At 55.2% G+C, this 57671-nt stretch carries 48 protein-coding genes, 1 tRNA gene and 1 pseudogene (2 of these 50 only partly in view); 23 read left to right on the forward strand and 27 right to left on the reverse strand.

The features are described 5' to 3' along the window. Positions 1-776, forward strand: the 3' end of a protein-coding gene (locus OR573_15460; protein ID XGA79853.1) for an AAA family ATPase. It extends 805 nt beyond the left edge of the window; the window shows 776 of its 1581 coding nt (coding positions 806-1581); the start codon falls outside the window, past its left edge; its stop codon occupies positions 774-776. A 21-nt stretch (positions 777-797) separates the two neighbouring features. On the opposite strand, the gene OR573_15465 is transcribed toward OR573_15460, so the two are convergent. The 3 genes from OR573_15465 to OR573_15475 form a co-directional block, all read right to left on the reverse strand. Then, positions 798-962: a hypothetical protein gene (locus tag OR573_15465; protein XGA79854.1), complete on the reverse strand. Its 165-nt coding sequence runs from the start codon at positions 960-962 to the stop codon at positions 798-800. A gap of 83 nt (positions 963-1045) precedes the next feature. Continuing rightward, positions 1046-1810 (reverse strand): Rpn family recombination-promoting nuclease/putative transposase, encoded by a 765-nt coding sequence (locus OR573_15470; GenBank protein XGA79855.1) that lies wholly within the window; start codon positions 1808-1810, stop codon positions 1046-1048. A 187-nt stretch (positions 1811-1997) separates the two neighbouring features. Further along, positions 1998-3254: an ISL3 family transposase gene (locus OR573_15475; protein XGA79856.1), complete on the reverse strand. Its 1257-nt coding sequence runs from the start codon at positions 3252-3254 to the stop codon at positions 1998-2000. Between the two features lie 111 nt (positions 3255-3365). On the opposite strand from OR573_15475, the gene OR573_15480 reads away from it, so the two are divergent. Together OR573_15480 and OR573_15485 are read left to right on the forward strand one after the other, a co-directional pair. Further along, entirely contained in the window at positions 3366-4001 is a 636-nt protein-coding gene (locus OR573_15480) for a hypothetical protein (GenBank protein XGA79857.1), read from the forward strand. Then, positions 3998-7258 carry a site-specific integrase gene (locus OR573_15485; GenBank protein XGA79858.1) on the forward strand — a complete coding sequence of 1087 codons (3261 nt, stop codon included), beginning with the start codon at positions 3998-4000 and terminating at the stop codon, positions 7256-7258. Before OR573_15480 ends, OR573_15485 begins: the two co-directional genes overlap by 4 nt. Positions 7259-7460: 202 nt before the next feature. Here OR573_15485 and OR573_15490 read toward each other — a convergent pair whose 3' ends face one another. The 3 genes from OR573_15490 to OR573_15500 are packed head-to-tail and all read right to left on the reverse strand — an operon-like array spanning position 7461 to position 9053. Then, the gene (locus OR573_15490; protein ID XGA79859.1) at positions 7461-7661 is read right to left on the reverse strand and encodes a hypothetical protein; all 201 of its coding nucleotides are present in this window, start codon (positions 7659-7661) and stop codon (positions 7461-7463) included. Next, on the reverse strand, positions 7652-7972 hold the full coding sequence (locus tag OR573_15495) for a hypothetical protein (GenBank protein XGA79860.1): 321 nt from the start codon (positions 7970-7972) through the stop codon (positions 7652-7654). The genes OR573_15490 and OR573_15495 overlap by 10 nt, the downstream gene beginning before the upstream one ends. Next, the gene (locus tag OR573_15500; protein XGA79861.1) at positions 7959-9053 is read right to left on the reverse strand and encodes a tyrosine-type recombinase/integrase; all 1095 of its coding nucleotides are present in this window, start codon (positions 9051-9053) and stop codon (positions 7959-7961) included. Before OR573_15500 ends, OR573_15495 begins: the two co-directional genes overlap by 14 nt. 84 nt (positions 9054-9137) lie before the next feature. Here OR573_15500 and OR573_15505 point away from each other — a divergent pair, with 84 nt between their 5' ends. Further along, the gene (locus OR573_15505; protein ID XGA79862.1) at positions 9138-10835 is read left to right on the forward strand and encodes a methyltransferase domain-containing protein; all 1698 of its coding nucleotides are present in this window, start codon (positions 9138-9140) and stop codon (positions 10833-10835) included. Positions 10836-11590: 755 nt separating this feature from the next. Here the strand turns inward: OR573_15505 and OR573_15510 are convergent. From OR573_15510 to OR573_15525, 4 genes are all read right to left on the reverse strand, one after another. Next, a complete protein-coding gene (locus OR573_15510; GenBank protein XGA79863.1) occupies positions 11591-12436 on the reverse strand; it encodes a hypothetical protein in 846 nt (281 codons plus the stop codon). Positions 12437-13315: 879 nt separating this feature from the next. Next, positions 13316-13489: a hypothetical protein gene (locus OR573_15515; protein ID XGA79864.1), complete on the reverse strand. Its 174-nt coding sequence runs from the start codon at positions 13487-13489 to the stop codon at positions 13316-13318. 99 nt (positions 13490-13588) lie between these two features. After that, on the reverse strand, positions 13589-14941 hold the full coding sequence (locus OR573_15520; GenBank protein XGA79865.1) for an ammonium transporter: 1353 nt from the start codon (positions 14939-14941) through the stop codon (positions 13589-13591). 473 nt (positions 14942-15414) lie between these two features. Continuing rightward, entirely contained in the window at positions 15415-17730 is a 2316-nt protein-coding gene (locus OR573_15525) for a DUF1989 domain-containing protein (protein ID XGA79866.1), read from the reverse strand. A gap of 289 nt (positions 17731-18019) precedes the next feature. Here OR573_15525 and OR573_15530 point away from each other — a divergent pair, with 289 nt between their 5' ends. The 4 genes from OR573_15530 to OR573_15545 all read left to right on the forward strand — a co-directional run bounded on the left by OR573_15530 (position 18020) and on the right by OR573_15545 (position 22198). Further along, the gene (locus OR573_15530) at positions 18020-19186 is read left to right on the forward strand and encodes an ATP-binding protein (protein ID XGA79867.1); all 1167 of its coding nucleotides are present in this window, start codon (positions 18020-18022) and stop codon (positions 19184-19186) included. Between the two features lie 9 nt (positions 19187-19195). After that, positions 19196-19873 (forward strand): response regulator, encoded by a 678-nt coding sequence (locus tag OR573_15535; protein ID XGA79868.1) that lies wholly within the window; start codon positions 19196-19198, stop codon positions 19871-19873. After that, positions 19870-20676, forward strand: coding sequence for a PAS domain-containing protein (locus tag OR573_15540; GenBank protein ID XGA79869.1), 807 nt, complete (start codon positions 19870-19872; stop codon positions 20674-20676). The genes OR573_15535 and OR573_15540 overlap by 4 nt, the downstream gene beginning before the upstream one ends. Before the next feature lie 139 nt (positions 20677-20815). Further along, on the forward strand, positions 20816-22198 hold the full coding sequence (locus OR573_15545) for an NAD(P)/FAD-dependent oxidoreductase (GenBank protein XGA79870.1): 1383 nt from the start codon (positions 20816-20818) through the stop codon (positions 22196-22198). Positions 22199-22324: 126 nt separating this feature from the next. Here the strand turns inward: OR573_15545 and OR573_15550 are convergent, their stop codons facing one another. The 12 genes from OR573_15550 to glnT form a co-directional block, all read right to left on the reverse strand. After that, the gene (locus OR573_15550; protein XGA79871.1) at positions 22325-22585 is read right to left on the reverse strand and encodes a hypothetical protein; all 261 of its coding nucleotides are present in this window, start codon (positions 22583-22585) and stop codon (positions 22325-22327) included. Further along, positions 22582-25416 carry a formate dehydrogenase subunit alpha gene (gene fdhF, locus OR573_15555; protein ID XGA79872.1) on the reverse strand — a complete coding sequence of 945 codons (2835 nt, stop codon included), beginning with the start codon at positions 25414-25416 and terminating at the stop codon, positions 22582-22584. Before fdhF ends, OR573_15550 begins: the two co-directional genes overlap by 4 nt. 10 nt (positions 25417-25426) lie before the next feature. Next, on the reverse strand, positions 25427-27169 hold the full coding sequence (locus OR573_15560) for an NAD(P)H-dependent oxidoreductase subunit E (protein XGA79873.1): 1743 nt from the start codon (positions 27167-27169) through the stop codon (positions 25427-25429). A 156-nt stretch (positions 27170-27325) separates the two neighbouring features. Beyond that, positions 27326-27664: a P-II family nitrogen regulator gene (locus tag OR573_15565; GenBank protein XGA79874.1), complete on the reverse strand. Its 339-nt coding sequence runs from the start codon at positions 27662-27664 to the stop codon at positions 27326-27328. A gap of 84 nt (positions 27665-27748) precedes the next feature. Then, complete coding sequence (amt, locus tag OR573_15570) at positions 27749-29080, reverse strand: ammonium transporter (protein ID XGA79875.1); 1332 nt, start codon at positions 29078-29080, stop codon at positions 27749-27751. Between the two features lie 24 nt (positions 29081-29104). Further along, a complete protein-coding gene (locus OR573_15575; GenBank protein ID XGA79876.1) occupies positions 29105-30136 on the reverse strand; it encodes a DUF3445 domain-containing protein in 1032 nt (343 codons plus the stop codon). A gap of 18 nt (positions 30137-30154) precedes the next feature. Further along, entirely contained in the window at positions 30155-31093 is a 939-nt protein-coding gene (locus tag OR573_15580) for a PDR/VanB family oxidoreductase (protein XGA79877.1), read from the reverse strand. Next, complete coding sequence (locus tag OR573_15585; protein ID XGA79878.1) at positions 31090-31578, reverse strand: dimethylamine monooxygenase subunit DmmA family protein; 489 nt, start codon at positions 31576-31578, stop codon at positions 31090-31092. The genes OR573_15580 and OR573_15585 overlap by 4 nt, the downstream gene beginning before the upstream one ends. 736 nt (positions 31579-32314) lie before the next feature. After that, complete coding sequence (locus tag OR573_15590; protein ID XGA79879.1) at positions 32315-33640, reverse strand: FMN-binding glutamate synthase family protein; 1326 nt, start codon at positions 33638-33640, stop codon at positions 32315-32317. A 13-nt stretch (positions 33641-33653) separates the two neighbouring features. After that, complete coding sequence (locus OR573_15595) at positions 33654-34340, reverse strand: protein glxC (protein ID XGA79880.1); 687 nt, start codon at positions 34338-34340, stop codon at positions 33654-33656. Further along, the gene (locus OR573_15600) at positions 34341-35258 is read right to left on the reverse strand and encodes a class II glutamine amidotransferase (protein ID XGA79881.1); all 918 of its coding nucleotides are present in this window, start codon (positions 35256-35258) and stop codon (positions 34341-34343) included. Positions 35259-35339: 81 nt separating this feature from the next. Next, positions 35340-36674 (reverse strand): type III glutamate--ammonia ligase, encoded by a 1335-nt coding sequence (gene glnT, locus OR573_15605; protein ID XGA79882.1) that lies wholly within the window; start codon positions 36672-36674, stop codon positions 35340-35342. 500 nt (positions 36675-37174) lie between these two features. On the opposite strand from glnT, the gene OR573_15610 reads away from it, so the two are divergent. The 9 genes from OR573_15610 (at position 37175) to OR573_15650 (ending at position 47195) form a co-directional block, all read left to right on the forward strand. Beyond that, positions 37175-38308, forward strand: coding sequence for an aminomethyltransferase family protein (locus OR573_15610; GenBank protein XGA79883.1), 1134 nt, complete (start codon positions 37175-37177; stop codon positions 38306-38308). Positions 38309-38455: 147 nt separating this feature from the next. Continuing rightward, positions 38456-39322, forward strand: a complete 867-nt coding sequence (gene purU, locus OR573_15615; protein XGA79884.1) for a formyltetrahydrofolate deformylase — start codon at positions 38456-38458, stop codon at positions 39320-39322. Next, the gene (gene folD, locus OR573_15620; GenBank protein XGA79885.1) at positions 39319-40236 is read left to right on the forward strand and encodes a bifunctional methylenetetrahydrofolate dehydrogenase/methenyltetrahydrofolate cyclohydrolase FolD; all 918 of its coding nucleotides are present in this window, start codon (positions 39319-39321) and stop codon (positions 40234-40236) included. The genes purU and folD overlap by 4 nt, the downstream gene beginning before the upstream one ends. 22 nt (positions 40237-40258) lie before the next feature. Then, positions 40259-41500: an FAD-dependent oxidoreductase gene (locus tag OR573_15625; protein XGA79886.1), complete on the forward strand. Its 1242-nt coding sequence runs from the start codon at positions 40259-40261 to the stop codon at positions 41498-41500. A gap of 65 nt (positions 41501-41565) precedes the next feature. Further along, positions 41566-41856 carry a sarcosine oxidase subunit delta gene (locus OR573_15630; protein ID XGA79887.1) on the forward strand — a complete coding sequence of 97 codons (291 nt, stop codon included), beginning with the start codon at positions 41566-41568 and terminating at the stop codon, positions 41854-41856. Continuing rightward, a complete protein-coding gene (locus OR573_15635; protein ID XGA79888.1) occupies positions 41853-44798 on the forward strand; it encodes a 2Fe-2S iron-sulfur cluster-binding protein in 2946 nt (981 codons plus the stop codon). The genes OR573_15630 and OR573_15635 overlap by 4 nt, the downstream gene beginning before the upstream one ends. Positions 44799-44801: 3 nt before the next feature. Further along, positions 44802-45515, forward strand: coding sequence for a hypothetical protein (locus OR573_15640; GenBank protein XGA79889.1), 714 nt, complete (start codon positions 44802-44804; stop codon positions 45513-45515). 83 nt (positions 45516-45598) lie between these two features. Then, entirely contained in the window at positions 45599-46381 is a 783-nt protein-coding gene (locus tag OR573_15645; GenBank protein ID XGA79890.1) for an IclR family transcriptional regulator, read from the forward strand. Between the two features lie 196 nt (positions 46382-46577). After that, positions 46578-47195 (forward strand): XRE family transcriptional regulator, encoded by a 618-nt coding sequence (locus tag OR573_15650; GenBank protein XGA79891.1) that lies wholly within the window; start codon positions 46578-46580, stop codon positions 47193-47195. Between the two features lie 238 nt (positions 47196-47433). On the opposite strand, the gene OR573_15655 is transcribed toward OR573_15650, so the two are convergent. Then, a complete protein-coding gene (locus OR573_15655; GenBank protein ID XGA79892.1) occupies positions 47434-47949 on the reverse strand; it encodes a hypothetical protein in 516 nt (171 codons plus the stop codon). A 199-nt stretch (positions 47950-48148) separates the two neighbouring features. Here OR573_15655 and OR573_15660 point away from each other — a divergent pair, with 199 nt between their 5' ends. Then, the gene (locus tag OR573_15660) at positions 48149-49450 is read left to right on the forward strand and encodes an IS1380 family transposase (GenBank protein ID XGA79893.1); all 1302 of its coding nucleotides are present in this window, start codon (positions 48149-48151) and stop codon (positions 49448-49450) included. 461 nt (positions 49451-49911) lie between these two features. Here the strand turns inward: OR573_15660 and OR573_15665 are convergent. Then, positions 49912-49988, reverse strand: a tRNA-Arg gene (locus OR573_15665). A gap of 160 nt (positions 49989-50148) precedes the next feature. Beyond that, positions 50149-51216, reverse strand: coding sequence for a transposase (locus OR573_15670; GenBank protein XGA79894.1), 1068 nt, complete (start codon positions 51214-51216; stop codon positions 50149-50151). A gap of 21 nt (positions 51217-51237) precedes the next feature. Here OR573_15670 and tnpA point away from each other — a divergent pair, with 21 nt between their 5' ends. The 4 genes and pseudogenes from tnpA (at position 51238) to OR573_15690 (ending at position 54501) form a co-directional block, all read left to right on the forward strand. Further along, entirely contained in the window at positions 51238-51663 is a 426-nt protein-coding gene (gene tnpA / locus OR573_15675; protein ID XGA79895.1) for an IS200/IS605 family transposase, read from the forward strand. A 60-nt stretch (positions 51664-51723) separates the two neighbouring features. Beyond that, complete coding sequence (locus tag OR573_15680) at positions 51724-52722, forward strand: TRAP transporter substrate-binding protein (GenBank protein ID XGA79896.1); 999 nt, start codon at positions 51724-51726, stop codon at positions 52720-52722. Beyond that, a complete protein-coding gene (locus OR573_15685) occupies positions 52722-53243 on the forward strand; it encodes a TRAP transporter small permease (GenBank protein ID XGA79897.1) in 522 nt (173 codons plus the stop codon). Before OR573_15680 ends, OR573_15685 begins: the two co-directional genes overlap by 1 nt. 32 nt (positions 53244-53275) lie before the next feature. Then, a pseudogene (locus OR573_15690) lies at positions 53276-54501 on the forward strand (TRAP transporter large permease). Between the two features lie 10 nt (positions 54502-54511). Here the strand turns inward: OR573_15690 and OR573_15695 are convergent. Next, positions 54512-55474, reverse strand: a complete 963-nt coding sequence (locus OR573_15695; protein ID XGA79898.1) for a ribonuclease Z — start codon at positions 55472-55474, stop codon at positions 54512-54514. 247 nt (positions 55475-55721) lie between these two features. Between OR573_15695 and OR573_15700 the strand changes: the two genes are divergently transcribed. Beyond that, complete coding sequence (locus tag OR573_15700) at positions 55722-57278, forward strand: BCCT family transporter (protein XGA79899.1); 1557 nt, start codon at positions 55722-55724, stop codon at positions 57276-57278. A 53-nt stretch (positions 57279-57331) separates the two neighbouring features. Here the strand turns inward: OR573_15700 and folK are convergent, their stop codons facing one another. Beyond that, on the reverse strand, positions 57332-57671 hold the 3' portion of the coding sequence (gene folK, locus OR573_15705) for a 2-amino-4-hydroxy-6-hydroxymethyldihydropteridine diphosphokinase (GenBank protein XGA79900.1). Its footprint extends 92 nt past the window's final position; 340 of the gene's 432 nt are visible here — the last part of the coding sequence; its start codon lies off the right edge, out of view; it ends in the stop codon at positions 57332-57334.

Genomic DNA, 57671 nt, shown 5'->3' on the forward strand with positions numbered 1-57671 from the left:
CTTTTGATGTACTTCTATTGCTCGAAGAGCGCGAATTCGGCCCTTACTGGTTTGAAAGCGCCACGCCCACATTTCTGGTTAACCTGCTAAAGGAGCGCGGTGTCTTTACGCCGCAGCTCAGCAAACTTCAGGCCAAGGCACAGCTGCTGGGGCGATTTGATGTAGAGGATATTGCCACCGAAGCACTGCTGTTCCAGACCGGCTATATCACTATCAAGGATGTACAGGAACCGATGGTGGGCTATCGGCTCTATTCACTGGGCTTCCCCAACCGAGAAGTGGAAAGCAGCCTGAACGAGTTTCTACTCCCCGTTTTGGGTCTGAAGGATAGCGACGCACAGACCTATCAGCTAGCGCTGTTCAAGGTACTGCATGAACATGACATCAATGCACTAGAAGCGCACCTGAAAGCCCTCTTCGCTGGCCTTCCCCATGACTGGTATCGCAACAACCCGATTGCCCAATACGAAGGCCATTATGCCAGCGTTTTCTACAGTCATTTTGCTGCCCTGGGGGTAGGCGTCACTGTCGAAGATGCCAGCAGCCACGGTAAGGTCGATATGAGTGTCGACTTCGGTGGCCAACTCTATATGTTTGAATTCAAAGTGGTCGAGCAGGAACCTCAGGGCAAGGCGCTGGAGCAGATCAAAGCCAAAGGCTATGCCGATAAATACCGTGCCAGTGGCAAGCCGATTCACTTGGTGGGTGTGGAGTTTTCCAATTTAGAGCGCCAGATCGTGGCGTTTGAGGTGGAGACGCTGACACCTTTATTGTGATGCAGTAAAGCTTACAACGGCTCAGCGCTTGAACATATCATCCAGGCGATTGGCGAACAGCACGTCACGCATCCAGCCTTTTAGCTGGTCATGATCGGCTTGCAATAGCTGTGCTTCTACCCAGTCAGGCACCTCACCAAACTTGAAGGCGAGCTGAGTGCGTACCACCTCACGCGCTTCAGCCAAGCGCCCTTTCTGAATGCCAAATCGCTCGCCTTCCTGCCGTCCTTCTTGACGCCCTTCCAGGCGTTCTTTCTTGACCAGATTTTCTATAAATTCTCTGCCAACATGTCTTTGTCCTCCATCAGGCTGTCGAGCCGATCCAGATTGACCTCCGCGCCCAGCCGGTACAGGTGCCGCTTGAGCCAGCGGGTGATAATCCGGTCGATGCGTTCCTTATTGGTGTCAGCCTGAATAATGGCGACGACCCGATCTACTGCGTTCTGTAGGGCTTCCCAGCTTTCTCCGGCGTTTTCCACACCGAATACACCACTCAGGGGCGTCTGGCGCAAGCCCAATTCTTCATTAGTATAGCGCCCTTCATCAACCAGAAAATAGCGTAGACGCGGTTGATAGACCTGCAGGAAAGCCGGCGGTTCCGGCTGCACCATCTCGTAAATATCCAGCGGGGCTGTCCAGGGTTTTGAGCCATTGTACAGCACCACCGGAAACACCGGCGGAAGCCCTTGGCTGGGCGTAACGGCCTTTTGTTTGAGCAGGTCGCTGTAGAAGCAGGCGACGTAGTGCATCAGCCGAATCGGCATGCTGCGCTCAACCGAGGATTGAAACTCCAACAGAATATACAGGAACACCCGCTGCGTAATACCTTGCCAGGTGATTTCCACCGACCATACCACGTCTTCGATTTTTTCCTCGAACAGCGGCGTGATGTAGTGGCCGTTTCTTTTCTCAAGCGTGGTGAAGTCCATTAACCCGGCAATCTCGGGCGGGGCGAACCCTTCGATCAATTGCTGAACGAACTCGGGGTGGCTGAACAGCTCCTTGTACCCCGTATCATGATGCTGAGTGGCCATAACGCGTCCCTGTTAATGCTATAGAAGCAGAGTAGCATGACGAGCGATGGTCAGCAGCGCATTCCAGAGGCAGGGCAAACGCATGAAAGATTTCACCCAGCCAATATCGTCGCTAAATAGCTTTCATCCAGTGCTGCCTTTTTCTGCTTTCGGCGTATACCACCTTTAAAACTGGCTCTTCGTCATTTCATGTGGATTTGGCCTGATCAAGCAGGCGGCCCACCGGGCTACCAATCAGGTAAATCATAGCAATGAAATTAGCTTCATTTCGGTAGCCCCGTGCACGTGAACGAGCCGCCTGAAACAGGCCGTTCATTCCTTCTAGTCGCGCGTTTGTCAGCCCCGAGTGCCAGCGCCTGACTACCGCTTTAGCGTGTCGCTCAAGTGTCTCCAGCGCTTTCCCCATCGGCTTCAGTAGAGGCTTCTCAGAAACTGCTGCTTTCATGATTTTTAGGTAGTTCGTGATCCGCCAACGCGCTGCCCTGGGCGTTGACGCTTTCTGGATCCAGCTTAACTTTTCCTTGATCACCCAAGCATCGGCCGTGGCGCTCTGATCGGCAACCAGCTCCTGAAGTGCCGATATCTGTTTAGGTGTGTGGTTCTCATTTTCCAGGCTCTTCAACAGTGCCCAGCGCAGCGACTTGGGGTGTTTCTGCTCGCGGCGTTCTTTCTTGCGCACCTCGTCCAGTCGCTTGGTGAAGGTCTGCACGATATGGAACCAGTCGACCGTTACCTCCGCCTTGGGAAGAGACTCGGTGACGCCACTAAGGAAAGCAGGTGACATGTCACAGACAACCTCGACCACATTGTCCACATCGCCACCATGAGCCGCCAGGAAGGCACTGAACGCCTTGATGGTGTCCTTGCCGCAGCCTGGAACAGCGAAAATCACCGGTTCCTGCTTGCGCTGCATATCGAGGAACACGGTGACGTAACGATGCCCGCGTCGGGACGCGGTTTCGTCCACGCCAACCATGGTCACATTGGACAGATCCAGCTCTCCCAGCATGCGGTTCACGTAGTGGTGCACGATGCGCCATAGTCGTTTGTCGGAAATCTCCAACTGCCGGGAGACAGCCAGCACTGGCATCTCCTTGACGAGCGACATGGCCGCCTGCTCGAACAACAGGGTAAAGTCACTGCCGGGCCGCGCCCAGGGCACCTTTATGCGTTTGACGCCATGTTCAGGACACTTTGTACGAGGGACGCGAGCATGCAAGTAACAATGGTGCTGAAAGAAGTTCAGATGTCGCCAGGTTTTGTCAGCAAAGTCGTGGGCTTGGCAGGCCTTACCGCACTCTGGACAGGGATAGAGGCTGCCACGCTCCGCCTCGACATACAGCTCCAGGCGGTGAGGCGACGCAGCGGTATCCAGGTGCTGATCCTTGAGAATCCAGGGCGCTTCCAGGCCAAGGCCGAGTGTTAAAATCTGGGTGCCGTCCATGTCGTACCTCCTGCTAATATGGAGGCAATATTCTGGCTCAGCTCAGGGGGCGAATTCCACACCCAACGACGAAGAGCCTTAAAAGGCTATGTTAAACGGTTAGTAAACCACATGCAGAACCGCTTAAGGATCCTCCAAAGCGACAAGTCGCTATTTGAGATGAGCGTGGATTTTCACAACCGTTATACAGCCTATACGATTGCCATGCTGATGTTCAGCACCGGATACCGCTGTATCCGCGACCCGTTGCCCGAATGGAGACAAGTATCACTGAAACGAGGGATCATTGTCATTGCGGATAAAACCGATGATGTACAAAGCCATGCACGTTTTTTACCCTTGCCTGCGATTGTCATCCAGCAACTACATCATTACCAGCGTCATCGCGAGGCGATCCTGAGCCGGCTGTCGCTGTTTTTCCAACAGCAATGGGCAACGCCTTTCTTTTTCCTGAATGCATACGACGCCCCCAGGGAAGCTACCCCAAAGGTACTGGAGGAGCACCTGGCCTGGCCGGGCTCACCGCCACTGAATATCAATCGACATTTTTTACACACTTATTTAAAGGAGTCAGGCTGCTCGTCTGAGATTGTCGATGCCTTTATGGGGCACTGGGATGCTGGGCAGGAGCCCTGGGCAGAGTTTTCGACGTTCTGCCCAAACAGCTACCGGGAACAAATCGGCAGTGCCATTGAAACAATGATGTTTGATCAAGGCTGGAAAGCCATTGAAGGAGCGGTGTTATGAAGCTGGCAGACGTCTGGAAAGACGGGCAGCTGACGCCTCCGGTTCAGAAGGGTATTGACGGAGAATCCAGGCGAAAATATCAACGCCAATGCGATACCTATAACGCCTTATCAGCTGCGCTGAAGCAATTAGAAAGCTTTCAGCCGGGTGCAGCTCACAAGGAAGAAGGCCTGGTCTTTACTGATACAGTTATCAGCAACCTCTTTGACGGCCTGCATACAACATCAACCAGCCCATACAAACTACACCTGCAACATAATTTTTTAGTCCAGTGGTTGGAACACGGTGTGCGTGAATGCCATTGGCAGGCCAACATTCCCAGCCCCATGATTGTTCAGTCGCGTAAGCCCCCGCCGGTCACCACTCATACTTTCCAGCAACTGACTGAGTGGGATAATGCCATTGAGCTTCACGACCAGTATCGTTTACCGCCGCTACCGTCTTGTTCGCAGGACCAGTGGCTAGTCGGCCGTTTTATCTTTCAGCTGATGCGTGAAGGCGCGTTATTGAACAAGGACTGGTTAAAACAGCTACCCGCTGCGATCTGCAGCGGCATCGCATATGAGCAAGGTTCTGCGTACTTAACGCTGGCAAAAAACCTTCGCCCTGAGGCATCAAAGGACAAACGATCCGCTGTGTCAGCGCCTAACGACACCCCGGTAGAGCAGGAAGCGCTTTATCAGTACCGACGACTCTTTTTAAGTCCAGTGAGTCAGCTTCTGCTGCTTAACTACTACCAACAGCATGGGCTTCACTGGCCGAAAACGGCCAGTGCGGAAGTCTGTCTGATGCATTACGTGCGCCACCTCTTCCCTAAACGTAAAGGCAGACACATGACAGAGCTGCTGGCATTGGCGTACACGTCGGCATCAATGGAGTTAATACCTTTACTGATTCAGTTTGCCAATCAGCAAGACATGACGGCGTCGTTATGCCCATCAACATGGAGGCGACTTAACCATGGAAGCGTCTTATCAGGCGCGCCAGAAGCCCAGGAAGAAGATGAAGTAATGGATCTGGCGTTTAACTCGTTACCGTCACCCGGCTTTCACTGTCCTGACCAATTGAAACGTTTTAGGCAGCTCCAAGCCTGTGTGTCTGCCAAAAAATCCACGAAAACGACAAGAAAGACAGCACTCGCCAGGATTGATCAGCTGCTTGCGGCACCGGAAGAAAATGGCATTATGCTGACATTATTGGCAAATTGGTGTAAGTCTTTGATTTTAAGAGGTGGTCGAGTCAAAACTTCGCTTGCCATTAGTAGCGTTTCCACTTATCTCAGTGCCATTGGATGCTCTCTGATTGCCCATGAACACATGGTTGATCGGCTGGGGACTGACACCGCGAGTGATTGGGAGAAGCTCTATGCCCATGTTCTCGAAGAGGCACGAACGACGAGTAGCCGCATTACACGTCAATATCGCTTAAACGACTTCCATCATTTTATCAGCCAACATTACGCCATCCCTGACATTGAATTCGAGACACCAGGCCGACCCTTGCGTCGTGTGGATGTCAACATTGTGACCCCTGCCGAGTTTCGCCGCGCACTGACGCTGATCGATTCATCTGATCAGCCCGACGTGTTTCGTAAGATGCAGGCATTGGGGCTGATTCTGGGCTATCGACTCGGGCTCAGGCGCAATGAGTGCGCTTCTCTGCTGATCCGCGATGTTGCAACCCTTGAGCATTCAGACGTCACTTTTGGTGAAATCATTGTCCGTGCCAATAAATTTCATGACGGGAAAAGCGCTTCAGCCACTCGGCGATTGCCCTTGTGGCTGTTAATGCCACAAGAGCAAGAACGACTAATTGAGTGGGTAAAACACCAACGTGCTGCAGCCACAACCAAAGCTGTTAGCCATCAGCCCTTGTTCCATCGCCCTGACCTCGCCCATTTACCGCTTGGCAATGCGGAGTTATTTCGGCCCATACAGGTAGCACTCAAAGCCGCCACGGGCGATGAGCATGTGCGCTATCACCATTTACGCCACACCTTTGTGACGTTGACACTGCTCCGTTTACTGGAAGACTCGCCAATGGCGCTCATACCGGATGCCTGGCAACGGGATGATAGCGGCGATACTGCCCTTCCCAATACAACCACCGACGTATCAAAACGCGCAGGACTGGCTCCCCTGGATACACCTTCACGCAAACGACTTTGGCAACTGGCGTTATGGGCAGGCCATGCCGGCCCGAAGGAAACACTTCGCTCATACACTCATCTGCTCGACTGGATACTCGGATGCACGCTGAAAGATCACGCCAACCCAGCGCTCAGTAATGATCAACAACAGCGGTTACTGAATATGCCTTCCGAGACAGCGCTGACCAGCTGGCACAACCGCCGCGGATTAACCGGTAAATTGCTAGCAGGAGAACTCTTGTCCTATTTAACCAAACAATGGAACGGCTTTACGGCAAGCGACCCTTTGGCCACCTACGCAAGGCCTTATCAGAAACCCAACATCAACCCATTAGATGGCATGACTTCAACCGTATCCCCCTGGCCAGATGCGATACGCATTTATCAATGCCTGAGGCTCGTTGAACAACAGGAAAGTAATAGGTTATCGCTGGAGGAAGCGATATCAAAAACGGCAAAGCGCGTTGCAATGCAGCCCGAGGAACTCAGGCATTGGATGGTTCATGGCGAAGCGCTGATGCTGCGCCAAACACGTCGCCACACACCACGTTTTAGCCGCCGTCGCGTTATTGATTGCAAAAGTCACCAAGACACCACGGGGATTTATCTACCTGAACTCAAACGCTGCATGGCACCTCCCATCAAGCCAGCCGTATTGAAAGAAGCCGGTCAGTTCTATCATCATCTGCTCAATTGGTACCAGAATCAGCCCGACACTGCCGAAACCAGTTTATTGACATTGAAGCGCCATATGCAGCGCAGCACCGGCCAAATCGAGCTGCCCGATGCAGATGCCATTAACTACGTCCGCGAAATCCTGCGGCCTTTGCGCTGCTTTCAGCATGTTTACCTCGTTGTCGAGGTGGAGGCAGCCGCAATGGAAAAAAGCATCAAAGCACATTGGTTCAAAGCCACCGGTATTCCCCACCAGCGTATTGATCTAAAGCCAACGCCCACTCGCTCAGGCCGCACGCGTCACTGGTACGGCAACGCCAACCTGAGAATTACCCGAGGCCATTATTCAGATGGGCAACAGCCCCTTTGGGAGGCTGTCCGGTTTGCCGCCTTTATGGTGATGCTGGTACTGGGGCTGACAGAGGATACATAACCGCGACGTTGCTCAGGTTTGACGCTCATCCCCCCAGGCTCGGTACCGTCCGACATAAAAAACCCCACCGCCCTGATAAAAGACGCTGGGGATCAAATCCGCTACTACTGCTTCCAAGCTAGTCGCTCAGCAACTCATATGCAGTAATAAAGCAGAGTTTGCGACTGACAAAAGAGCACCATTGAATGGTAACCAGTAAACGCTACCCCATATGAGGCGGCCCCGCTTCATTAAGATGGCGCTCCGCCAAGTAAAATTCATAGTTGCCTTTTGGGCCGATGACATACAGTGACCAGAAACGTCGATCCATCAACCACTCTGGGCCTTCCACACCGGCGACATAAAACTCCCCTGTATAGGTAAGCCCAGATGTTTCTGTCGTCCGAGGCTGGTTTATTGCCATGCTTGACCCTCCCATGCCATTAACGTCCGTTCCAACTCCACCAGCAACGGCGGAATAGCACTTCGGTTAGGCTCCAGGCCCATTAACTTAAGCGTTTCGCCCACCCAAGTCGTCAGCGCTTCGACATTGCTAGTTTCACGCCCATCTCCCAGGCACATCACTAACCCTGTCCCTTTGCTCAGGTTCATCGCCAAAGCAAGGGATTCAGCCAGTTTCCGTTCCAGGCGACGGCGTGCCTGAATCGCCATTGTCGAGCGAAGTGACTGTTCGATTTCATCGCGAGTCATCATTAGATCATTACTTTTCGACATGGCAAGCCTCCTTAGCACGCGGCTTATTGTTGAGCATTTTTTCAAATGCTGAGCCATCCTGACGTGTCAGGTTTGGCACAAAGCGTGAATAAACACGAAAGAGCATTTCCGTGGTGGTATGGCCCATCTGTCGGGCAATCCATTCAGGGCTTTCACCAGCGGCCAGCCAGAGCGTGGCAGCGGTGTGGCGAGTCTGATAGGGCCGGCGCTTTTTCATGCCCAGCGATTGGAGCAAGGGGTACCAGATGCGCTTGGTCACGTTTTGATGTGATAGTGCAGTACCATTGCGTGTCGTGAACACCAGCCCTGTTCGGCCCGTCACCGCATACTGCGCCTTGAGGGCATCAAAGACCGGTTGTGACATATCAATTGACCGGTACGACCCATCGGTTTTAGTAGTTACAATCTGCCCACGCACCAGAGCCTGATGCACCAGTATCTGACGACGATTAAAGTCCACGTTTTCCCAGATCAGGCCGTCAATTTCCCCGGTACGCATCCCAGTAAAAAAACGCACGATGTAGTACTGGCGAAAGTCATCGCGTACGTTGTCGAGGATCTGTTGCACCTCATCCAGCGAAAATGGCTCAACATCGGTGCGTGGCACACTCAACGATTTAATCCCGCGATACGGTGAGCTAAACTCATAGCGGTCGGCGGCCTCATTCAACATCATGCGCAATGGCGTCATGATGTGGTTAATACGACTGGCAGAGATCTTCTTGCCGCCCCGAGTGTTCACTTTGGCGAGGGAAGCTCGGAACTCAAGAATCTCTGCACGGGTGATGCTGGCGACCTCTTTATGGCCTAGCGCTGGAAGAATATGTTGATCCAGGCAGCCCCGTACCGTCACGATTTGCGACTCACGCCATTCGATCTCTTTCTCGGCAAACCAGGTTTCCGCAAATTCTCTGAGCAAGGGTGACGCATGGTAACCACCTGCTTTGGTCAAGGCCCGCTTGCTCAGGCTTTCAGCACGGGGGCTATCCGGAAAGTAGCGACCATAATCAAATGTCCCTAGCGTGATCTCCGCTTCGATCTTCTCCAGGATCCGCTCTAGTACCTGGCCGATAGCGGCCATTTCCTGAACTGACGCATTCTGTTGCTCAACAGAAAAATGCTATGGTCATTGCATTGGCTTACAACGGCAAACCAGGGATCGGACATGGCGACGCCTCAATCTACACATTTCTATGATGAGCATGCTCAGCGTCTGTTTGAACAATATCAATCGCTGGAGTTTGAGCAGGTTCATAGCGAGTGGCTGCATCATCTGCCGGATCAACCCGGGTTAGCCTTGGATATTGGAGCAGGCAGCGGGCGTGATGCCAAGGCACTGGCTCAACGGGGGTGGCAGGTGGTCGCTGTTGAACCGGCTGATAAGCTCCGCGCCCTGGGGCAAACCACGACAGCCGGTCTGGACGTCAGCTGGTTGGAAGATAGCTTGCCTACCCTGAACTCTGTACGTCAGCTATCGCAACGCTTTCAGCTGATTCTGGTGTCCGCCGTCTGGATGCATTTGCCTGGTGAGGATCAGCAACGCGCTTTGCGTGTGTTGAGTTCCTTGCTAGCACCGGGCGGGCATCTGGTGATGACCTTTCGCGAAGGCCCGAATAACGATTCCCGCCAATTTCATCCGGTCGAGATGGGCGTGCTGGATAGCTGGGCACAAAACCTTGCACTGTTACCGGTTCAAGCGAGCCACAATGGTGATCAGCTGGGTCGAGAAGGCGTGACTTGGCACTTACGTGTATTCCGGCTCCCTGATGATGGCACCGGTGCTCTGCCGTCACTACGCCATATTATCGTGAACGATGATAAGGCCTCATCTTACAAGTTGGGGCTTTTGCGCACGCTGACACGCCTGGCAGATAGCGCGCCAGGAATCGTAATATCGCGTACGGATGAATGGGTCACGGTGCCACTGGGCGCCGTAGGGCTTTTCTGGATCAAGCTATACCGGCCCCTGTTAATCGAGCGTGACCTGCGCCAATCACCTGGCCAAAAAGGCTATGGCTTTGCCAAGGATGATTTCTATCGCCTTCGGCAACTGTCACCCCATGATCTGCGGATAGGATCGGCTTTCCTTGATCCTCAATGCGCCGCCAGTGTGATGCGCGCGCTGCGTGATGCTTGCCAGACCATTCTCAAAATGCCCTCGCATTTTATTACCTGGCCTGGCAGCCAGCGCCCGGTCTTTGAAGGACAGTATCAGGGCATGCGTGTCCGAGAACAGGCTGTTCGACTTGATAGTGCAACGCTGGCATCTTTCGGCACGTTTCAAATCCCGACACCGCTTTGGGACGCTATGAGCCGTTACGCCTGCTGGCTGGAGCCCGCCATCGTCCATGAATGGGTGCAGCTGATGCAGCGATATGACACCGGCTACGATACCGGCACCCTGCATCACGCCTTGCAATGGCAGGAAAGCCGTCGTGATACACAGCAGGTTCGTCAGCTGGTGGCACAGCGTCTGAAACATCCAGCGCCGTTGCCTTGTGTCTGGACGCACAACGATCTGCACCGCAGTGCTTATGCCATCGATCATTGTTTCCCCTGGTCGCGCTGGAATAACAATGATCTCTGGAATCTGCTGCCTGCGACGGAAAAAGCCAATCAGGCAAAATCAGACCGGCTGCCCGCGGCTCAGGTGATGCATAAGGCAAGAGAAGACATTCTGCACTGGTGGCAATGCCTGGATGATAACCCGTCGATCCATCAACGATTCAGGGATGAAGCAGCCGTTGCATTGCCCTTGGCAACCCCTGATGCCTCTCTGGATAAACTTTTCGAAAGCGCTCTGTTGCAGCGTCAGCGTCTAAAAGCCAACCAGCAGCTGGTAGAGTGGTTGGGAGTGCACTGACAAAGATTGTGTCAAACCTTGTGCCACAAAATGGCTAGAGGTCACTGGCTATCTTTCCCTACAGATTTTTTCCGCGCTTTACTTGGCACGAGGATGGCACAGATTCGACACAAGCAAAAAATAAGGGCCTACGAATTAACGTAAGCCCTTGAAATCGTTGGCGCGCCCGGCAGGATTCGAACCTGCGACCCTCGGCTTCGGAGGCCGTTGTCACTCAAGATCAAGCTGATGCCGCATAGCTCACCACATTACGATTAATTTTTTAATTACAGAACCTTATATGCGATCAGTAGAATATCAGCACTGCTTTCAAGCTTCGACTGACACCGATTAATATACGTATACGTCCGTCAATGTGGCACATAGCGTGACTTTTGAAAGTCTCGTTTCCAGGAAGTTATGACCTTTGGCCATTGAGCTCCCATCGGGAATTGCGTAGATACTTAAATAGATAGCTTTCAGCACGAAGCAAATGTTTTCCACCTGGAAAACCTAGCACCCAGACTCTATCGCTTTCCAGACTGAATGTAGTGTCGCCATCATCACAGGCTGGGCTAACAGATTGAGGATGCGATATTCCGCAGCGAACACGCTCAGGTCATCCCGGGCTCTTTTCCATTCAGAAAGTTGACCGCTGATCACCTTGGTCTAAAGGTACCAACCCGTGCTGCGCTGTTCCGTCTGGAAGGCGTTTCTGGTAATCGTATTCATTTCCACACGGAAAGCTGCGGTGTGATGAGATACATCAGGAAGACTTATCCGGCAGGGAAATTTTCCACCTGGAAGGCCTTTCCTCCAGGTTGCATCGCTTTCCAGGCTGAATGTAGTGTCGCCATCATCACAGGCTGGGCTAACAGATTGAAGCTGCGATATTCCGTAGCGAACATACCCAAGCCATCTCGAACTCTTTTCCACTTGGAAAGTTGAGCCCTTATTGACTGAGTCCACAGGTACCAATCCGTGCTGCGCTGTTCCGTTTGGAAGGCGTTCCTGGTAATCGTATTCATTTCCACACGGAAAGCTGCGGTGTGATGAGATACATCGGGAAGACGGGTCAGGCAGGGAAATTTTCCACCTGGAAGGCATAGCTCCCAGATTGCATCGCTTTCCAGGCTGAATATGGCATCGCTATTATCACAGGCTGGGCTAACAGATTGAGGATGCGATATTCCGTAGCGAACATACCCAAGCCATCTCGAACTCTTTTCCACTTGGAAAGTTGAGCCCTTATTGACTGAGTCCACAGATACCAATTCGTGCTGCGCTGTTCCATCTAGAAAGGTGTCCTTAATGATTGTTTTCATTTCCACACGGAAAGCTGCCGTGTAATGAAATACATCGGGAAGACGGGTCAGGCAGGGAAATTTTCCACCTGGAAGGCATAGCTCCCAGATTGCATCGCTTTCCAGGCTGAATGTATTGTCGCCATCATCCCAGGCTGGGCTAACAGATTGAGGCTGCGATATTCCGTAGCGAACATACCCAAGCCATCTCGAACTCTTTTCCACTTGGAAAGTTGAGCCCTTATTGACTGAGTCCACAGATACCAATTCGTGCTGCGCTGTTCCATCTAGAAAGGTATCCTTAATGATTGTTTTCATTTCCACACGGAAAGCTGCCGTGTAATGAAATACATCGGGAAGACGGGTCAGGCAAGGAAATTTTCCACCTGGAAGGCCTTTCCTCCAGGTTGCATCGCTTTCCAGGCTGAATGTATTGTCGCCATCATCCCAGACTGGGCTAACAGATTGAGGCTGCGATATTCCGCAGCGAACACGCTCAAGCTACCCCGGACTCTTTTCCGCCCAGAAAGTTGAGCCCTTTTCGCCTGAGTCCACAGGTACCAATCTGTGCTGTGCTGTTCAGTCTGGAAGGCGTTCCTGGTGATCGTATTCATTTCCAAACGGAAAGCTGCGGTGTGATGAGATACATCAGGAAGACTTATCCTGCAGGGAAATTTTCCATCTGGAAGGCCTTTCATCCAGGTTGCATCGCTTTCCAGGCTGAATGTATTGTCGCCATCATCACAGACTGAGCTACAGATTGAGGATGTGATATTCCGCAGCGAACACGCTCAAGCTACCCCGGACTCTTTTCCGCCCCGAAAGTTGAGCCCTTACTGCCTAAATCCACAGGTAAGTGCCTATGCAGATGTTTTCATACATGAAAACATCTGCATAGGCACTTAGGCACTGGCAACGTTGAACCTGCCTTAAAGCCTGTTGCTCTGGTATCGCTTCATATTCCCAGTGTGGATAACGAGCTTATACATGTATGTCGGTATTTTGGAAGACACCCCTGCTCAACGACGCGGCCTGATCAGAACGCTTGAGGAAAAGGGGCGAAGGAAGAGCAATCGATAAGCACACCTTGGAGCCGTTTCTCATTGCCCAAGACACACGTGTGCTGTTTGTTGAAAAAATAAAACCGGTGCATGGCTGCCTTAATGACCATGCACCGATGTTTATCGCAATAATGCATTATTGCTGAGTGGACTCATGTTTTTTAAATGCCGCATTTTCGTGCTTTATAATACTGACCGTTAATAAAAGGCATAAACCTACGCCAACGATCAAACTCGCCGAGATAATAGCGGGATGACTGGAAAAGAACAGGTAATTAATGGCACTTTGCAAATCGGTACTGGTTTCCATTGTTGTCTCCTCAACGTTTCTTAGGATATGTCTGGCAACTACTTTTTTACATGATCATTATTTAGCGCATGCTCGAGGTAAGATGCAGAGTTATCGCGATTAACTAATATCCTGCCTTTTCGCCATGGGGAACGCTTTGTTTAATCCACCATGAACGCCCTGAGGCGAATGACCTTGTGGAGACTCGGTTTCAGGATAGGGCCTCGCCGATATTTCCACCAGGTCAAGCCCTAGTACTTCAACATGTGGTGGTACACGCAGTAGGTTGAACTTTTTCAATGCGTAAGAGATTCCCCAACCTGGGATAAAGCCGGTTAACGCCATAACCACAGCGCCTACCAACTGGCCGGTGAAAGAAATATCCGGCATCCCTTCTGCATTGGCAAACCCTGCCGCGAAGATACCCACCAGCACGACGCCGTAAAAACCGCAGAAACCATGAACCGCAAAGGCGCCCACAGAGTCATCCAGGCCGCGCTGTTCAAGGAAGTTGCCCACTTTGGCCATTAACGCACCACCGCTGGCCGCCAGCGCAAACGCCAGGCCGGGATAGTAAAGATCCAGACCGGCTGCCACGGTGATGATACCGCCCAAGCCACCTGACATGGTCCAGAAGGGGTCTCTTGATATCAGGTAGGCTCCGATAACACCGCCTGCAAAACCCATGACAGTGTTGAAGGCAAAAGCCGACAGGTTGGTCTGGGTTCCATAAATGGTCGTCCAGCCAATATCGCCGGTATTGAAGATGATGCAGCCGCCGAGAAAACCGAAGAAACCGACAATGATCATCATCAGCCCAAGCAGCGACATGGGCATGTTGTGCGGTGGGATTGCCTGGGGCTTACCGTTTTTAAACTTGCCAATTCTGGCGCCCAGGTTCATCAATACTCCTAGGGCAAAGAACCCGGCAACCGCATGGACGACCCCTGCTGCCCCAACATCATGATAGCCAAACTGGGTGAGTAGCCAGCCGCTTGGGTGCCAGCCCCAGGACCCGGCCAGTATCCATACGCCACCCCCCAATATGACGGCAAGTGTCAGGAAGGCACTCAAACGAATTCGTTCGATGACGGCTCCAGAAAGGATAGAGCCTGTAGTCGCCCCAAAAAGAGCGAACGCCGCGAAAAATATCCCTGTGCCCATATCGTTGACATCAGGGCGCATACTGGCGCTCCAGGGAAGCGCCGCCGAGGCATCAATGGGAATCAGGCCATTGGGAAAGGCGTTGTAAATCCACCAGCCCACAAAATAGAAGGCCGGAATCACTGACGCCAGCGTAAGGATGTTTTTCATCCCTGATGCCAGCGCATTCTTGGTGCGCGAGGCACCAATTTCGTAAGACAGGAAACCTGCGTGAATCAGGAACATAATGGCAATACACCACCAGTAAAACACCTCTATATTCATTGCCTGATGCATCTCGAAGATGCCTTTTAGTTCATCGGTCGTCATGTTGTTCCCCTATGTGTAAAGCGTGACAGTGAAATCACCTGGCTGTTTTAACCAGAGAGTTTTCGTAGTAATAAACCATTTTCTGTTGCATTCAATGACGATGATTCTTTAACACTTACCTTTATAAACAGCATTAAAACGGCTACTAGCCAACGCTCATCCCAACATTAACAGCAGCCTTTTTAAATGCCTTAAGTTAAATAGAGCAACATGCATGCCAAAACTCCATCAGCGCAGAAAAACATCTTATCCAGCCCATCAAACGATGCTTTATTGTCTAAAATATCGCGAAAACAAAACGTCACTGAACATTACCCTGGCAAATCAACACTTCCTTTTTACCAGCAAAACCCACTCTTCTGATTGGTCGAATTACCATTAAAAACGGGGGCACTCATTCTTTTACATGCACTGTGACAGTGCTGACCTTCACCAAGCCAGTGCGTTCTAATCACTGGCTTGATGGAATTAAATTAACTACGCACGCGAGTACGCTCCTTGTCATAAAACGGCAAGGCAACCACTTCCGCCGGCAGGCGTTTCTGGTGCCCATCAAGGCGACCCACTTCTAGCTGGGTACCAGAGCTTGCAAACTCGGGTGCCAGACGACAAAGGGCTATCGATTGCTTAAGCAGCGGTGATTGGGTAGCACTGGTCACCTGCCCCACCGGAAAGCGTCCATGAAAGATCTGATCCCCATGATCCACCAGTTCCGTACTATGAATGATCAGTCCCATTAACTTGTGGCGACTTTCCGGTGCCTGCCGTGCCATCGCCTCCCGGCCAACAAAGTCGTCTTCCTTGGTTTTCATTGGCACGGTGAAACCAATACCCGCTTCAAACGGATTGGTTTCCGGGCAGAATTCATGGTCAGCAAAAATCAGCCCCGCTTCGATGCGCAGCATATCCAGTGCATCCAGCCCTAAGGGCGCTAAGCCGAACGCTTGCCCCGCCTCCCAGATGGTATCCCAAAGACGTTCGCCATGGTCAGGGTGGCACCAGACTTCAAACCCCAGCTCGCCGGTGTAGCCGGTACGCGAGACCATAAGAGGAATGCCCTCCGGCCCGCCCAACCGGCCAATCATAAAATGGAACCAGCTTAACTGCGCGACGCTCGTCTGGGTTTCAGCGTTCCACACAAGCTGGCTGAGCAGCTCACGGCTGAACGGCCCCTGGATCGCCAGGTTGTGCAGTTGCTGGGTGGACTCACGAATACTGACCTTATAACCCTGGCGGCTAGCCAGCTCACGCAGCCAGATACCACTATACGGGTCGCCGCAGATCCACCGGAACGCCTGTTCGCCCATCCGAAAAAGCGTGCCATCGTCGAGCATGCCGCCGGTTTCATTGCAGGCGGCTGAGTAAGCGACTTCGCCAACGGATAAACGCCGCACATTCCGGGTCAAGGCGTATTGCAGCAGGCGTTCAGCATCCGGCCCCACCACTTCAAACTTGCGCAAGGGTGTCAGGTCCATGACCGCAACCCGTTCACGGCAGGCAAGGTATTCGGCACGCCGCCCCCAGCCTTCAAACTCGCTGGGTAGCCAGTAGCCGCGATATTCAATGAAGCGCTGGGTCAGGGCCGATGTCCGACGGTGAAAGGCGGTTTGCAGTGTCATGCGGGGCAGTTCCTCCGGGGTAGTCCGGTTAGCAATTGAACGCGGAAATTCATGCTCGGCTGAGTAGATGCGTACCTGTATATCGGTGGGCGTCCATCCGTTAGCGGAGTCAATGTCGTCCGGACACGCGGACGACGCACACACCAGGTCGCGCTTCGCGCGCAGCAGGACATAGTCGCCAGCTCGCGACCAGGGCTCATCTGCCGATAGCGTGCCGCAGGGTTCAACGTGCGTATTGAAAAAGAAATTGATGGCTGGCCAGCCAGCGCGAGGGGCGATGTTAAAGACCGCCAGTTCACGGTTAAAATTCTCGGTACAACTGATATGGCCAAAATAGCCGCTGTCTTCGTAGAATTTTGGCGTACATGCCAGCATAAAACTGTCATGCCGCCCGACTGTGTCCTGCACCACTTCAAGCATGGGCTGAAGACGTTGATCGGCAAAGCGCGAAAACAGGCCGGGCTGCGGCATCGCGCAATTGGCCAGCGTGCGTGTTGCCGCCGCGTCCAGGGTCACCGTCTCGCCCAGGTCCAGGGCATCTTTATCAAAGGCAATAAAGTCCGAACACTGCTTGCCTGACACATCGATGATCTGAATCCACTCACCTGCACGAACCTGATAGGTACGCGCACTGCTATGCGGAATGTGGATGTCGTTAATAGGCTCGGCTAAAGGCGCTGGCAGGATCGGTAAATGCTCAGGCAAGTGCCAGTGAATCACGTCCAGTTCCGTGGCGGGTGACTGCTCGGAGACCGCCATGTCGTTGCCGGGGGCCACCAGCACCAACGTTAGCAGCGCGCTATCCAGAGGGCAGCTGAGTTCAAGAGGCAACTGCCGCCCGGGAATATGACCTCCCTGTGACAGCAGTTCAGTATCAATCTGCCAAGAATCGAACCGGGCTTTCAACCGCTTGGCAGCCGCATTACCCTGTTCAAGCTGGCGCTGTGTCAGCGCGGCGGACGGCTGCAGCGCTATCCCCATGGAAGCCGTCACGGCTTGGTTATCCTGGTCAAGCGCCAACAAATCGCAGCCCTGCTCCCCATCTGGCGACGTGATGCTCAGACGCTCCCCCGGTAATAGCGGTAAACGCAGGGCATGCTGGCCAGCGATACGATAGCGCCGGCAAGGCGTTTCCAGCGCCTGCTGCTTAGAGTGATGCCAACTACCCATAGTGTAACCTCGTGTTGTCCGTTCCGGTTTTGTTCAGCCTGGGGCTATAAAGGTGCGTCGCGGTCGTCTGATACTCCCTTTATGGTGCAGGTGGCGTGCCCGCCCCCACCGGAGAACCGTGATGCGCCAACAATTTTCTTTCTGATAAAAATACTTTACTCGCAGTAGGAAGCTGCACAATCGGCCATGGGGGGTAATCACGAAGGAGTAACCAGCCTGTACTGGCATGAAACCTGCTAGTAACAGGGCTAACGCGCGTAAGGCATGAACGTCGGTGATGGGAGGAGGTATGGCTATCAGTCTCAGTGGCTGGATTGAACGTCGGGTAATTCAACCTGAAAAAACGTCTCAGCCGGAACCGCTCATAAGCGACCAGGTACTCAACGGGCTTACCTTGCGCCTCGCCGCATGCCACCACCTGGCGGTTGACTTACCGACGGTTCTTACCTGGTTGCAACGTCAGCTTCCAGCCACCTACACCGCTACCGAAGGTTCATGTTTATGCCTCGCCTTGCGAATGTCGCAGGCCCACTCGCTGACCCTGGTGACGCCTTCCGGCATTACCCTGACAGCAGATCAGGCCACCGCTATGGAAGCGGCGTTAACCACGCGCTATCGACGTACAGACGACCTCGTCAATGGGAGCAGGGAAATACCCTCACAGCGTCAGCTTCCATGCTGGCCCCACCCCCTATACGCACAGCAGCTTACGCTGGATAAAAAGGCGGAGGCTTGGTTATTGCTACCAGGCGGATGGCCGCAGAACCCGTTTTTCGAGCCGTTACGCAGAGCCTTCATGGAAGGCTTAAAGATTTGCCTGGCGCACCATCAGCACCTCGAACAGGCGGTGGAAGAAGAGCGTCGCGACTATGCCGCCGGCTTACACGACACCATTGCCCAAGAGCTGGGGTATTTGCGGCTGCGCACCTCGCGCCTGGAGAAGGCTTGCCGACAGCTTGCGCCGGAACTTGAGACGCTGGCCAGCGATATCCACCTGCAAACCCAGCGAACCTACCGCCAAACCCGCGAATTGATCACCACCGCCAGGCTCACTCTGGAGGATGATTCACTCCACTTGGGGCTAGTACGCACAGTAGAGGAATTCGAGCAGCTTTCAGGGCTGGTATTCGAACTGGACAATCGAGCCCAACCAGAAGGCTTATCCAGACAGACCGCCATTCAGGTGCTTCTGATTGTGCGCGAAGCTCTCAGCAACAGCGTGCGTCATTCTCACGCCTCGCATGTTCGTATTCAGCTTTTCCCGCAGGTTAAAGGGGAGTTGCTGGTGCGTGTCGATGACAATGGACAGGGCATCATTTCGGAAGATGCTGGCAGCGGCAGTTTCGGGCTGGGCATCATGCACGAGCGTGCCCAAAAGATAGGTGGCCACCTGCACGTAGGATCACTATCCAGTGGCGGTACCCGTGTCGAATTGATCGTTACGGATGACAGATAGAGAAATGCGATGAACCCTACACGAGTTGTTTTAGTCGATGACCATCCTTTATTTCGACGTGGTGTTGCACAACTGCTCAGCGAAAGTCAGCGCTTTGATATATTGGAAGAGTTCGGCAATGCTGAAGAGCTCCTCCAGAACCTGGAGCGCCTGGATCCTGAGCTATTACTGATCGATCTGCAAATGCCGGGCACCAGCGGCTTATCCCTGCTGGAGCAGATCAAGGCCAGGTGTGAAGATACCTGGGTCGTAATGCTGACCGCGTCAGACGACAGCCATGACTTACTGAAAGCCATTCAGCTTGGCGCTGATGGCTACCTGCTCAAAGATACCGATCCGGATATCATTCTCGAGCGTCTTGATGCTCTCCTGCATGGCAAGATAGCGCTCAATGATGATGTTGTCATGATGCTGGCGCAGCACTTGCGTGCCGATCGCCTGGATATTATGGATGACATGCCCGCTTCCTCAAGCTGGGCGGAAGGCTTGACCGAGCGCGAACGCCATACCTTGATGTGGATTACCAAAGGACTTAGCAACAAGCTGATTGCCCGTGAACTGGGCATCAGTGACAGCACCGTCAAAGTGTATGTCAAAAACCTGCTGCGTAAGCTCAATGTCAACTCGCGTCTCGAACTGGCCGCCTGGGTACACACGCATCCTTTACCTGATGAGGATGCGCCATGATGTGCCTTTTGATGCCATTCACCTTCAGGAAGCGTCCCCCCAACACACCGCCTTGTTCAAGCTTGCTGGATAGCCTGAACGAAGCCGTACTGGTCGTAAATGACAACAGTGAAATCTTGTTTGCCAACCGTAGCTGGCAGCATTTGATTGGCGCCGACAGTGAGGCTACACCGTCCCACCTGCTGGAGTATGTTCACCCTGCTGACCGAGATGTCTGGCAACAGGTGTGCTGTCAGGTAAATCGTCAGGAAAGTCCCGCACCGTTATGGTTGAGAGTGATGGGGGCCGGCCATGAGCTACGCTGGTGTGAGTTACGCGCCCAACCCCTCGGGGTTGGCTCTGCCTGGCCTGCCAGCTTATCCCTCTGTGATATTACGCCTCAGGTACAACGTAATCAGGTTCTCTCTGCTAGCCATCGCAGCCTGTCGCAACTGGTGAATGGACTTCCTGTGATGGTTTATCGAGCCCGTAACAATCGCCGCTGGACCATGGAATACGTTAGTGACGGTTGCTACGGATTGACCGGCTACACGGCCGAAACGCTGCTTAACCATTCCCTGATCAGCTACGGAGACATGATCCACCCCCAGGATGCCGACCAGGTCTGGGAAGAAGTTCAGGATGCCTTGCGTGAACACCGCAGCTTTGAGCTGGATTATCGTATTCAGTGCGCCGATGGACATCTGCTTCGTGTGAACGAAAAGGGACATGGCGTTTACTCACATAACGCCGCTGTGCTTGGCGTCGAAGGCGTTATCATCGCCTTTGACGCCGACCCATCGACCTCTCATACCGATAGATAACTCTTTTTGACTACCCTCTCTGAGTAATTTTGTTGTCTGTGCCGATCCACTAGGTTGGTAGTGAGCGAGCGAGAGGTTTTCTCGCCTCCTATCACGACATTTCGTTCAAATCTGTCAGGACACGTACAGGAAACTAGCTATGAAAAAGCGTATCGCAATCATCGGCGCCGGCCCAAGCGGTCTGGCACAGCTTAGAGCCTTTCAATCGGCACATGAAAAGGGCGGAGAGCCACAGGAGCTGGTCTGTTTTGAGAAACAGTCTGACTGGGGTGGGCTTTGGAACTACACTTGGCGCACCGGCCTTGATGAAAACGGTGAGCCGGTTCACGGCAGTATGTACCGATACCTTTGGTCCAACGGGCCGAAAGAATGCCTGGAGTTCGCCGACTACTCTTTTGAAGAGCATTTTGGTCGTCCTATTGCCTCTTATCCGCCACGGGCTGTGCTCTGGGATTATATAAAAGGCCGCGTTGAGAAAGCCGGTGTTCGTAAGTTCATCCGCTTCAATTGTCCAGTGCGCCACATCAGCTACGACGAGGCCAACGGGACTTTTACCGTCATTGCCCACGACCACACTACGGATACGCTCAGCACTGAGACATTCGATCATGTCATCGTCGCTTCCGGGCATTTCTCTACCCCTAACGTGCCGGAATTCGAAGGTTTCGAAAATTTTGGCGGACGCATTCTCCATGCCCATGATTTTCGCGATGCGTTGGAGTTCAAAGACAAGGATCTGTTACTGGTGGGCAGTAGCTATTCTGCCGAAGATATTGGCTCTCAGTGCTACAAATATGGTGCTCGAACGATCACCACCAGTTACCGCTCTCGACCTATGGGCTTCAAGTGGCCTGATAACTGGGAAGAAAAACCACTACTATTGCGAGTAGATCGCGATAGAGCATACTTTGCGGACGGCACCTCAAAACCTATCGACGCTATTATCCTGTGTACCGGTTACTTGCACCACTTCCCCTTCCTTGAAGAGTCACTGCGCTTGAAAACCAGCAATCGTATGTGGCCGCTGGATCTTTACAAAGGCGTTGCCTGGGAGCACAACCCCAAGCTGTTCTACCTAGGCATGCAAGATCAGTTTTATACCTTTAATATGTTTGATGCACAGGCCTGGTACGTACGCGACATCATTCTTGGGCGTATTCCGCTGCCAAGCCAAAATGAAATGCGCAGCGATAGTGCCGCTTGGCGAGCACGCGAGGAAACACTGGAAAGCGATGAAGACATGATTGTTTTCCAGGGGGATTACGTGAAGTCCCTGATTGATGAAACCGACTATCCCAGCTTTGACATTGACGGCGTTAACAAGACGTTTCTGGAATGGGAGCATCACAAGCATGATGACATCATGGCCTTCCGTAACCACTCCTACCGCTCCTTGATGACAGGCACCATGGCACCTTCCCACCACACGCCCTGGTTACACGCGATGGACGACTCATTGGAGGCCTATCTGGCCACGCATGACGATGCCACCACCGCCCAAGCGGATGCAATGGAAACCTGACAGTAAGCGTATAAAAGCAACCGGCAGCTGGCCCATGGGGCAGCTGCCGGAAGTCTGACGAACTGTCTGTCTTTATTAACTTGGCTCTCGCGCCTGCCTGTTTGCTCTCAACGTTCACCCTACCCTTCAGGCTTTTCCTTTTATCTCGTCTTCAAGCACCGGCGAGAGGCTTGTCTCAATGGCCTCAAGCACTTCCGGCAGCATGACCTCCTTATAGCGCAGCAGATCCGCAACGGTTTCCGGCAGCTCGGCCAGGCCGTTCGCCTTGTAGACGCAGGCAGCGATTTCGGCTAAGTCAGCGGGGCTGGCGTCCACCGGCGGCACCAGCCCAATACTGATCAGGCGCTGGCGAAAATCTTCGCCATCCACCAGCTCAGTGATCATCATGAGGTGACCTCCTCTTTTTCGACGGCGGCCAGGCGGCAGGCGGCGTATTTGAACTCGGGGATCTTGCCGTCCGGGTCCAGCGCGGGGTTGGTCAGCAGGTTGGCGGCCGCTTCGGCATAGGCGAAGGGTATAAATACCATGCCATCCGGCATGCCCGGGTCAACCCGTACGGCCAGTGTGATACGGCCACGCCGAGTGGTGATGGTCAGGCGGTCTCCCGGCGCCAACTTCAGCCGCTGCATTTCATTGATGGAAAGGCTGGCCACGGCTTCAGGCTCCAGCTCATCCAGCACCTTGGCACGCCGGGTCATCGAGCCGGTGTGCCAGTGCTCCAGCTGACGGCCGGTGGTGAGCACCGTTGGGTAGTCATCATCCACCGGTTCATCCGGCGGAATGGGACGGGTGGCGGCGAACTTGGCCTTGCCGCCTTCGCGGGGGAAGGCATCGCCAAAGACGACGTCCTGGCCGGGGGCGTCGTCACTCGGGCAGGGGTAGGTCACCGACTGTTCGCGTTCCAGGCGTTCCCAGCTGATATGGTCCAGCGAGGCCATGCCCTGCTTCATTTCCGCAAACACCTCGCTGGGGTGCTGGTAGTGCCAGCCCAGGCCGAAGCGGTTGGCCAGCTGCTGGATGATCCACCAGTCCGGGCGGGCATCGCCGGGCAGCGGCATGGCCGCACGGCCCAGCTGCACCTGACGGTTGGTGTTGGTCACGCTGCCGTCTTTCTCGGGCCAGGCCGAAGCCGGCAGAATCACGTCGGCGAACTGGGCGGTTTCGGTCACGAACAGGTCCTGCACCACCAGATGCTCCAGCTTGCCGAGCGCCTCACGGGCGTGGGTGAGATCGGGGTCAGACATGGCCGGGTTTTCACCCAGGATATACATGCCGCGAATGGTGCCGTCATGAATGGCATCCATGATCTCGACCACGGTCAGGCCGGGCTGATTATCCAGCGGCGTATTCCACAGCTCCTCGAAGGCGGAGCGCAGTTGATCATCGCCGACCGGTTGATAGTCAGGCATCACCATGGGGATCATACCCGCATCTGAGGCGCCCTGAACGTTGTTCTGGCCACGCAGCGGGTGCAGGCCGGTGCCAGGCCGCCCGGTATGGCCACAGGCCAGGGCCAGCGAGATCAGGCAGCGGGCGTTGTCGGTGCCGTGGGTATGCTGGGAGATGCCCATGCCCCAGAAGATCATGGCGCGCTCGGCATTGGCATACAGGCGCGCCACCTCGCGAAGGGTCTCGGCGTCTACGCCACACTGCTCGCTCATGGCCTCTGGGGTCATGTCGACCACATGAGTCTTGAGGGCCTCGAAGCCTTCGGTATGCTCGGTGATATAGGTCTCATCAAAGAGACCTTCAGTGACGATGACATTGAGTAGCGCATTGAACAGCGCCACGTCAGAACCGGGTTTAAAGCGCACGCTCAGGTGGGCGTAGGCATCCAGCGCCTGGCCCCGCGGGTCGATAATGATGAACCGGGTGCCGCGCTTGGCGGCCTGTTTGAAGAAGGTGGCCGCGACCGGATGGTTTACCGCCGGGTTGCAGCCGGTGAGAATCACCACATCGGCGTTGGCCGCCTGCATAAAGGACGCGGTAACCGCACCGGAGCCCAGGCATTCCATCAGCGCCGCCACTGAACTTGCGTGGCACAGCCTTGTGCAGTGATCGACGTTATTGGTGCCAAAGCCGGTGCGGATCAGCTTCTGGAACAACCAGGCTTCTTCGTTGGAGCATTTGGCGCTACCGAAACCGGCCAGCGCCTGCGGCCCTTGTCCTTTTTTCAGGTTGATCAGGCCGGTGGCGGCAAATTCCAGCGCTTCTTCCCAGCTGGCCTCACGGAAGTGAGTCAGCGGCTGGGCGGGGTCGAAGTCCGGATCAAGCCCCTTGGCCACACCCTCACGGCGGATCAGCGGGGTGGTCAGGCGTGACGGATGGCGTGGGTAGTCAAACCCAAAGCGACCTTTCACGCACAGGCGATTATGGTTGGACGGCCCGTTGCGGCCTTCCACATAGACAATCTCGTCGTTCTTGAGGTGGTAGGTCAGCTGGCAGCCGACGCCGCAATAGGGGCAGACGGAGTCGACCTGTTTATCGGTCGCGGCACTGTCCCCCACGCCGTGTTCGTCAACCAGAGTGGCGGGCATCAGGGCCCCGGTCGGGCAGGCCTGCACGCATTCGCCACAGGCCACACAGGTGCTGTCGCCCATGGGGTCATCAAAGTCGAAAACGATTTTTGAGGCACTGCCACGATGGGCCAGCCCGATGACGTCGTTGACCTGCACTTCACGGCAGGCGCGTACACACAGGTTGCATTCAATGCAGGCGTCGAGGTTGACCGCCATGGCACTGTGCGAGCGGTCTTTGACGACGGCGCTTTCGCGCTCGGCCACATGGTGCACGGTGGGCGTAGTTCGTTCGCTGCGCTTGGGTAAGCGCTGACTTACCTCACCGACATCAATCGCCAGTTGATCGGCCATGGCCCAGAAATGGCTGGAGGCGTCCGGACTCTGCTCCCGGGGCGGTTGATCCACGGCGAGCATTTCCAGCACGCCTTCGCGGGCCACCCGCGAGCGTTCAGAGGTGGCACTATGCACCACCATGCCGGGCTTGGCCTCACGCAGGCAGCTGGCGACCAGGGCGCGTTCGCCTTGCACCTCGACCATGCAGGCGCGGCAGTTGCCGTCGGCGCGGTAGCCCTCGGCATCCTTGAAGCACAGGTGCGGAATGGTTTCTCCGGCGCGCTTGGCAACCTGCCAGAGGGTGTCGCCGGGGTAAGCCGTCACGGCTGCACCATCCAGCGTGAGGGTAAAGGTCTCTTGGTTCATCAGGTGCTCCTTACCCTTTGATAATGACGTTCTGGGCGGCGAGCTCAGTGCGGAAATCGCGCAGCAGGCCCAGCACTGGATTGGGGGCGGCTTGCCCCAGGCCGCAGATGGACGCATCCATCATCACCTGGGAAAGCCGTTCCAGCGTGTCGACATCCCAGGTACTGCGTTCCAGCAGGGTGAGCATTTTCTCGGTACCCACGCGACAGGGCGTACACTGGCCACAGGATTCATCGGCGAAAAAGCCCAGCAGATTGGTCGCCACATTACGCAGGCTGTCCTGATCGGAGAGCACTACCACCGCCGCCGAGCCGATAAAACAGCCGTGCTCCTGCAGGGTGTCGAAATCCAGCGGAATATCCGCCTTGCTGGCAGGCAGAATACCGCCCGAGGCACCGCCAGGCAGATACCCGGCCAGGGTGTGGCCGTTCTGCATGCCACCGGCGTATTCGTTAATCAGTTCGTTCAGGGTGATGCCGGCCGGGGCCAGATGCACGCCGGGCTTGTTCACCCGGCCAGAGACCGAAAAGCTGCGCAGGCCGCTGCGCCCATGGCGGCCGTGACTGGCAAACCATTCGGCACCCTGGGCATAAATGGCCGGAATCCAGTAGACGGTTTCGACGTTATTGACCAAGGTCGGGCGGTCAAATAATCCACGCTGGGCCACAAACGGCGGCCGATGGCGAGGCTTGCCGGGCTTGCCTTCCAGCGATTCGATCATCGCCGACTCTTCCCCGCAGATATAGGCGCCTGCTCCACGGCGCACCACGATATAGCCCGGCGCCACCAGCCCGGCGGCTTCCAGCTCCGCAATGGCCTGATGCAACACCGTATGCAGCGCTGGGTATTCATCACGCAAGTAGATGTACAGAGCGTCTGCTTCCACCGCCCAGGCGCTGATCAGGGCGCCTTCGAGAAACTGATGGGGGGCGCGCTCCAGGTAATAACGGTCCTTGAAGGTGCCCGGCTCGCCTTCATCGGCGTTGATGGCGCAATAGCGCGGCCCGGCCTCGGCGCGGACGAAAAACCATTTTTTAAAGGTCGGGAAACCCGCGCCCCCCAGCCCGCGCAGCTTGGCCTTTTCCAGGGTGTCCATCAGGCTTTCAACACTCATCTCCCCCGCCCGGCAGGCGTTGAGCAGGGCGTAACCACCGGTTTGCCGGTACGCGTCAAAGCGTGGCCAGTCCAAGGGTTCAGGGTGAGTGTGATCGGCAGCGATGGCCGCCTGAACGCGCTCAACACTGGCATGGCCCAGATGGTAATGGCCCACTTCCACCACAGGCGCTGTATCACAGCGGCCCATGCAGGGGGCGCGCAGCACGCGCACCTCGGCGGGGTCGGTGCCTGCCGCAAGTGCATTGCGCAAGGCATCAGCACCGGCCAGCTGGCAGGACAGGGAATCACATACCCGCAGCGTCAGCGCCGGGGGCGGCGATTGATCGTCGTGGATGACATCAAAGTGGGCGTAGAAGGTGGCGGTTTCATATACCTCGGCCATGGGCAGGTTCATATAGCTGGCCAGCGCCCGTAGATGGGTCAGCGGCAAGTGGCCAAGGGCATCCTGAATCACGTGCAGATGTTCGATCAACAGATCACGTTGGCGCCGCTGCGGCTGCTCGCGTTCATCACCGAGCAGTTGACGCAAGGCATCCAGGGCGTCCGGGGCAAGTGAGCGGCCACGTGGCTTGCCGCGGGCTTTACCACGAAAGGGCGGGAAATGGGTTGGTTGCTGCGGGGCCATACTGTCAGTCACTTCGTTTCACCTTTCGTAGGCATGTCGGGGCAGAGCACCGTAGGGATAATCCGTAGATTTTCGAGCAAAAACAGCGGTGCCGACGGGCGACCCCACTGTTTTGTACACGGATTTCTGTTGGAATAAGCAGGAAACGCAAGCCTCGCTAAAAAGGAGCTATAACGCCGCCTCGTCAGTTTCACCACTGCGTATGCGTATAACATTGGAAAGTGGATAGACGAATATTTTTCCATCTCCAATACGACCAGAGTATGCGGCTGTTTTAATCGCTTCGATCACTGTGTCGATCTGGGAATCACAGGCTCCCACTTCGACTTTCATCTTGTTCACAAAGTCCACAGTGTACTCCGCCCCCCTGTAAAGCTCGGTATGCCCCTTCTGCCTTCCAAACCCTTTAACCTCAGTCACAGTGAGCCCTTGAACATTGATATCAGATAACGCTTCTCTGACATCTTCAAGCCTATGGGGTTGAATAATAGCTGCGATCATATGCATGGTATGGCCTCTAGGTTTTCATCATCAGTTCACGAAAAGCCAAGACCCGTGTTTATCTAATGGGCCTTGGCCTCGGAGAATCATTTAACGTTGAACAGGTTTCCGGCTGGCCAGCAGGCCGTCGGCCGCTGCACTGCTCCGCTGGGGGGTGCCATCCATGTCCGATGTATTGGCCGAAACGAACTCAGGGTAGGCGTGCATACCGCATTCGTGGGCATCCATGCCCTCAAACTCGTCCTGCTCGCTGACACGCAGCCCCATTACGGCACGTATAATGAAAAGCACCACCAGACTGGCACCGAACATCCAAGCGAAAATAATCACGGTGCCGAGCAGCTGGATGCCTAGCGTGGCGTCAGGGTTAGTGAATACAACGGCGACAATCCCCCAGATACCCGCACTGCCATGTACCGAAATGGCACCCACGGGGTCGTCGATCCTGAGGCGGTCCAGCCCGAGTACAGAGAGCACGACCACCACACCACCGATCGCACCGACCAGCATGGCCATTCCCGGCCCAGGCAGAAGCGGCTCAGCCGTAATGGACACCAACCCGGCCAGCGCGCCGTTCATGACCATCGTCATATCGGTCTTGCCGAACAAGGCACGGTACAGCAGAGCGGCCGCTACCATGCCCGAGGCTGCGGCAGTATTGGTATTGACGAAAATACGTGCCACTGCATTGGCATCATCCAGGCTGGCAATTTTCAGCATCGAGCCGCCATTGAACCCGAACCAGCCCATCCAGAGAATAAACATGCCAAGCATGGCAATCGGCAGATTGGCGCCCGGAATGGCTCGTACCTCACCATTGGGACCGAAACGGCCTTTACGTGCGCCAACCATCAATACAGCGGCCAGTGCTGCGGCACCGCCTGCCATATGCACCACAACGGAGCCGGCAAAATCCTGGAAGCCCATTTCATCCAGGAAGCCACCGCCCCATTTCCAGAACCCGTTCACGGGGTAAATCACTCCGACCATGAAGACCGCAAACACCAGGAAAGGCCACAGTTTCATACGCTCGGCAATTGCCCCGGAAACAATCGACATGGTGGCAGCGGCAAATACCGCCTGGAAAATAAAGTCAGCCATGGAAGAGTAATAAGGTGAGCCTTCTCCCGCCGAAATATCGGCCATGCTGTTATCACTGCCCAGCATGAAATCCAACCCGGGAATAAAGCTGCTGACTGGGTTGGCGGGATACATCAGGTTGTAGCCAACCACCAGATAAACCAGGCACGCAACGGAGTACAGCATCGCGTTTTTGGTCAGTATCTCGACCGTGTTCTTTGACCGGACCAACCCTGATTCAAGCATGGCAAAACCACAGGCCATGAACATGACAAAGGCGGTACAGACTAGAAAATAGAAGGTATCGAGCGCATAACTCAGCTCTAGCGTTATCTCGTTCATGAGTGTCCTCTCGGCTAGCAGGTTTCAGGTTTGTGGTTGGAGTTCGTGGTCGTATTCGCTTAACCACTCCACGACAGTGTCGCGGTAGCGTGTCATCCCTTTGTAATCCACCAGTGCCTCGGGCAGATTGGCCAACACGCGATGCAGTCGCTTGGCCCAGGCCTTATTGGTTGTGAGGTCGTCCATGCTGATCAGATAAGTGCGGATGCCAAAGAACAGCGCATGGCTTCGGGGCATACGTACCAGTGTCTGTAACTCGACACGCAGAAAGACATCCCTGCCTACGTTCTCGGGGGTAATCGTGGTTCGGTCTGCCCCCCATTGGTGATAGGTTTCAGGAGAACTGTCCATGCGTGGATGGATCGTCATCGTCCAGTTCAAACGACGAATCGGGCTGCCCACCTTAATGGCGCACAGATATTTAAGGACCCGATCAAAAATACCCATCTCATGAGCCAGCGGCACAGGGCCATGCCACTGTTTGAAGCTCATTCCGGCATCAAAGGCCAGCGACCAGTCAGCCGGTGATGTGATTACACCTGCGTCCATGAAGAGGTCTGCATCACGTTGATCAAGTAACGCAAAATCCCCCTGCATCTGGCGTCCGATAAACTCCATCGGCGGCATGGGCAAGGTACTTGCATCACCCATCACAAAGGTCTGATGAATGCCGAGGGGGCGATTAATCCACTCGTATTGATCGCCCTGTCGGGTGAAGGAAAAATGTTCGGGATAATCCTGGGCATAGTGTGTCATGACAAATTCAAGCAGGTCCCAGCACGCCTGTTCCATGTGGGGCATGGCAAGGCAGCGAGCGGGGTCCTCTTCCAGCACCATCGCCCTTTCTGCTGTTTCACACAGATAATGTTCATCGATATCGAGCATATGCTCGTAAACACTGCCCTTGGGACCCGGCAGCGTATGCGGCTCAGTATTGACTGAGTACATATAGTCATCTTCCGGAAACGGGAAGGGAAAGCGGCTCACGGCCTCGGGACTATTGCGGTAGGTAAACTGGCCTCGGAAAGCCTGGGTATCTCGCGGTGCAAGTTGCATGGTGTTTTCCCCCTTGATTTATAGATCCAGCACCAGGTAGTCGCTCGATGAGCGTGACACGCAAGGCATGATGCAGCGCTGGCTGGCTTTCTCCTGATCATCGAGAAAGGCATCCCGATGCTCGATGTCACCGTCCACCACCGAGGTTTTACATTGGCCGCATACACCGCCACGACACATATTGGGTATCTCAAGGCCATGGGCTTCCAGAGCGTCAAGCAGAGGCGTATCCCCCGCGACGGCGACGTCCTGCTGCGAGCGTGAAAGCCTGGCCACAAAAGGCTTGCCTGGCTGAGGAGCCGTGAAGGCTTCGTAATGAACCCGCTGAGGTGACCAGCCCAGCGCACTCGCTGTGGCTTTGACGTCCTGAATCATCGCCTCAGGGCCGCAAACATAGACGTGGGTGCCAAGCGGCTGGTGTCCGAGCAGGGTGTAAAAATCGGGACGTTCGCCGGAATAGCAGTAAAGCCTGTTGCCAAAACGCTCCGTCAAGGCCTCACGAAAGGCCCCTGTTTCGGCATTGCGATACACGTAGTGCACTTCAAAGGAAGCTTGACGTTGTTCCAGCTCATAGCCGTAAGAAAGAAACGGCGTTATTCCGATGCCACCGGCAATCAATATGTGGTGCCGCGCCTGCCAATCCGGTAGAAACATGTTGGCGGGCGGAGAAATAAACAGCCTGTCCCCTGGGCGAAACTCACCATGCATGAACTGAGAGCCTCCTCGGGAGCGCTCCTGCAACCGCACCGCGATGCGATAATGACTGCTGTCAGCCGGGTTGCTGATCAAGGAATACGCATTGCGGAAACGCTTCCCCTCACCTTCCATCTGCACCACCACGTGACTACCGGCAGAAAACGGCGGCAGGGGCTTTTCATCAGCAACAAACGTAAACTGTTTGATAATCGAGCTGATCTGCTCGATCTCGGCGACACGTACCGGAATCAGGTCACTCATGAGTCAAACACCTCCTCGCGGGGAACCTCACCGGGCACCTCGGCATCTATCCGCACGCCCATATAGGCCCCCAGGCGTCGTGAAAAATGATCGCGAACTTCCAACGTGAGCCCACACCCCTGGCAGCGGGTGGGTGACGCCGTGACAGGCTCGCTCATAAAACGGCAGTGCGTGCAAAACACGCGTCGGGCGTTATCTGCTGAAGGCAGCAAGGTGATTTCAGCGTCGAGCAGCCCGTGTGCCAGGGCCAGGGTATGTACATCCCATAAAAACGCTTCGCTGCCCGCCACAATCACATGGCAACCTTGGGTCAATGTTTCCAGCTGGGTCGCCAGCGTGGTGGAAAGTGCGTCACGGTCGCAGCATTGCAGTGGCACGTTCTGCCACTCAGACGGCAACCCCGCCGGGGGCGCGTCAGCGCGATCAGCACAGATAATGAAATGAAACGGCGTCCGGTGTTTATCAATCGGCGCCACATGTTTCATGATGAGATTTACCGCGTCTGGCTCAGCCACACACACATAGTAGTTAGCTGTTGCGGGATGCTCAGGCGTTACATATATCGGCCTGCTTTTTATCCTGTCATCATCAGGAAGAGCGTTATGCTGCATTGACTTTTTCCCCTTGATAAATACCCGGTTAATGGATGCCAGCGCGACAGAGACGGAATCGAAAGACATCAAGGTTTTATATATGAAACCTAAATATCACCAGTGATACTGAAGCCGCTCCATTTAGTTCTTGTGGTGATATTTTATTTACTGTAGATAAAGCACGTTTCATGCCAAAAACAAAAATCATCTTAATTTCATAGATTTATAAAAAAAGAACAAAAAGAGGCCGCGCTGTAATAGTGCAGATGACGCTTTAAAAAGCCTGTATTAGTGCATCCGCTGACCTTTATCTGGATAGAAATTAAATAGTGAATATTTCTTTTTATATATACACTAAAGAAACCACTCATCACGCCAACTAAACACACTGGGCGCGCGCTCTTTTTAAGCGATATCCTGCACAACAATTAAAAAGTTATTTTTTAAAACCCTGCTTGGCATTTCTGTTTAAAAGCACTTGACGCTACCGCATCGAAGGCTTGATAGGTGTTGCTGAAGAGCATAAAAAAACCCGAAGCCTGGAAGGGGTATCCAGCCTTCGGGGTAGCGTTTAATGATGCAGGCAGCTACCTGTCACCAGATAGCAGATTGACCTTCCAATGCCAGCCTAAAACGTTTGACCAGGCACCCAGGTGGTACCCGCCAGGGGCACTCGCGCCATGGCAGCCGCTTCGATATTCAAGGCCACCAGATCTTCCGGTTCCAGGTTATGCAGGTGGGATTTCCCACAGGCTCGGGCCAACGTCTGCGCTTCCAGAGTCAGCACACGCAAGTAGTTGGCCAGCCGCCTGCCACCTTCCACCGGGTCAAGGCGTTGGCTCAGCTCCGGGTCCTGCGTCGAGATCCCCGCTGGGCATTTTCCTTCCTGGAAGTCATCGTAATAGCCAGACGCTGAACCCAGCTTGCGGTACTCTTCTTCAAAACGTGGGTGGTTATCCCCCAAGGCGATGAGGGCAGCCGTACCAATGGCCACGGCATCCGCACCCAGGGCAATGGCTTTGGCAACGTCAGCACCGTTACGGATCCCGCCCGAGACGATCAACTGCACCTCACGGTGAACGCCCATTTCCTGCAGGGCCTGTGTGGCTTGAGGAATCGCCGCCAGGGTGGGAATACCGACATGCTCGATAAACACATCCTGAGTGGCTGCCGTGCCGCCCTGCATACCATCCAGCACCACAACATCCGCGCCGGCTTTCACCGCCAGCTTGACGTCGTAATACGTGCGCGTCGCGCCAATCTTGATAAAGATGGGCACCTGCCAGTCGGTAATTTCACGCAATTCGGCAATCTTGATGGCCAGGTCGTCGGGCCCCGTCCAGTCCGGGTGGCGGCAGGCGCTACGCTGATCAATACCTTTGGGCAGCGTGCGCATGTGGGCGACACGATCCGAAATTTTCTGGCCCAGCAGCATCCCGCCGCCACCCGGCTTGGCGCCCTGCCCTAAGACCACCTCGATGGCATCGGCTTTGCGTAAATCATCCGGGTTCATACCATAGCGTGACGGCAGGTACTGATAGACCAGTTTGGATGACTGACCGCGTTCTTCTGCGGTCATGCCGCCATCACCTGTGGTCGTCGATGTGCCGACTTCCGATGCTCCGCGCCCCAGCGCTTCCTTGGCTTGTGCTGACAAGGCACCAAAGCTCATACCGGCAATGGTCACCGGGGTATCAATCACCATCGGTTTTTTGGCGTAGCGGGTGCCTAATACCACCTCGGTGTCGCATTTTTCCCGATAGCCTTCGAGCGGGTAGCGCGACATGCTCGCACCGAGAAACAAAAGATCATCAAAATTTGGCACCTTGCGCTTGGCACCCCAACCGCGAATGTCGTAGATGCCTGTTTCGGCGGCACGCTGAATTTCGGCGATGACATCTCGACCAAAGGTAGCGGACTCTCTCAGTGCCGGATTAATCGTGTTATCTGTCATGTCAGGCTCCAGATCAGTAGGCCGAGGCATTGGTGACTTTGAAGTGGTAGAGCTGGCGTGCTGATCCATAGCGCGTAAAGTCGCCAGGGTTTTCGTCGCTACCTGCCTGTTTGAGTAAATCTGCCAGCTCGTCCAGGTGCTCCTGACGCATTTCCTTGGCGACGCAATCCGCCCCCAGAGACGCCACTTCCCCTTTTACATAGATGTGCACTTCGTAGAGCGAGTCGCCCAGCGCCTCACCGGCATCGCCGCACACCACCAGCCTGCCGGCTTGCCCCATGAAAGCGCTCATCGGGCCGATATTACCCTTGACCACGATATCCACCCCTTTCATGGAAATACCGCAGCGCGCCGAGGCATTGCCTTCAATGACCAACAGGCCACCGTGAGCGGTAGCGCCCGCCGACTGGGACGCATCGCCTTTGACATGCACCTTGCCCGACATCATGTTCTCGGCCACGCCAACCCCGACATTTCCGTTCACGGTGACATGCGCTTTCTGATTCATGCCCGCGCAGTAATAGCCGGCATGCCCATCAATTTCGACGCTGATCTGCTCATTGAGTCCGCAGGCAATATTGTGCGCCCCGTTGGAATTACTGACACGCCACTCACGCTCGCTGGCGGTCATTTGCGGATCATGCAGTGCCTGGTTGAGTTCTCGCAGACTGGAACTCGCAAGGTCGTAATGTTTCATCATTTAGGCAGCCTCCACCTTTATACCGTCACGTTCCCACACATAGATTTTTGCCGGCTCCGGCTCCCAGACAGTTGCCTCCTTGATACCCGGAAGGTCAGCCAGGGCGCGGTACTCGGATGCCATTGCCACGTAGTCATCGGTTTCAGCAATAACGGCGGGTTTACAGGAAATCGGGTCGCGCACGACCGCAAATCCATCCCGTGTGCCGATCGTGAACGTGAAGAAACCGTCCAGGTCTTTGAGCGCTCCGGTCAGGGCCTGATTAAGGGATTCACCCTTGGCCATCCGCCAGGTCAAATAGCCAGCGGCAACTTCAGAGTCGTTATCGGTCTGGAAAACAATGCCCTGACGCTTGAGCTTGTCGCGCAGGCGGTTGTGGTTGGACAGGGAGCCGTTATGCACCAGACACAGATCCAGCCCGGTTGAAAAAGGATGGCTGCCCTGCAGCGTGACGGCACTTTCGGTAGCCATGCGGGTATGCCCGATCGCGTGGCTGCCGCGCATGTTGCTCAATTTGTAACGGGTTGCCACTTCACCGGGCAGGCCGACACCTTTGAGAATCTCGATGCTTTTTCCGGCACTCATCACGCGAAGGTCAGCCGCATGATCCGCCAGCCAACCCAGCACGCGGCTTTCTTCTTCGGCTATCTTGAACACCCCCACGTTGGCATTCTGAAACCATGACGCCAGGCTGCCGAAGGCGGTTTGCAGCCTGTCGGCGAACGCCTGCCAATCGTAATCGGCATCATCACATTGCAGGGTCAGCTTGACGCCATCATCATATTCGTCGCCATACACCGCAAAACCGGCACTGTCCGGCCCACGGTCTGTCATGGCAATAAGCATCGGCTCAAACAGCTCACCCAAGCGGCTTTCCAGCTGCGGGTTTTTCAGATAAAGCCCGACAATTCCACACATAGCATTACCTCGATAGATTCACGCTGAGGCGTCATGGGCGCCTAAGCACGCAAAAGAACGTATGAAAAAAATAAAATGACGTTAGAAAAACTCTACATAGCGCTGAACTTCCCATTCACATACCTGGCGGCTGTACTCTTTCCACTCCTCACGCTTGACCTTGATAAACTCGTCAACGATCTCGACGCCCATGCCATCGCGCAGATGGGTATCCGCTTCCAGGGCATCAATCGCCTCTTTAAGCGACTGCGGCAGAATCTCGATGCCTTGCGCTTGGCACTGCTCTGGCGTGAGCTCGTAAAGGTTGATGTTCTGCGCCTTGCCGGGGTCCAGCTTGCGCTCGATGCCATCCATTCCCGCCGCAATCAGGGCGGCGTGAACCAGATAAGGATTGCAGCCAGCATCGGGGAGACGGAATTCAAGACGGCCATAAGGCACGCGCACCATGGCCGAACGGTTGTTATCGCCATAGGCAATGAATACCGGTGCCCAGGTCGCCCCGCTCGCCGAACCGCCGGCCACCAGGCGTTTGTAGGAATTCACCGTTGGGGCAGCAAAGGCACATAGCGCCGGGGCGTGATGAAGTAACCCGCCCAGAAAATGGTAAGCCGTCGTCGACAGGCCAAGATGCTGGGGGTCGCTGTCATCGCCAAAGACGTTATTGCCGTCTTTATCAGCAATGGAAAGATGGATATGCATGCCGTTGCCAGGCCGATCAGCATGCGGCTTGGGCATAAAGGAACACACCATGCCAAGCTCGTTGGCGATTTCACCGGCGGCCATGCGCACAAAGGTAAAGCGGTCAGCAGAGGTCAGGGCGTCACTGAAGGTGTAATTGATCTCGAACTGGCCGTTGGCATCTTCGTGATCAATTTGGTAGATATCAAAGTCCACCGCCTGAAGCGCTTCGACCAACCTTTCCAGAAACTCGCGTGAGCGCGACAAGCCTTTATAGTCGTAGCAGGGCTTGGCCAGCGTATCGCTCTCATCAACCGGCAGCAGCTCACCGGACGCTCCCCGCTTGAACAAGGAAAACTCAGGCTCCAGGCCGGTGTTCAACGTCCAGCCCAGCTCGTTTAGCCGCTCTAACTGACGCATCATGACAACGCGGCTGTCCAGCGCGTGCGGGGCATCATTGACGTAACCGCAGCACGCCATGCGAGCGTAGTGTTTCTGCCACGGCACCAACGACAACGAGTTCAAATCACCTTTGGCCATAAAGTCCGGCCCATGGGGCTGCATGCCAAGGCCCGACACCGCAAAGCCAGCGAACCCCGCGCCTTTCTCAACGACATCCATCAGGCAGTTAGCCGGCACTGACTTGGTTTTGGCCGCACCGTGTATATCCACGAACTGGGCCAGCAGATAACGGATGTCATGCTCTTTGATCAACTCAACAGCAGCTTCTGGAGACATACTCAACCCTCTTAAAAATTCTTTTCAAGAAACTATATTTCTCAAAAAGAAAGGCACATAGCATGCCAGAATGTCTCGTCGACCGTTAAAAACCTCCTCAAATACCTACAAAACACTGATTTAAATGAAATAAATATTTAATTCAGGATTTCAAGAAAGCATTTCCCATCTTTTCTCCTATTGGTTTCTGTGCCTTGACCGCGCCATAACGGTGCAAATTTGCCAAAACGCGCGCCCATAAAGAACAAATGACACGCATATAAAAACCTGGAGGAAAATATGGCGAATATATCGACCTAAAAATTCAAAAAATAAGTAACTGTTTTTTATATGAAATAAACCTGTGTCTCATGCATTTTCTGTATGCACTGACACGTCATGGCAAGCTTATTGCTTCACTACAAGGAAACATAATTTCTTTTAAAGAATCCATAAAGAGCGACAGCCACTTCTGGTTTCTTTTGGAAAACCTGCCCTAACCGACTGGAAGGAGAATTGATATGACAACGTTATGGCGTACTTCTGCCCTTGCCGAACGCCACCATGCACTCGGTGCGACACTGGAAGACTGGAACGGCATGGGGACTGCGTTTCGTTACGCGGGAGCGGATACCGCCGATCACCACGCCGCCATTCGCACCCAAGCAGGCTTGATGGATGTCTCTGGTCTGAAAAAGATCCATTGCGTTGGTCCGCATGCCAAAGTGCTGCTAGACCATGCCACCACGCGGGATATGTCAAAGCTTTACCCGGGAAAATCTGTCTATGCCACCATGCTCAACGAGGCTGGCAAGTTCGTGGATGATTGCATTGTCTACTGCCTGGCGCCGAATGCGTACTTGGTGGTGCATGGCACCGGCCTGGGCCAGGAAATGCTCACTCTAGGTGCCTTGGGTCGTAACGTCAGCCTGATGTTTGACGATGATCTTCACGACTTGTCACTGCAAGGGCCATTGGCCGTCGACTTTCTTGAAAAGCATGTTGAGGGTATTCGCGACCTGCGTTACTTCCACCATTTGCAGACCCGCCTGTTTGGCTTTGATGTGATGATTTCACGCACCGGCTATACCGGTGAGCGCGGCTATGAGATTTTTTGCAAGGCCAAGGATGCTCCCTCTGTGTGGGACGAAATCCTCGACAAGGGTGCCCCCATGGGCATCGTGCCATGCGGTTTCGAGACACTCGATTGGCTACGCGTGGAAAGTAACCTGCTGTTCTATCCCGTTGATAACTCCGAGACATACCCCTTCCCCGACCAGCCCGCCGGCGACACGCTATGGGAGCTGGGGCTGGACTTCACCGTCTCCAAGGACAAGAACGAGTTCCGGGGGGCAGGCGAACACTTCCGCCTCAAGGGCAAGGAGCGCTTCAAGATCTTTGGTGTATTGATTGACAGCGAGGAGGCGGCAAGCGCTGGGGACACCCTCTGGGCAGATAACAAGCAGGTCGGCATTGTTACCGAAGGCATGTTTTCAAGGCTCAGTGGCCGCTCCATGGCACTGGCGCGCCTTGATGTTCCTTATGCCGAGCACGGTGTGCCGTTGGAAATACGTGGCAGCCTGCAAGCCACTGCCAGCAGCCATAGCTTGCCTTTTGATGACCCTGACAAACAAAAGCGCATTGCCAAAGGCTAGATGAAACGATCAATAAAAAGGAAAATCCATATCGACAAAAGCCAAATATGAAGTCAATCTATTATATAGAGATATATTTGGCTTTAAATCGATAAATTTCTTATTTTTTATTTATATTTAAAATTTTAAATTTATATAGGAAAGAAAATGAAGGATTCTTGTGACAGTTACATCATCCGCGTTTCTTGCCCGGCTACCTCCGGCATCATTTCGGCGGTGACCTCGTTTTTGAGCGAGCATGACTGCTATATCAGTGAACTGGCCCAATACGATGATGAAGAGCTGCAAAACTTCTTTCTGCGTGCCAAGTTTCGCTTCAATGAAGGCGTGAGTGGGGATATCGAGACATTGCGTGATGAATTTGCCGCCATCGCCAAGGACTTTGAGATGGAGTGGCAGATTTACAGCAGTTCCAAACCCATGCGCGTTTTGCTGATGGTCAGCAAGTTCGATCACTGCCTGAGCGATTTGATGTATCGCCAGGCGCAAGGTGAGCTGGACATGGAAATCACCGCCATCGTCTCGAACCATCGCGACCTTCGCCCCATGGCCGAGCGCGAAGGCATCCGCTTTGTTTACCTGCCGGTCACTAAAGAGACCAAGGCCAAGCAGGAAGCCGCGCTGATGGATATCGTCGAAGAGACCGGTACCGAGCTTGTCGTGCTGGCACGTTATATGCAGATTCTGTCTGACAACCTGTGCCGCCAACTGTCCGGGCGCGCCATCAATATTCACCACTCCTTCTTACCGGGGTTCAAGGGGGCCAAGCCTTATCATCAGGCACATACGCGAGGCGTCAAACTGATTGGTGCCACCGCGCACTACGTGACCTCTGACCTTGATGAAGGCCCGATCATCGATCAGGAAGTTCAGCGCGTTAACCATACCTATCGCCCTGAAGACCTGGTCGCCGTGGGGCGTAACACGGAAACCATCGCGCTTTCCCGTGCGGTCAAGTATCACCTGGAGCACCGCATCTTCCTTGATCAGAACAAAACGGTGATTTTCCAATGACCCTCACAACGCAAACATCTGCCGCCTTGATTGACGGCAAGGCCTGGGCCGAGCGGGTACTGGTTGAAGTGGCCGACAGCGTGGCGCAACTGGAAGCGGAAGGCACCACACCGGGGCTTGCTGTGGTGTTGATCGGTGAAGATGCCGCCAGCCAGGTATATGTGCGCAACAAGATCCGTAAGGCTGAGGCGGTCGGGATCCGTTCGCTTGAGTATCGCTTCGACACCTCCTTGACCCAGGCCGAACTGCTGGCACTGATCGACAAGCTGAACCAGGACCCTGAGGTCAACGGCATTCTGGTGCAGCTGCCGCTTCCCGACACCATCAGCGAGGACGCCGTGATTCAGGCGATTTCCCCGCTCAAGGACGTCGACGGGTTTCATCGTGAAAACGTGGGAGGGCTGGCACAGGGCGCTGACGTGCTGACTCCCTGCACGCCTACCGGCTGCCTGCGTCTTCTGCAGGAAACCTGCGGCGACCTGAGCGGAAAACATGCCGTGGTTGTCGGGCGCTCCAATATCGTCGGCAAGCCCATGGCCGCGCTGCTGCTTCAGGCCAACTGCTCGGTCACGGTGCTCCACTCACGCAGCGTTAACGCCGAAGCCATCGCGCGCCAGGCGGATATTGTCATCGCGGCGGTAGGTCGCCCGAAGATGATCAATGCCGACTGGCTCAAGCCAGGTGCGGTGGTGATTGATGTGGGCATTAACCGCATCGAAGAGTCAGTCAATGGCGAGCCAAAGACGCGTCTTGTCGGGGATGTAGACTTTGCCAGCGCCAGTCAGGTGGCCAGTGCAATCACCCCGGTACCCGGCGGTGTCGGCCCGATGACCATCGCTTACCTGATGCAGAACACGGTGGTCGCCACCCGGCTTCAGCAACACCACAAAGCGGCTCAGCCAGCACTTATCTGATCTACCACAGGAGGGCGTTGTCATGCCTTTTGGATTATTGAAATACGGTTTGTCCTCGGAGTATCCCGTCGATGTGGACTTGCCTCCCCCCAAAGAGCTCAAGCCCTCCTACGATGTGGTGATCATCGGTGGCGGTGGCCACGGGCTGGCCATTGCCTATTATCTGGCCAAATACCACAACATCACCAAGGTAGCCGTGCTTGAAAAGGCTTACCTGGGGGGCGGCAACACGGCGCGCAATACCGCCGTTATCCGCTCTAACTACCTGACCTCGGAAGGGGTCAGGTTCTATAGCGAGTCGGTCAAGCTGTTCCAGAACCTCTCGAACGAATTTGACTTCAATATCATGTATTCCGAGCGCGGTCAGTTAACCCTGGCACATACCGATGCCACGGTACGTGCCTTCCGCCAACGCGCAGAGGTTAACAAACATTTCGGCGGACGCACCGAAATGATCGACCGTCAGCAGATCAGTGAGTTGGTGCCAACGCTTAACCTCGACCCGGGGCACTTGCCGGTTCTGGCCGGTTTGTGGCACCGCGACGGCGCCACAGCGCGCCATGATGCCGTGGCCTGGGGCTATGCCAAGGAAGCCGCCAAGCGCGGCGTTGAAATCCATCAGCTCACTGAAGTGCAGGAGCTGATCATTGAAGGCGGGCGCATTACCGGGGTGAAGACCAATCGCGGCACTATCCAGTGCGGTTGCGCCGTGCAAGCGGTTGCCGGGCACAGCTCGATCCTGGCCAAAAAAGCCGGCTTCCGCCTTCCGATTATCAGCTACCCGCTGCAGGCGATGGTCACCCAGCCGGTCAAGCCATTCCTGAACCCGCTGGTCAGCTCTTCCGCCCTGCATTGCTACGTTCAGCAAACCAGCCGTGGCGAAGTAGTGTTCGGGGGCGGCTCCGACCCCTACCCGCTTTACAACACGCGCTCTACGCTGGAAATGAAGGAAAGCCTGATTGCCAGTGGCATCGAGATGTTCCCGTTTCTGGCCAAGGCCAAGCTGATGCGCCAATGGGGCGGGATTACCGACATGACCCCGGATTACAGCCCCATCATGGGGGAAAGCCCGGTTGAGAATTACTACCTGGATGCTGGCTGGGGCACCTGGGGCTTCAAGTCAACGCCCATCTGCGGCAAGACCATGGCAGAGCTGGTAGCCAACGGCGGAAAAGTGCCGGCGCTGATTCAGCCATTCCGCCTGGAACGTTTTGCCAATTTCCAGCAAGTCAATGAAATGGGCGCGACAGCGGCCAGTCATTAACGTCAGCCGCTTATGTCAGCCACCGTCTCAGCCACCGTCTCAGCGACTATGTGAAGGCACGCTCAATGAAAGTCATGAACTGCCCGCTCAACGGGCTACGCAATATCAGTGAGTTCATCTATGGCGGAGAACTCAAACCGATGCCCGGTCAATGCAGCGACCGGGAATGGGCCCACTATGTGTTTTATAGCGACAACACAGCAGGCGTTATTACCGAATGGTGGATGCATGCCGCCTCCAGCTACTGGTTCCTTGCTGAACGCCATACTGTTACCGATGAAATACTGCGTACGTTCGATCCCAAGGAAGTTTTCCAGGAACGTGTCGAGTTTTCCTCTGAGGAGACACGCAAATGAACCGCACCCAACCATCAGGCAATACACAGACGATGGATAACCGCCTTCCCGCTCCCATGGGGCTCTATATCGACCGTCAACAGCCTATCAGCATGACGTTTGAAGGGCAGACCCATCAGGGTTTTTGCGGAGACTCGATTGCCAGTGCGCTGGCGGCTGATGGCCGTTATCTGCTGTCCCGCTCGTTCAAGTACCACCGCCCGCGCGGCCCGCTCACCATGGCCGGGCAAGATGCTAATACGCTGGTGCAGCTGCCCGATGAACCGAACGTACTGGCAGATACCTGCCTTGCCTACGAGGGTTTGAACGTTACAGGCCAGAACTACAGCGGCAGCCTTGACCACGACAGCGACATGAAGCTGGGTAAGTTCTCGAAATTCATGCCGGTGGGCTTTTATTACCGTTCTTTCTATAAGCCGAAAGGTGCCTGGAAATACTGGGAGTCCCTGATTCGCAAGAAAGCCGGGCTGGGTCGCTTTGACCTCAAGGCGAAGGGCGATTATCACGACAAAGCCTACCTGTTCAAAGACGTTGTGGTGGTGGGCAGTGGCCCCGCCGGGCTTAAGGCTGCCTTGACGGCTGCAGAAGGCGGCGCCCAGGTACTGCTGGTTGAGCAGGAACCCTTGCTGGGCGGCGCGCTGACCTACGCCCGCTTTGATGAACAGGGGGTGCGTGCCACGGCATTGCGTGATGAACTGGTGCCGGCCGTGGAAGCACACGCCAATATCCATGTGCTGTGCAACGCCACCTGTAACGGCTGGTTCACTGACAACTATTTGCCGGTCATCCAGGACAAGCGGATGTACAAGGTGCGCGCCAAGGAATGCATCGTCACCGCCGGGGCCTTTGACCAGCCGGTCATCTTCCGCAACAACGACCTGCCGGGTATCATGCTGGCCAGCGCCGCCCAACGCCTGATACGCCATTACGCGGTGCGCCCAGGCAAGCGGGCCGTTGTGTTAACCGGCAATGATGACGGTTATCTGACCGCCCTCGACCTGCACGAACAGGGCGTGGATGTAGCGGCCCTGGTGGATATGCGCGCGGGGCCAACCGACAGCCAGCTAAGCCAGGCCATCAAGCAGCGCGGTATCACCCTGCATCTTGAGCATACCGTTTTCGAAGCGCTGTGCGACAAGACAATGCACCGCGTTAACGGGGTCGATATCCGGCGTATTACCCAACGCGGTGAAGTGGACAAAGAAAGCGTGACTCTGGAATGCGACCTGCTGTGCATGAGCGCAGGCTATATGCCTGTCTACCAGCTGTTGTGCCAGGCTGGCGGCAAGCTGACCTACAACGACGATGTCGCCGAGTTTTCGCTTTCCAACCTGCCCGAACACCTGCATGTAGCAGGCTCGGTCAATGGTTTGCACGACCTTGAGCAGGTGCTGCAGGACGGTATCTTTGCCGCCAGCCAGGCACTGGCTAATCTGGGGTTATCCGCACCGAAAGCCGACCCTGTGACCGAAGCGCCCAGGCAAGTGAACTTCCCGTGGCCCATTTTCGCTCACCCCAAAGGCAAGGAATTCGTCGATTTTGACGAAGACCTTCAGATCCGCGATATCATCAACGCCACCCGCCACGGTTACCGCGATGTCCAGCTGGTCAAGCGCTTCTCCACCGTTGGCATGGGGCCGTCACAAGGCCGCCACTCTGCGCTGCCCACTGCCCGCCTGGTGGCTGATGCTACCCAGCGTTCAGTCAGTGAAACCGGGGTGACCACCGCACGCCCGCCGTTTACCGCCGAAACCCTGGCGCACCTTGCCGGACGCAGCTTCGACCCTTTCCGGGTGACCACCATGCAACAGCGTCACCTTGAACTGGGTGCCGTCATGATGCCTGCCGGCGACTGGCAGCGCCCGGCCTATTATCCCAGTGCCGACGGCCGCCTTGACCGCCACCACTCGATGCAGGAAGAAGCCCGGCACGTCCGCGAGCACGTTGGCCTGATTGATGTCTCGACCCTGGGTGGCCTTGAAATACGCGGCCCAGACGCAGCAGAATTTATCAACCGCATCTTCACCTTCGGCTTCCTCAAGCAGCCGGTTGGCCGCACGCGCTACGCGGCCATGACCAACGAACAGGGGGTGGTCATTGATGACGGGGTTTCCTGCCGCCTGGCTGACGATCACTTTTATGTGACCGCCACTACCAGCGGTGTCGGCCGCGTGTTTCAAAGCATGCTGCAGTGGAATGCTCAGTGGCGCCTGGACGTGGATATCGCTAATGTCACGTCTGCCTTTGCGGCGGTAAATATTGCTGGCCCCTTATCACGTCAGGTACTTGAAACCGTGTGCACGGGCGTCGACCTTTCCGCCCAGGCGCTTCCCTACCTGGAGTTGCGCGAGGGCTATGCCGGCGATGCGCCAGCTCGCCTTATGCGTACAGGGTTTGTGGGTGAGCTAAGTTATGAGCTACACGTGCCAGCGCGCTATGGCGAATATCTCTGGGATCTGCTGATGGAAGCCGGCAAGGCTTTTGGCATTCGCCCCTTCGGTGTTGAGGCACAGCGCCTGCTACGCCTTGAAAAAGGCCATGTCATCATCGGCCAGGATACCGACGGCATGAGCCACCCTGGCGAGATTGGCATGAGCTGGGCGGTTAACCGTACAAAGCCGTTTTTCGTCGGCCGCCGTGCGGTGGACATCCTTGACGAACAGCCCGCCAAACGGCGCCTTGTCGGCTTTCAGCTACCCGCTGGCAGTGCCAAACCGATGGAAGGGCATCTAGTGCTCGACGGTACGGATATCACCGGTAACGTGACGTCCTGTGAATACTCCACCACTCAGAACGCCATTATCGGCCTGGCTTATGCCGGGGCGGACAAGGCCCCCCCCGGCAGCCAGATCACGATTCGGGTCGAAGGGGGAGCAGAAGTCAGCGCCGAGGTCGTCAAGCTACCTTTCTACGATGCCAACAACAGTCGACAGGAGATGTAAGTCATGGCGACCCTCAAAGACACGCTCACTCCCAAACGTACGCCGCTTTATCACCTTCATCAGGCGGACGCTTCCCGTGCCGAGGGATGGCAGGCGCTGAATGGCTATGCCATTGATGGTGGGGACAACACAAGCCTTGACGCTGACTTCACCTCGGCGGCGCATTGTGCACTGGTGGATGTATCGGCGCTGGCCCGCCTTGGCGTGCGCGGCAGCCATGCTGCCAGCTTTCTCGACGAACATGGTTATCAGCTGCCTGATGTGCCGAACCAGGCAACTCGCCAGCCGGATGGCAGCCTGGTCGCGAGACTTTCTGCCAGCGAGTATCTGCTGCTTGGCAGTCTCAACGCTCAGGAGCAGCGGATCAGCCAGCAGGAAGCTACCTGGCCACCCGCTCAGGCGGGCGTTTACCTGCTGCCTCGCCAGGATACCCATGCCTGGCTGGCCCTGACGGGCACCCATGCGAGCAACGTCATGGCCAAATTGTGTGGGGTTGACCTGAGCCCTGCTGCCTTTGCCCCCGGCCAGGTCGCACAGACCTCTGTGGCTCGGGCGAATGCCATCGTCATCAACGCCAGCCAAACGGAGCTTACCTGCCTGTATCTGCTGGTTGATAGCGCCTCGGCCAGCTATTTCTGGCCGGTGCTGCTGGATGCCATGCAGGAATTTGGCGGAAAGCCATTGAGCATCAAGGCATTTATGAACAAGGTATCTTGACGGATAATGCACCTTAACGGCCCGACGGTGGTTAACACCGGGGCCGTTAAACATCGATCCCTTTCAGCAAGGCCTTAACACGTATGGCGAAACCATCCACTAAAGACAACGATTATACGGTTCCCGCGCTTTACCGGGGTCTCAGAATCCTCGAGTTGTTCAACAGCCAACAGCGTATTCTGACGACTCAGGATTTTGCTGATGCACTAGAGGTCAGCACCTCGTCGATCTATCGTATTGTGACCACACTGACCGAGATGCACTATCTCGATAAAGTGGCCAAGAATACCTATCAGCTTGGCCCCCAGGTGATTTCCCACGGTTTCAGCTATCTGGCCAGCCGCGATATTGTCGATATCGTCATGCCGCATTTGAATGCACTGCGCAACCGCGTATCAATGTCCTGCCACCTCAGTGTGCGTGAAGGCCAAGATACTGTGTATATCTACCGCTCGTTTGCGTCTCAACGGCTGTCGGTGAACATCCCGGTGGGCACCCGCATCGCTTGCCACAGTTGCGCCATGGGTCGCATTCTCCTCACCGCTCTGGACGAAACCGAGCTCGACGCGCTTTATCACCACGTGCGCCTGGACGGCTATCCTGCCCCCGCGCCGCGCACCTTGCCAGAGCTTAAACACACGATTGCCAATGACCGTGACGCAGGCTGGGTAATGCATCGCTCCGACCACGCCACGGCCATCGCCACCGGGCTAAAAGATTATCAGGGGCGGATTGTCGCGGCGATCAACATCTCAGGCCCCGACGCTATGATGGACAACGATGCCTATATCAACGACCTCAAAGAACAATTACAGGTCACGGCCGAACGCATCTCTTTTGAACTGGGTAATATAGGACGGCGCTGACTCGCCGGTGAGCAATGCATATCGACCACTGTGGATGCCGTAAATAGCTTTACATTTCCGCTTATGCTTTCATGTCAATATTGTCTAACTTTTATATCACCTCGGGTGGCTGGCACTCCTGCCCCCGAGGGCGGCAACATAATGGTTTCAATATCAACAGGCGTCATGAACACCAAAATCATAAGCGAAGGCACTCATGAGCGAAAAGATCACCACTGATAAACAGGACACGCGCCTAAGTCTGGAACAGCACATCGCCAGGGCACTGAAGCGTAAACGGATTTCGCAGGGATACAAAATATCAGACGTCGCTCGTATCGCAGAGCTTAGTCAGGGCATGATCAGTAAAGTGGAAAATGCCCAAGTATCCACTAGTCTGGACACGCTGAGCCGCCTCTGCAATGCCATTGACCTGCCGATATCCAAACTTTTCAGCGATTTTGATCTTGGAGGGCGTGGTGCCCAGCACGTCAAGGCTGGCGAAGGCATGGAAGTTGTGCGCACTGGTACGGAAGTTGGCCACACCTATCAGTTATTGAGTTACCGCCAGGGACCAAATAAGCGATACGAACCGTTTTTGATCACCATGGACGATGCCAGCGAAGTCTTTCCCAACTTCTGCCATGCCGGGCACGAATTTATCTACCTGCTCGAAGGCAAGCTCGTTTACCGGCACGGGGAGCATTTCTATACCATGAACGCCGGCGACAGCCTGGCCTTTGATGCTGCTGTGCCGCACGGGCCCGAACAGCTGATAGAAGTTCCCATCAAGCTGCTCTCGATCATTCATTACGACAAAGAAGATCAAGGGTAAGCCGACCCGGCGGACAGGTCACCTTACGGTGTCACCCGCCAGAGCTCAGCCCAGTACCGCGATGAAATCGACATTAATTTTTAACGATGTGTCCAAATCAGGTTGACAGGTTCCGGCCCTACCAGGAGACCCTGGCGGGGCGGTTTCGCGTAAAGAAATTGTGTAAATTTTTCTATATGCAGAAAGGGGCTGCCTCCTTTTCATGTTCCCTATAAAACAGGCATTCACTACTTTGGGCTTACCCACTCACCTCCAAAGTGATACCGCACTGATTTTCTACTGAGGCCTTAACAGCCTCGTAGCATGCCTCCAATAAATATGGGCTTGGCTCCTGTCGCTCTGGAGCTTGGCCATAGAGAAAAACATCACCGATACCGATGTCTCTATAGTGCTCTCGTGCGTCAGCGATCAGATTTTCTTCATCAGCCTCAGGATCAGCATCCAGATAATCGTTTATCACCTCGCTCGGTATAGACCCATCGATTAGTGCGATCAATTTTCCTGGCGCCGGGTATTGTCCGTAGAATAGATGGCCTTGCGGGATATCAACTCTGAGGCGCCAACCAGGGACGTTTTGATCATCGAAGACTACTGTGAGATCTCCGAAGTTGGCAGCTCGTTTTGCGAAGAGAGTTGGTGATCTAATTGTCTTGAAAAGACTCTGAAAGAGCTGAATGGCCAGGTTTTCGATGGCTATCAGCGCAATGTCTGGGCGCTCTTGGCACAGAGCTTTCAGCTCCATATCGTAGAGCATAGAGTGCTCAGAATCGGGGATATCTAGTCCAGAAAGCCTCGGAAAATTTGCTCCATTAGCTTTCTCTGTTACGTAGCAAAGATGTTGCCAGTCACGGCAACCTAACCCGAATTTCTCACAGGGTATAAAAGAAAGCGGCTGAAAATGTTAAAGTTTCAGGACCTTACACCAAAAACCAACATCAACAGCCGCTTCCAAAATGGTACCTGAAAAACTGACCTTCTCGCCACTCTCACGCCGCCAGATTGAAGCCGATTTCTCCGGTGGCCACATTACCTCCGATGCTGGGTTGCTTCTGCTTCGTGAAATCGACAAACAACATCGCCTGACGCGCCGCTTGGCATCGGTACTGCATGATCCTCGGGCACCGGAGCAGATTCGCCACAAACTCGACACCCTGGTTCGTCAGCGGGTGTTCGGTGTCGCCGCTGGCTACGAAGATTTTAACGACCATGAAGCCCTGCGCTATGATCAGGCCCTTCAGACGGCACTGGATGAAAATGAGGTGCTGGCGGGCAAGTCAACGCTGTCCCGGATAGAGCAGAACGCTGATCGACAAGCGATAGTGAAGGCCCATGAGCTACTCTGGCATCACTTCATCGAGCAGCATGACGAACCACCCAAAGAGATTGTGCTGGACTTTGATGGCACTGATATTCCCGTGCATGGCGACCAACCCGGCAAGTTCTTTAACCGCTATTACAATCACCATTGCTACTTCCCACTGTATGTCTTCTGTGGCCACCATCTGCTGGTGAGCTATCTGCGCACCAGTGACCGCAGCGACAGCCGCCACAGCTGGGCCATCCTCGCCCTACTTGTCCGCTTTATCCGTCAATACTGGCCCGACACCCGCATTGTATTACGCGGCGATAGCCATTTTTGTCGCCCCCGGATGCTGAACTGGTGCGATCGGCATCACGTCGACTACATCGTGGGTATTGGCAAGAACAGTCGGCTGCTCAAGGAAGTGGACGTTCCCATGATGCTGGTACGCAAGACCCAGTGGCAGGTAGGAGGGAAAGTGGCAGAGACGTTCCGCTTCCAATATCAAGCGCACTCTTGGAAGTACCCGCGCTGGGTGGTGGCCCGCCTGGAAGAAGGCGAGCTTGGCTCCAATCCCCGGTTTATCGTCAGTTCCCGTTACGACGATGGCTTCAAGCTTTACTACGAGCAGTACTGTGCTCGGGGCGACATGGAGAACCGAATCAAGGATCAACAACTGAGCTTGTTTGCTGACCGCACGTCCAGCACGCACTGGTGGGCTAATCAATGGCGGCTGATCTTATCAGGCTTTGCCTATACGCTGTTCGAGCGGTTACGGGCTTACCTGAAGAACACGCCCTTCGCACGCATGAGCCCAAGTAGCCTCAGGCTCAAACTCATCAAGGTGGGCGCGGTTATCATCCGCAATACGCGCCGAGTCCGAGTACTCATGAGTGACAGCTATCCCTATAAAACGGCGCTATCCGATCTCGTCAGACAGTTGGTGCCGAACTGAATGCTCGGGCGCCCCCGGCCCGATGCAATGGGGGAAAGGGGGAAGTGTGCCTGAATGACGGAAAATGGTTAAAAAGTAGGCTATTTAAGCCGTGCCAATAGGTGTTTAGCGATATTATGGTCTGAGTGCGGTGCTGGCTGAGGTGCTATGAGAAATCCGGGCTAGTAGCTGTGTGAATTGCACGTTGTTTCCTCATCCTTGGTGTGACGATCACAATATATGCCGCTGTGTCCAACATCCCTCAAAGGCCGAAGGTCATTTCAGGCTACCATAGTGCTTAATTTTATTGAAACCAAGACAACGTAAATATGTGACCACACTGGTGGCTAGAAAAAGCCAAAGGTCATAATAGGATAGATATAAAAGGAATGTTATGTAGAGATTGTGGCCACAATTTGGTCACAGGATGGTCACAAGCAAAAAATAAGGGCCTACGAATTAACGTAAGCCCTTGAAATAATTGGCGCGCCCAGCAGGATTCGAACCTGCGACCCTCGGCTTCGGAGGCCGATACTCTATCCAACTGAGCTATGGGCGCACAGTCGTTGCGTATGCTACCTGTGTGGGCGGTTGGTGTCCAGCGGTGTGGGGGAGATGTGTTGCCAGATTGGTGCGCGCTGGTGCATTCTTTCAGGGTGTTAAATGATATTGATCTACCTTATCGAAAACATGAGATTCCTTTGACGTCCTCTCCCCGCCTAAAGTCGGGGGATTCCAACGGCTTGAGGGCAACGTCCTGCCCCGAGACGCAGGATATTTCGGGCTGCATTCACATCCCGGTCATGCGAGGCACCACACTCGCTGCATATCCAGTCTCTTATTCCAAGACCTGCGATACCTTTCGGCCTTTCCTTGGGCAGTGCGCCACAATTCGAGCAGGTCTGGGTAGTGTAGGCTTCATTGACTTCTTTGAAGACGGTGCCTGCGTGATCGCATTTGTATTCCAGCATCGTCTTCAACTGATGCCAGCCAGCGTCCAGCACTGACTTGGCCATATGGGTTTTTGTCAACTTTGAGGCGCTGACATTACCTACGACGATAGTGCCGTACTGGCGGGTCAATTTGCGGCTGAACTTGTGGTTGGCATCCTTGCGACGATTCTTGATCTTGGCATGGATCGCTTTCACACGCCGCTTGTTCCCCGCTCTCTGGGCCGCTGCCAGTTTGGCTTCCAAGACGCGATAGAAGCGTCCTGCCTCCAGCTTTTGGCCGTCGCTGCATGTCGCGGTATCTTTAAGGCCAAGATCAATGCCAACCTCGCCCTGGGCCTTATTAGGCGGAATATCCACCTCAACCACGACATTAAAGTACCAGCGGCCACGGGCATCTTCATTGAAACTGCCTGAACGGAATTTGTAGTGGCTAAGGCCGTAGCTATCCCAGACCTTGAAGTAAGTGCCATTGTGGAACACCTGACCGTTTTTCCACTTCGCCGCGCCGGTATTCACTGGAATCCAGCCGAGTGAGCGACGAACACCGCCGGACTTGCGCCACGCCAACCGCGACTTCTTGAACTGTTTGCGGCGTGTTGTGTATTCACGGGCGACTTCCTGCAACGTTTGACTGTGCAGACCCAGGTCCTTACCTGCACCTCTGGTGTAGGGGTGCATATCGTAGGCTGATAGAAACAGACCTCGCTCACGAATCGCTCGTGAACTCAGTTCGTTAAGGTAGTTCCAGACAAAGTTCACGCGGCGTGCCATACGATTGAGTTGGTCGACGTGCTTGTCTTTGACTCGAACCTTGAGGGTCTTGGTCTGTTTCATGCTTTGGAGTATAGTTGGCCTATGAACACTAAACAAGAATTACGCACGGGCAGGCACTGCGTTTTTATGATTCACGCCCACTTGGTCTTTGTGACAAAATTCCGTGGCAGAATCTTTAACGCTGAACACCTCGATTCCCTCGAAGCGCTTTTTCGGCGGGTATGCGCTGACTTCGAAACAGCGTTGGTGGAATTTAATGGCGAGACGGATCACGTTCACCTGCTGGTGAACTACCCGCCAAAAATGGCGCTATCCAAGCTGGTGAACAGCCTGAAAGGCGTATCAAGCAGGCGTATGAAGCTATTGCACCCTGAGCTGGCGAAATCGGCATACCTGAAAAACGCCCTATGGAGTCCCAGTTACTTTGCAGGAAGTGTCGGTGGGGCACCTATATCGGTCGTCCGTCAATATATTGAGGAACAAAACCGCCCTAACAAGTCGCCCTAGCGGGCGACGCGCTCTACATCCCCGCAATAGAAGTACGGGGTTTTCCGCGCAAATCTGATAATGAAAAAATTTGCACTGAACACGCTGGCACTGTCTGTTTCCCTGGCCATTGTTGGCACTGCCAACGCGGCTGAATTTGATGATATGGATCCGGTCACCCTGCGCCTGGCGCATGTGGTGAACGAGCAGGATGGCTTTCATATCGCCGCGCTTAAGTTTGAAGAACTGGTGGAAGCGCGCCCCGATGGCAAGGTGGATGTCGAGATCTACCCCAACGCCTCGCTGGGTGATGAGCGCACCCTACTGGAAGGTATGCAGATCGGCACTGTGGATATGGGTGTAATTACCAACGGCCCGGTGGCCAACTTTGTGGAAGAAATGGCGGTGTTTGAGCTGCCCTTCCTGTTCCCCTCCAATGAAGCCGCGTATGAGGTGCTGGATGGCCCGATTGGCCAGGAGCTGCTCGACAAGCTTTCCGAGGTGAATCTCAAGGGACTGGCCTATGCCGAGCGCGGTTTTCGTAACCTGACCAACAGCGAGCGCGCCGTTAACTCGCCTGCCGATCTGGATGGCCTGCGCATCCGTGTGATGGAAAACCCGGTATACACCGATACCTTCCGAGAGCTGGGTGCCAACGCTATTCCCATGGCCTGGACCGAAGCGCTGACCGCCATGCAGCAGGGCACCATTGATGGCCAGGAAAACCCGGTGAACGTGATTCACTCCTTTGACCTGAATGAAACCCAGACGCATATGACGCTTTCGCGCCATACCTATGCGCCCGCGATTTTTGTGATGGGCATGCCGGTATGGAACCAATTGCCGGAGGCCGCGCAAACCGTTATTGAAGACGCTGCCCAGGAAGCCGCTGAGCACGAGCGCCAGATGAATGCCGAGATGGAAGCTGACCAGCTGGCCGCTCTGCGTGAAGCGGGGATGCGGATCAATGATTCGCCGGATCTGGGCGCCTTCCAGGAAGCCGTAGCGCCGGTGTATGAGAAATACGGCGAACAGTTTGGTGATTACCTGCCCCGCATCCAGGAGGCGCTGGCACAGTGATGGCCAAAGCACAGCCGCTATTGGCGCTGTTGCAACGCATTGAACGCGGGCTGGATGCCATCATCCAGCCCGCTGTTTTTGCCTGCATGGCGGCCTTGATTGGCGTTATTACCCTGCAGATTGTCTCCCGGGTGCTGTTTACTGCCGTGGGCTGGACAGAGGAAGTCGCCCGCTTTCTGCTGATATGGATGACCTTTCTGGCGGCCACCCTGGCCTTTCAGCGCGGCCGCCATATTGCCGTGACCTTTGCCGTCGATGCCCTGCCCCTGGCCGCACGGCGGATTGCCCGGCTGGTGGCGCTAGCCGTGGTGCTGGCCTTGCTGGTCAGCCTGATCGTGATCGGCTATCGCTATATGCAGGTGCAGAGTTTTCAGAAATCCGCTTCGCTGCGTGTCTCGATGACCTACATCTATGCGGTGATGCCGCTATGTGCCGCCCTTATGGCCTGGTATACCCTGGTGGATATGCTTGAAACCCTGATTCATGGAGAGCCTCAAGTGGCAAAGGAGGACACCCTATGACGCTGGTACTGTTCGGGCTGTTTTTCCTCTTCATGCTGCTCGGTGTGCCCATTGCCTTTGCGATTGGCGCCAGCACCTTATATGCCCTGCATCAATCCGGCGTACCGCTGATGGTGGTGACCCAGCAGATGTTTCAGGGCATCAACTCCTTTGCGTTGGTGGCCGTGCCGATGTTTATCCTTGCCGGTGACCTGATGGCCCAGGGCAAGGTCAGCGAGAAACTGGTCAACTTTGCCGATGCACTGGTGGGCTTTATGCGCGGCGGGTTGTCGATAGTTTCGGTGATGGCGGGGATGTTCTTCGCCGCTATTTCAGGCTCTGGCGCCGCTACCACAGCAGCGGTAGGTTCAAGCCTGGTACCGGAGCTCAGGCGCAAGGGTTATGACCCAGCCTCAGCGGCCAGCCTGATTGCCGCCAGCGGCACTATTGGTGTCGTCATTCCGCCTTCAGTGCCAATGATCATCTACGCCGTGATTGCCCAGCAGTCAGTATCCAAGCTGTTTCTGAACGGTTTTATTCCCGGTGTGGCCATGGGGTTGGGGCTGATGGCGATTGCCACTGTGCAGGCTTACAAACGCCAGTACCCCATGGCACGGCGCTGTCATTGGCAACGATCTGGTACACCTTCAAGGATGCCAGCTGGGGGCTGATGACGCCGGTGATTATCCTCGGGGGTATCTTCTCGGGGATTTTTACGCCGTCAGAGGCGGCGGTGGTAGCGGTCAACTATGCCCTGCTGGTCTCGCTATTTGTCTACTGCGACCTGACCCCGAAGGCGATCTACCATGTGCTGATCCGCTCGGCGATCACTACGTCGGTCATCATGCTGGTGATTGCCATGTCGGCGGTGCTGAGCTGGACGCTTTCCAGCTGGCAGGTGCCCGGTGCGATTGCTCAGGCGGTGCTGTCACTGTCGGAGAACCCTTACGTCATCATGCTGCTGATTGTTGGTGTGATCCTGCTGACAGGGGTGTTTATCGAGACCGCCAGTGCCCTGATTATTCTCACCCCGGTACTGCTGCCGCTGATCCTGCAACTGGGTATCGACCCGATTCATTTCGGGCTGATTATCGTCATGGGGCTGGCCATCGGCATGATTACCCCGCCGGTAGCAATTAATCTGTATGTAGCCTCATCGGTTACCCGGCTGCCGCTGGAGCAGATCACCCGAGCGATCATTCCGTATCTTCTCGGGCTGATCGGCGTGCTGCTGCTGGTGGTGTACGTGCCCATGCTGGTGGGCTGGTCAGGCAGCTGACGCTAAGCGCCTATTCGACGGTCATTTCGGCTAAATAGCCTGTCTTGTCCAGACGGTATTCCGCCAGATCCCGGGCCAGATGCAGCGCTCCTGAATAGACGCTGGCGGCTTCCTGGCGGATATCCTCGATAGAGGGCGCCCCTTGGCTGCCCAGCTGATAGCGCGGGCTGAAATGGGTCAGCACCAGGTTTGGAAGCCGCGCCGATTCAGCAAAAGCCGCCACGCGTTGGGCATCGCTATGCCCTACGTCACTGGCTTTCTGGGCCAGGGCCTGGCTGTAGGTGGCTTCATGCACCAGCACCTGGGCCCCTTGGCAGGCTTCACGCAGTAATGCCGGCTGATCATTGTCTCCCGCGATCACGATTTTCCTTGGCGGATGACTGAACGTCAGAAACGCATCGCTTTTCAGGCGTTCACCTGCCACCTCGATATCCATCCCCTGCTTTAGCTGGCCCCATAAAGGGCCTCTTGGCACCCCTTTCTGGCGCAGTTTTTCGATATTCAACACCGCATCAGGGTGTTTTTCCGTGAAACTGTAGCCGTAGCAAGGCACCCGGTGTGACAGCCGGGTGGTGGTCACGGCGATGCTTTCGAATTCAACGGCGGGCAACTGATCGGAACAGATGAATTCCAGCGCAAAGGGTAGCCATAGCTGTGTGTGTTCAAAGGTGGCTTCCAGCCACGCCCTGACACCCGCAGGGGCCACAATTGTCAGCGGCGCTTGCCGGCTGTGCATGGCCGCACTGGCCAGCAGGCCGGGCAGCCCATAGCAGTGGTCGCCGTGTATATGGCTGATAAAAATGGCTTTTAATGAGGTAAGCGACAGTCTGGTACGCAGGATCTGATGTTGGGTGCCCTCACCACAGTCCACCAGGTACCACCTCTTCCCCTTGCTTTCCCGCAGGGCGAGACCGGACACGTTTCTTACCTTGGTGGGCACCCCTGCCGATGTGCCGAGAAATACCAGATTCATTGCCTGCTCCCCTGACGTTGCGGCTGTATGGCTCGACTTACGTCTAACAGCTTGTTATCATTATGCACGAAATCCGCGCCATTCAATGAATGGCGCTTTTTTTTACACGTCTTTTCTGACGACGTTTTTTAACGGCTGAACCGCAGAAAGGCCGTTATCCGCTCTTTGGTCTTTTTCAAGACCCGCCTGAAGCCTTATCGCTTACAAATCCCCTGCTTTAAACAAACCAACCTAAAGGGTGGCCTTGATGCCTCACTCCCCGAACGAACCTCCTCAACCTGGTGGCCTACGCGCCTTGGGTGATCCTATTGTTCTGCTACTCAGCGTTGGCTTTATTGTCGCCTTTCTGCTGATGTCGTTGTTTGATATCGACCTGGTGGCCGACAGCATCAGTTCAGGCTTTGCCTGGACAGCGCTGACCCTGGGCACCTATTTCCAGCTGCTGCTGATCGCGACCTTCTTTATCGCCATTGGCCTGGCGCTAACGCCTGCCGCCAAGGCCAAGATCGGTAATCTTGATACGCCAGAAATGAGCACTTTCAAGTGGCTCTCCATCATTCTGTGCACCCTGCTGGCCGGCGGCGGTGTCTTCTTTGCTGCGGGTGAGCCGGTGTATCACTTTGTGGTCACGCCGCCCGCCTTTGATACCGAAGCCGGTACGGCGGAAGCGGTCAGCGATGCTCTGGCCCAGTCGTTCATGCACTGGGGCTTTCTGGCCTGGGCGGTGCTCGGCTCGCTGACAGCCGTGGTTCTGGCCCATGCTCACTATGTAAAGGGCCAGCCGCTGCAGCCGCGCACCCTGCTTTTTCCGGTATTCGGCAAGCGTTTGATGCAAGGCCCGCTGGGCGGTGTTGTTGATGCCTGCTGTGTGATCGCCCTGGTGGCCGGTACCGTCGGGCCGATTGGATTTCTGGCCACCCAGGTCAGCTTCGGCCTGCATGAGCTGTTTGGCCTGCCGGAAGGCTATATCGGCCAGCTGATTATCCTTGCCCTGCTGGCCAGCGTCTATGTGGCGTCGTCATTGAGCGGTGTGCACAGGGGCATTCAGATGCTTAGCCGCTTTAATGTGTTTCTGGCTCTGGCGATTGGCGCGGTGATTTTCATCTTTGGCCCGACGCTGTTTCTGGTGAACACCTATGCCGCCAGCATGGGGGCCTATGTGAGTGAATTCTTCAACATGGCCACCATGACGGCGGATACCGCACCGGCCTGGTGGATGCAGTGGTGGACGGTGTTCTTCTTTGCCTGGTTTATCGGCTATGCGCCACTGATGGCGATTTTTGTGGCACGCATTTCTCGTGGGCGCACCGTGCGCGAGATGATTCTGGCGGTCGCCGTTCTGGCGCCGATTGCCACTACCGTATGGTTCACCCTGCTGGGCGGCTCAGGTATCTATTATCAGCTGACCGGAGTGATTGACCTGACGGAAGCGCTCAACAACTTCCAGTTTGATGTCGCGACCCTGACCGTCGCCCAGGCGCTGCCCGGCGGTACCCTGATGGCACTGGCGATTCTGCTGTTGACCACCATCTTCGTGGCCACCACCGGGGATTCCATGAGCTATGCGATTGCCATGGTCAGCGCTGGCCACGACCAGCCCAACTCAGCACTGCGGGCTTTCTGGGGCATTGCCATGGCGCTGATGGCGGCCATCCTGCTCTACATGGGCGCGGGCCAGATTGGCGTGCTGCAGCAGTTTATCGTGATCACCGCCATTCCGGTGTCGCTGATCATTCTGCCGTCGCTGTGGAAAGGCCCTCAGGCGGCCTACGCCATGGCGCGTGAACAGGGCATTATCGACTGACCAGCGTACTACCCGCCCATCCTGCAGGCGCTGTGGGGTGGGCACCCCTTTCTTCATGAATCAAGCAGTTCACGGCCTGCTTGTGCCAGCAGATCATCCACGGGCTTGCGCACGTAGTCATGCTGGTGGTAGCCGTCATCCACCACCTTGCCGTCCCAGGCCACAATATCCAGATCCATGGTCCGCGGGCCGGATTTGATCGGGCCACGCACTCTCCCCAAACGATCTTCAACCTTTTTCAGATACGCCTTGAAGGCTGGGCGCTCAAGGGAGGTCGCGACAAGCACGGCGCTGTTGAGGAAGTCTGGCTGGGCCTGGAACCCCACCGGTGTGGTGCGAATCGGCTGTGTACGCGCCAGCAGGTCGCATTCCGTCTCCAGAATCTCGATGACC

Source organism: Halomonas sp. CH40 (assembly GCA_041875495.1).
In the GTDB taxonomy this organism is placed as follows: domain Bacteria; phylum Pseudomonadota; class Gammaproteobacteria; order Pseudomonadales; family Halomonadaceae; genus Vreelandella.

Excerpts from the sequence above, each read along its gene's own strand:
- OR573_15470 (XGA79855.1), bottom strand. The coding sequence starts at position 1,810 with ATGGCCACTCAGCATCATGATACGGGGTACAAGGAGCTGTTCAGCCAC.
- OR573_15475 (XGA79856.1), bottom strand. The coding sequence starts at position 3,254 with ATGGACGGCACCCAGATTTTAACACTCGGCCTTGGCCTGGAAGCGCCC.
- OR573_15480 (XGA79857.1), top strand. The coding sequence starts at position 3,366 with ATGCAGAACCGCTTAAGGATCCTCCAAAGCGACAAGTCGCTATTTGAG.
- OR573_15485 (XGA79858.1), top strand. The coding sequence starts at position 3,998 with ATGAAGCTGGCAGACGTCTGGAAAGACGGGCAGCTGACGCCTCCGGTT.
- OR573_15490 (XGA79859.1), bottom strand. The coding sequence starts at position 7,661 with ATGGCAATAAACCAGCCTCGGACGACAGAAACATCTGGGCTTACCTAT.
- OR573_15495 (XGA79860.1), bottom strand. The coding sequence starts at position 7,972 with ATGTCGAAAAGTAATGATCTAATGATGACTCGCGATGAAATCGAACAG.
- OR573_15500 (XGA79861.1), bottom strand. The coding sequence starts at position 9,053 with ATGGCCGCTATCGGCCAGGTACTAGAGCGGATCCTGGAGAAGATCGAA.
- OR573_15505 (XGA79862.1), top strand. The coding sequence starts at position 9,138 with ATGGCGACGCCTCAATCTACACATTTCTATGATGAGCATGCTCAGCGT.
- OR573_15510 (XGA79863.1), bottom strand. The coding sequence starts at position 12,436 with ATGAAAACAATCATTAAGGATACCTTTCTAGATGGAACAGCGCAGCAC.
- OR573_15515 (XGA79864.1), bottom strand. The coding sequence starts at position 13,489 with ATGGAAACCAGTACCGATTTGCAAAGTGCCATTAATTACCTGTTCTTT.
- OR573_15520 (XGA79865.1), bottom strand. The coding sequence starts at position 14,941 with ATGACGACCGATGAACTAAAAGGCATCTTCGAGATGCATCAGGCAATG.
- OR573_15525 (XGA79866.1), bottom strand. The coding sequence starts at position 17,730 with ATGGGTAGTTGGCATCACTCTAAGCAGCAGGCGCTGGAAACGCCTTGC.
- OR573_15530 (XGA79867.1), top strand. The coding sequence starts at position 18,020 with ATGGCTATCAGTCTCAGTGGCTGGATTGAACGTCGGGTAATTCAACCT.
- OR573_15535 (XGA79868.1), top strand. The coding sequence starts at position 19,196 with ATGAACCCTACACGAGTTGTTTTAGTCGATGACCATCCTTTATTTCGA.
- OR573_15540 (XGA79869.1), top strand. The coding sequence starts at position 19,870 with ATGATGTGCCTTTTGATGCCATTCACCTTCAGGAAGCGTCCCCCCAAC.
- OR573_15545 (XGA79870.1), top strand. The coding sequence starts at position 20,816 with ATGAAAAAGCGTATCGCAATCATCGGCGCCGGCCCAAGCGGTCTGGCA.
- OR573_15550 (XGA79871.1), bottom strand. The coding sequence starts at position 22,585 with ATGATGATCACTGAGCTGGTGGATGGCGAAGATTTTCGCCAGCGCCTG.
- fdhF (XGA79872.1), bottom strand. The coding sequence starts at position 25,416 with ATGAACCAAGAGACCTTTACCCTCACGCTGGATGGTGCAGCCGTGACG.
- OR573_15565 (XGA79874.1), bottom strand. The coding sequence starts at position 27,664 with ATGCATATGATCGCAGCTATTATTCAACCCCATAGGCTTGAAGATGTC.
- amt (XGA79875.1), bottom strand. The coding sequence starts at position 29,080 with ATGAACGAGATAACGCTAGAGCTGAGTTATGCGCTCGATACCTTCTAT.
- OR573_15575 (XGA79876.1), bottom strand. The coding sequence starts at position 30,136 with ATGCAACTTGCACCGCGAGATACCCAGGCTTTCCGAGGCCAGTTTACC.
- OR573_15580 (XGA79877.1), bottom strand. The coding sequence starts at position 31,093 with ATGAGTGACCTGATTCCGGTACGTGTCGCCGAGATCGAGCAGATCAGC.
- OR573_15585 (XGA79878.1), bottom strand. The coding sequence starts at position 31,578 with ATGAAACATGTGGCGCCGATTGATAAACACCGGACGCCGTTTCATTTC.
- OR573_15590 (XGA79879.1), bottom strand. The coding sequence starts at position 33,640 with ATGACAGATAACACGATTAATCCGGCACTGAGAGAGTCCGCTACCTTT.
- OR573_15595 (XGA79880.1), bottom strand. The coding sequence starts at position 34,340 with ATGATGAAACATTACGACCTTGCGAGTTCCAGTCTGCGAGAACTCAAC.
- OR573_15600 (XGA79881.1), bottom strand. The coding sequence starts at position 35,258 with ATGTGTGGAATTGTCGGGCTTTATCTGAAAAACCCGCAGCTGGAAAGC.
- glnT (XGA79882.1), bottom strand. The coding sequence starts at position 36,674 with ATGTCTCCAGAAGCTGCTGTTGAGTTGATCAAAGAGCATGACATCCGT.
- OR573_15610 (XGA79883.1), top strand. The coding sequence starts at position 37,175 with ATGACAACGTTATGGCGTACTTCTGCCCTTGCCGAACGCCACCATGCA.
- purU (XGA79884.1), top strand. The coding sequence starts at position 38,456 with ATGAAGGATTCTTGTGACAGTTACATCATCCGCGTTTCTTGCCCGGCT.
- folD (XGA79885.1), top strand. The coding sequence starts at position 39,319 with ATGACCCTCACAACGCAAACATCTGCCGCCTTGATTGACGGCAAGGCC.
- OR573_15625 (XGA79886.1), top strand. The coding sequence starts at position 40,259 with ATGCCTTTTGGATTATTGAAATACGGTTTGTCCTCGGAGTATCCCGTC.
- OR573_15630 (XGA79887.1), top strand. The coding sequence starts at position 41,566 with ATGAAAGTCATGAACTGCCCGCTCAACGGGCTACGCAATATCAGTGAG.
- OR573_15635 (XGA79888.1), top strand. The coding sequence starts at position 41,853 with ATGAACCGCACCCAACCATCAGGCAATACACAGACGATGGATAACCGC.
- OR573_15640 (XGA79889.1), top strand. The coding sequence starts at position 44,802 with ATGGCGACCCTCAAAGACACGCTCACTCCCAAACGTACGCCGCTTTAT.
- OR573_15645 (XGA79890.1), top strand. The coding sequence starts at position 45,599 with ATGGCGAAACCATCCACTAAAGACAACGATTATACGGTTCCCGCGCTT.
- OR573_15650 (XGA79891.1), top strand. The coding sequence starts at position 46,578 with ATGAGCGAAAAGATCACCACTGATAAACAGGACACGCGCCTAAGTCTG.
- OR573_15655 (XGA79892.1), bottom strand. The coding sequence starts at position 47,949 with ATGCTCTACGATATGGAGCTGAAAGCTCTGTGCCAAGAGCGCCCAGAC.
- OR573_15660 (XGA79893.1), top strand. The coding sequence starts at position 48,149 with ATGGTACCTGAAAAACTGACCTTCTCGCCACTCTCACGCCGCCAGATT.
- OR573_15670 (XGA79894.1), bottom strand. The coding sequence starts at position 51,216 with ATGAAACAGACCAAGACCCTCAAGGTTCGAGTCAAAGACAAGCACGTC.
- tnpA (XGA79895.1), top strand. The coding sequence starts at position 51,238 with ATGAACACTAAACAAGAATTACGCACGGGCAGGCACTGCGTTTTTATG.
- OR573_15680 (XGA79896.1), top strand. The coding sequence starts at position 51,724 with ATGAAAAAATTTGCACTGAACACGCTGGCACTGTCTGTTTCCCTGGCC.
- OR573_15685 (XGA79897.1), top strand. The coding sequence starts at position 52,722 with ATGGCCAAAGCACAGCCGCTATTGGCGCTGTTGCAACGCATTGAACGC.
- OR573_15695 (XGA79898.1), bottom strand. The coding sequence starts at position 55,474 with ATGAATCTGGTATTTCTCGGCACATCGGCAGGGGTGCCCACCAAGGTA.
- OR573_15700 (XGA79899.1), top strand. The coding sequence starts at position 55,722 with ATGCCTCACTCCCCGAACGAACCTCCTCAACCTGGTGGCCTACGCGCC.